Below are 57,671 nucleotides of genomic sequence, written 5' to 3'. Positions count from 1 at the left end.
GCGGCGACTGGTCCACGTTGGGAGTCATGCCTACGGAGGTGGCGTTGATAATGATTTCAAAGTCCTTGGAAATGGCCGTGAATTCGTCGAATGTGGCGACTTCGACTTGCGGCGCCTTGCCTGCGAAGAACTGGTTCAGGCTGTCAGCCAGGGCTTGACCCTTTTCTTTGGTGCGGCAAACGATGGTGAGCCTGTTCTGCATTTCTACCAGGGTGTAGGCGATTGCCTTGGCGGCCCCGCCATTTCCTAGCAGGGCGACTTTCTTGTTAGAAGGTTCGACTCCGGCCTCTTGCAGGTTGCGAATGCATCCGTAGGGGTCGGTCGTGGTCCCGCAAAGGGTTCCGCCCACCTGGCCGTCTTTCCAGTACAGGGTGTTTACGCTACCGGTGAATTTCGAAATGTCCGAAAGTTCGTCTACCAATTCCATGACGGGAGTCTTGTACGGAATGGTGACATTTGCCCCGCGGAACTTCATGGCCCTGAAACCCTTGATGGCATCGGCCAGGTTTTCGGGCTCCGGAGCGTAGGGCAGATATGCCGCATTAATCCCCAATGCCTCAAAAAGTGCATTGTGCATTAGGGGCGATTTACTATGACCAACTGGATGACCGAAAATACAGAGAGTTTCGGACTTCCCATTCAATTTCAACTGGCTCAAAAAAAACCTCTTTTTTTACACTATAAAGATATATAAAATTAACGGACTCGTATGCAAATTTTTCTATATTAGACCCCGTTCGATAAAGGGGGCTCCTATGCTCAAGAAGTATTACAGAATCGAATCAGGGCGCCTCGCCAGCGCTCCGAACGAAGACGCAGCCGACATCGTGATGATGGGTTCCTTGAGCCAAGAGCAACGTAGTGTGCTCGTGAAGGAATATGAAATCACCGAACATACCATAGCCTCTGCATTCGACTCCGACGAACTTTCCCGTATCGAGTACGACGACGATTTTACCACCATCGTGTTTAAGAAGCCGAAGAACTATTCGGCTAGCGACAATTTCCAGTTCCGCGTAGAATCTTTCGGTATCTTCATTTTTAAGGACTGGGTGTTGCTCCTGACTGACTCCGACATCCCGGTGATGGACGAAAAGCGCTTTTCGAAAATTGACAGTCTGAACACCTTTGTGCTTCGCGTGTTGAGCTACGCCATCTTCCACTTTAATGAACACTTGAAGATTATCAACCGCATTAACGATGAGTTGGAACAGAAACTGCGTACCGCCATGGAAAACAAGTACCTGCTTTCCATGTTCAGCTTGAACAAGGGCTTGATTTACTACGTGAGCGCCCTGAACAGTAACGATACGCTCCTCAAGAAATTGCAGATCGGTCGCAGTCTTAACTGGACCGAGGGCGAACGGGAACTGCTAGACGATATTGTTATTGAAAACCGCCAGAGCTTGCAGCAAGCTGAAATCTACGCCAACATTTTGACGTCCATGATGGATGCCCGCGCAAGTGTCATCAGCAACAACGTGAACACGCTGATGAAAAACTTGACCATCGTGACGATTTCTATTTCTCTCCCGACGTTCTTCGCTAGTTTGTTCGGCATGAACGTGAAATTGCCCTTCGGCATGAACGGTGATGCTACGGTGGGTTCGCCCATGGCCTTCTGGCTGATTATTGCCGTGTGTATTCTTTCGGTGGTTGCGTTCCTCGCTTTCTGGATGCGTCGCAAATAGACTTGTTCTTGGGAAGGAGGAAACATTTTGCGGAAAACTTTTAGAGTATTCTTGCTGTCAATTTTGTGCGCGTTGTTGCTTTCAGCGTGCTCCGGTGAGAGCAGTATCTTGAATAACGTGAATACCGCGGAAACTCAAAGCAGTGATTCCGAGTCGGATGACATTACCGTGACTCCCATCGTCATTTCTGAAGATGATGACATTCCCGAAGCGGAAAATGGCGTTTTGTACTTTCGAAAGCCGAAGTCTTCCGGTTCCAGGTTCGAAAGGATGTCTTCTTCTGCCCAAGGTCCTTTTATTATAGTAGACTACTCTTCCAGTAGTTTCCGAAACCCCTTCGTAATCGTTTCGCCGGAATCTTCCAGTAGCGAGGAAAGTTCCTCTTCTGTCGTGTCAATTTCCGACCCGGAATCTTCTAGCGGTATAATCATTAACGTATGGGATTGGAGTCTTCCGATTGAAGAATATTTAAATCCCGATATCGTTTACGAAAGTATGGTGGACGATCGGGACGGGCAAAAATACCACATCGTAAAAATTGCAAATCGCTGGTGGATGGCCCAAAACTTGAACTATAACGGCGAAGAAGTTGAAGGCGAAAATTGGTGCTACGGAAATTCAGAACAGCATTGCGAAGTGACTGGACGCCTTTATACGTGGGACGCTGCAACGGTTGCGTGCCCCGAGGGTTGGCGTTTGCCTTATCCGGCTGAATGGTCGGTGCTAATTACTTATAGCGGTGGATCCCAAAACGCAGGCAGAAACCTGAAATCAACGGTTGGGTGGTTTAGTGGCTTGTACGATAAAGATGGTAACGGGACGGATTCTTTAGGCTTCTCGGCTCTTCCCGCTGGGTGGAGAACTCGTGAAGGAGTGTACGATGAATTAGGCAAGAATGCCTATTTCTGGAAAAATTCTGGCGATACCTATGGTTCGTATGTGTCTATGTATTATGCAGATAGGATCGATGATTCTTACCATTACAAAAACATGGGCTTTTCAGTCCGCTGTATAGAAGATTTGGTTTATTGATACCCAAAAGGAGAACGTGATGTTCAATAAATTTAGTTTCAGTGTGTTAGCCGTTTCTATGGCTTTTTTGTTTAATCTGTCTGCTTGTGGCGATAGTGGATCCAACAGTAATCCTGAAAATTTGGAGGAAATTGACGGAAAAGGAAATTCCTCTGAAAATGAGGGTGAATCCAAGGGCATTCCTGGCGACGAAAAAGAAGGTGTGGAATCCTCTGAGTCCGCAGAAGCCTATTCGTCGTCATCGGAGGCCGAAGAGTATGCCGAGCCAGAATCTTCCAGTTCCGAATTTGTTTATGCGGATAGCAGTTATTACTATGCGGAAAAGAATATGCTGATGGATTTCCGCGATGGCAAGACCTATAGGACCACCTCTGTTGTCGTCACGACGGAAGAAGGTGATGAGACCCAGGTGTGGATGGCAAAGAATTTGAACCTTGAGTACAATGAGGGCTCGGCGAAGTCTTTTTGTCGCGAAGATGATCCTGAAGACTGCATTGTATATGGTCGTCGGTACCGCTGGAGCGCCGCCATGGACAGTGCGGGATTGTATTCCGAAGCTACCAAGGGGTGCGGTTACAACCTGCTGTGCAAGGCAACAGTACCTGTGCGCGGCATCTGCCCCAAGGGATGGCACTTGCCCACTTCGAATGATTTTAAAGCTTTGATTGAAATGGCGGGTGGAAAAAATGAGGCGAAAAAATTGATGGCTACGTCTGGATGGGAAGAGCGGAAAGTCGAAGGTACGGACGACTACGGATTTACTGCACGCCCTGCAGGTTCTTGGGACCGCTATGAAAAGCCTGCCGACGTGGGTAGCTTTGCGTATTTTTGGACTATGGTCCAATATGTGAATGTCGATAAGCCGGTTGTTGGTGAGTCTATCTCTAATGAAGCCGGCGCAATGAAAATTGATGGCTACGGCATGACGACTTATTCTTACTCTAAAGAGATGGCACTCTCCGTCCGTTGTTTAAAAGATTCGGAATAGTTGATTTCTATACAAATGTTCACTAATTATTAGACGGCTTGGCCGTCTTTTTCTATATTCGGGCGCATGACAAAGTCTATCGAAATACGCGACGCCCACGAGCATAACTTACGCCATGTGAACCTTTCCATTCCCCGCGATTCTATCGTGGTGGTGACCGGTGTGTCGGGTTCGGGCAAGTCGAGTTTGGCTTTTGATACGGTGTTCCAGGAAGGCCAGCGCCGCTTTGTGGAATCGCTTTCGGCTTATGCCCGCCAGTTCATTGGCCGCATGAAACACCCAGAAGTGGAAAGCGTACGCGGTATTTCGCCGACGATTTCGATCGACCAAAAGACGGTGAACCGTAACCCCCGCTCTACGGTGGGTACGGTGGTGGAAATTTTGGATCATTACCGCTTGCTTTTTGCACGGCTCGGCGTGCCGCACTGCCCCGATTGTGGCCGCGTGATTCAGGCACAGACAGTGGACCAGATTGTCGATAATTTGTATGTGAGCGACGAAGGCAAGCAGATTACGGTGATGGCACCCATTGTGCAGGAACGCAAGGGTGAATACCGTAAGGAACTAGCCGAACTCAAGGAAAACGGATTCGTGCGTGCCCGCGTGGACGGCACGATTTATCGCCTGGAAGATGTCCCTGCTCTCGTGCGCTACGAGAAGCATACCATTGAAGCGGTGATTGACCGCTTGACGCTGGAACGCAAGAACATGAGCCGCCTGCGCGAAGCGCTGGAAGGGGCGCTGAAGCTGACTGATGGGAAGCTGGTGAGTTTTTTGCTGGCGACGCCGAATGCGGGCGATTCTGCGGCAAGTGCGCCGGCGAAGGAAGAATATCGCCTGCAGGGTACGCTCTTGGCTTGCCCCAAGTGCGGCATTTCTATCCCGGAACTGGAACCGCGATTCTTCAGCTTTAACGACCCGAAGGGCCGTTGCCCCGCCTGTAAGGGTATGGGTGAAAGCTACAAGTTCGATTTGGACTTGATTATCCCGGACAAGACGAAGTCCATTAAGGACGGCTGTATTGCCACCATCAAGAAGGATGACGGAACGCTGATTTTTAGTGACTTTGGCCGCCGCAACCTGCGCAATATCGCCAACGAAATGCATTTCTCGCTGGATACGCCGTGGAACAAGCTCAAGAAGGCGCAACAGGACGCCGTTCTGTACGGTACGCCCAGCGAATCGGAACGCGGCATTATCCCGATTATGCAGGAATTGTGGGATATGTGGCACATTTACCACTTCCGCAAGTACATGCAGATTGGCGTTTGCCCCGAATGTCATGGCACGCGTATCAACCGCACGGCGAATGCGGTGACCTTCCATGGCGTGAATCTGACCGAGATGACGGAATGGTCGGTGGAAAAATCGGTGGACTTTTTCAATAAGCTGGATTTGTCTGAAAAAGAAAAGCGAATCGGCAAAGAGATTTTGAAGGAAATCCGCGGGCGACTTTCGTTCCTGAATGCGGTGGGGCTTGGCTACCTGAATATCAACCGCAAGGCTTCTACGCTGTCTGGCGGTGAGGCTCAGCGTATAAGGCTTGCGAGTGCCGTGGGCGCTGGGCTGCAGGGCGTGTTGTATGTGCTTGACGAGCCGAGCATCGGGCTCCACCCCCGCGATAACGATAAATTGCTCGGAATGCTGGAGCATTTGCGTGCGCAGGGTAACAGCCTGATTATCGTGGAACACGACGAAGACACCATGCGCCATGCGGACTGCGTGATTGACGTGGGGCCGGGTGCCGGCGTGGAAGGCGGCCGCGTGATTGCGGCGGGTACTGTCGAGGAACTGGAAAAGAACAAGGCTTCGCTGACGGGTGCGTACTTGAGCGGTCGCAAGGCCATTGAAATTCCTGCGACCCGCAAGAAGATAGATAAGAATACGCCCAAACTCAAGATTTGCGGTGCTGCCGAAAACAACCTGAAGAACATCGATGTGGAAATCCCGCTAGGTGGTGCGTTGACGGTGGTGACGGGCGTTTCAGGCTCCGGCAAGAGTACCCTCATCAACCAGATTCTCCGCCGCGAATTGGCTCGTGTATTCTACAACGCCGAAGAACCGGTGGGCAAGTTCGATCACCTGGAAGGCCTTGAGAATATTGACAAGGTGATTGAAATCGACCAGACGCCTATTGGCCGAACGCCGCGAAGCAATCCGGCGACATACACCAAGATTTGGGATGATATCCGCGACCTTTTTGCCAGCATGGAAGAAAGCAAGATTCGCGGTTACAGCAAGAGCCGTTTCAGCTTTAACGTGAAGGGCGGCCGCTGCGATGCCTGCGAAGGTGCAGGCGTGAAAATCGTGGATATGCACATTTTGCCCAGCGTGCAGGTGACTTGCGATGTGTGCGGCGGCAAACGTTTTAACGATGCCACTCGCGAAGTGTATTACAAAGGCAAGAATGTTTCTGAAATTCTGGACATGAGTATTGCCGATGCGGCGGAATTCTTCAAGGATATTCCGAAGGTGGCTCAACCACTGAACTTGTTGGTAGAAGTGGGTCTCGGCTATTTGACTCTGGGACAGCCCTCGACAACGCTCAGCGGCGGTGAAGCGCAACGTATCAAGATTGCGTCGGAACTCCGCCGCCCGGGTACGGGTAAAACGCTCTACTTGTTGGATGAGCCGACGACGGGTCTGCATTTTGAAGATATCCGCAAACTCATGGACTGCTTGAATCGCTTGCGCAGTCTCGGCAACAGCATCGTGATTATCGAACACAATCTGGACGTCATCAAGTGCGCCGACTGGATTATCGATTTGGGCCCGGATGCGGGTGTTCACGGCGGTAAAATTATTGCCACGGGAACGCCGGAGCAGATTGCCAAATGCAAGAAGTCGGAAACGGGCCGCTACTTGGCACCGGTGCTGGCGAAAAAGCATGGCGAAAACAGTCACTTTGATCGCACGCTCAAGGGTGGCGAAGACTTGTCACTTGACATCGAGGTGCATGGCGCCCGCAAGCATAACTTGAAGAACATCGATGTGACGATTCCGCGCCACAAGCTCACGGTGGTCACGGGCGTTTCGGGCTCTGGAAAATCCAGCCTCGCTTTCCATACGCTGTTCAGCGAAGGCCAGCGTCGCTTTGTGGAAACCTTAAGTACGTATGCCCGCCGATTCCTCGGACGCCCCGACCACGGAAGCATCGATTCCATTTCGGGCCTTGCACCGGCAATCGCCATCGACCAGAAGAGTGCGAGCAAGAGCCCGCGCAGTACGGTGGCGACCCTCACCGAAATTTATGACTACTTCCGCATTTTCTGGGCGAGGGTCGGCACCCCGCATTGTTTGAAATGCGGAAAGCCCGTGGCTTCGTACAGCGCGGGCGACCTGATGCAGCATGCCTTTGACCGCGACCTCAATAAGAAAGTCACGGTACTTGCCCCGTTCGAAATCAAGGATGTTCTAAAGCTTTCCAAGATTCTCACCGAGAAGGGCTACCGCAAGGTTTACCTCGGTAACAAGCTGGTGGAACTCCCGCTGCCGAAAATCCCGACCCGCGAAAAGCAACTTTTTGCCGTGGTCGATACGGTAACGGTGAAAGAAGAATCCCGCGCCCGCTTGGTAGAAGCCTTTGAACGCGGCTACCGCGACGGTAACGGAATCCTGTATGTGGAAAACGAAGCGGGCGAGCGCCTCGCTTGCTCCGAAAAGCCGGGCTGCCCTGATTGCGGCTGGTACATGGATTCGGCTTTGAACCCGAAACACTTCAGCTTTAACACCCACTGGGGCGCTTGCGAAACCTGCCTTGGCCTCGGACACTTTAAGGATGGCGAAGTCTGTCCGGATTGCCATGGCGAACGCTTGAAACCGGAATATCTTGCCGTTAAAATTGGCGACAAGAATATCATGGATGTGAACCACATGAGCATTTCAGAGGCTCTGGAATGGTTCAGCAATGAAAACTTCAAACGCGACAACTTCAAGAACGACAAGAATCCTGATGGCAAGATGACGGTGGCGGAACCTCTGCTCCGCGAAATTGTTGGCCGCTTGAACTTCCTCAAGAGCGTGGGTCTCGGCTACATTGGCCTTGACCGTGCAGGCGACACGCTGTCTGGCGGTGAATCCCAGCGCATTCGCTTGGCTAGCCAAATCGGTAGCGGCCTTGAAGGGGTGCTCTACGTGCTCGATGAACCCACCGTGGGCTTGCATGAAAGCGATACCGCGATGCTCCTGGATACTCTTTACCGCTTGCGCGACCTCGGCAATACCCTTGTGGTGGTGGAACATGACATGAAGATGATGCAGGCCGCGGACCATATTATCGATATGGGCCCGGCAGCGGGCGAGTTCGGCGGCGAAGTGGTTGCCGAAGGTTCTCCGGAACAGCTTTCTAAACCCTATGCCTTGCAGCAGTTCCCCCGCAGTGAAACGGTCAAGTACTTGACGCATACCATCCCCATGGCCAACGAAATTGCCGCAAAGCCCATTACCGATTCTACGGAATTCTACGAATTCGAAAAGTTGAATCACAACAATCTTAAGAATTTGTCTGTAAAATTCCCGAAGGGTGCCATCAGCGTGGTTTGCGGTGTGTCGGGTTCCGGCAAGAGCTCCATGGTCATGGATGAAATCTACCCGCGCCTGAAAAAGAAATTCCAGGCCCGCGGGCGCAAAAAGCAGAACGGTGAAGTCTTGCTTGTGGATCAAAGCCCCATTTCGGGCACGCCTCGCAGCACGCCTGCAAGCTTTACAGGCGTGTTTGACGATATCCGCAAGCTCTTCGCCAAACTGCCGCAAGCCAAGTTGAAGGGCTTTGATTATGGCCGCTTCAGCTACAACTTGGCTCGCGGCCGCTGCGAGGCCTGCGAAGGCCGCGGCGCCGTCTCGGTGGAAATGCACTTCCTTTCGGACGTGTGGGAAGTCTGCGATGTCTGTGGCGGCAAGCGCTACAATCAAGAAACCCTCACCGTTACCTTCAAGGGCAAGAATATCGCCGATGTGCTGGACATGCGCGTGGCCGAAGCCTGCGAATTCTTCAAGGACCAGCCGAAAATTTTGCCGAAACTGGAATGCCTGCGGGATGTGGGCCTCCCGTATGTGAAACTCGGTCAGTCTGTGACAACGCTTAGCGGCGGCGAATCCCAGCGCCTCAAATTGGCGGCGGAACTTGCCCGCAAGCCGGCACAAGAAATGGTCTACCTGTTGGATGAACCCACCACGGGTCTCCACCTTAAAGATATCCAAATCCTTTGGAACATGCTCCGTAAGCTCTCTGCCCGCGGCGATACGGTAATCGTTATCGAACACCACCCGGACATTATCCGCCTTTCTGACTGGAAAGTGGAACTGGGCCCTGTTGGCGGTGAAAATGGCGGCCATTTGCTGAAAATGGGGGTGAACCAAGGTTAGAAACGGCGATGTTGCGTGAGAAAATTGAAATATTTTTATATTTTAATTTGATATGAAAATAGGAGAAAATATGTCCTTTACACGTATGCTTCCGCTTTTGTTGCTGTTGCCGATGATGATTTGGGCGGCCGACAGCGACAAGAATTTCAGGGTTGCCCCCACAATGTTTAAAGAGGGCGTTCTGATGGAGCCTGTCGCCAACATGGCGATTGTCAAAAAGGAATCCATGATCTTGTCGGAATCTCCGATGGTTCCCCTCCGCTCGAATATCATGTTCATGCGTCACAAAAAGGGTCCCAAGGAATATCTTTGGTTCTCTGGCCCCATTCATGTCCAGAATTTTGAAAAGCTCCATGCCTTCAGTCTGGCCGACAACTACCTGAAACCTGCTGAAGTCATGCTTATGCGCTTCTACGGTTCCCAAACTTCCAGGGCCTTCCAGGACGAAGCCGATATCTATTTTGACAAGGAATACCTCTATTCTCCTCGTGTTCCCAAGCTCTATTTCAAGAAAAATGGCCAGTGGCAGATGATTCAGGAAACGGAACGTCCGGGCGTCATTTCTCTCAAGTCCGATATTAAGGACCTCGAAGCTGTTTCGCTGACGGTCCCCATGAAAAACGTGCCGTCCCTGATGTACCCCATCAATGCGGGCGTATACGCCTTCTCTTTCTCTGCTCCAAACCACCTGCCCTATGTGGACGCCATTTCTGTTCCCGGTGGATCCATGGTGGAACTTAAACCGGAGTTGCCGGTTGCAGATACGGCCTCCAAGGTCAAGGCGACCACTTCCGTTACCCTGGAAGCGGTGGCTGCTGCCAAGACTCTCGAAGAAACTGAAGCCCTGTTCGACATCTTGGCCAAGGATGTGCAGACCAAGATTGAAAAGGTCGATACCAACGAGTTCGACAAGATTTACCCGAAACTCCGCAAGCCACTGGCACTCGGTGTGTCGGGTGACGATAGCGTCTATATCAAGTACCGTCACCGCTACGAGGGCAAGCGCGAAGAAGCCAAGCTGAACTGGCGCATGAACAGAATGGGTTCTGCCAGCGCCGTGAATGTGGCCGTCCGTCGCAAAATCGATAGCCTGCAGGCCATTCCCCATCGCGTGTCCCTTGTACCCAGTTCCGTTGAACCGATCTATGACGAAAACCGCTGCGAAGAGGTGATTGATACGGTTGCAACACAGGAACAGGCGAAGCCGGATTCCGCTGCAACGGCAGCGCCCAAGGATTCCGTGGCCAAGGATTCCGTGGCCAAGGAAACCGTGGCAAAGGATTCCGCCGTTGCTCCCGCTCCCAAGACAAAGATTGTCTGCAAGATGGGTGCCGTCCGCATTATGTATGGCAAGCAGGGTGACCGCTATGATGTCTCCTGGGTCGGTAACGCCGAAGGCTATACTGCCGATTCCCTTTATGCCCTGCTTACTTCCGGAGCTTCTGTCCGCGCGTTCATGTCCATCGAAAGGAACAAGCCGGTGTGGATTTACCATGAAGGCGTCTTGACAGGCCGTCACCATTACCGTTACGAAAAGATGGAACTGGTGGTGAACAAGGTCCAGCTCATGACCCATGGCGCCTTTGAACTCCCGCAGTATATTTACGATGACCCCGAAGTTCAGGAATGGCTGAACCGCCCGGTCGAAGAAACCACCCATAAGGTTCAGGAACCCAAAGCCAAGGTGTTCAGGGTGGACGATAGCGGCGTAACCCTGGATGTTTCCATGAAGGTTCCTCGTGTCATCCGCGACCGCGAACGCGGTACTGTCGCCCTGATCGATTCCGGCTCCTTCCGCTATAAGGGTAAGGTGGTCGCCATGTCTCCCTTCGCCATCCATACTACCGAAGTGACCCAGCAGTTCTTCAAGGATGTCATGGCCAAGCAGGATTCTACGAATCGCATCAAGGATCGTTCCACCTATACGGGCCCCCGTCATCCGGTGCACAACATCAACTGGGAAAATGCCCAGGCCTTCTGTAAGGCTATTGGTGGCGACCTGCCCACCGAAGCCCAGTGGGAATTTGCCGGCCGTGCCGACAACAACGAAGGTGCTCTCTGGAACCTCGACGAAGACCCGAACCCGGGTGTGTACGCCATTTACAAGGCCAACTCCTATAGCCGCGGCAAGAAGAGCCCCGAATATGGCCCGCAGCCGGTAAGCACCAAGAAGTCCAATGCCTGGGGCATCTTCGACATGTCGGGTAACGTGGCTGAATGGACCAAGGACAAGTACTTCATGTTCTCTGTCTGGGTCGAAAGCTCCAACCCGACGGGCGCCATGATGGGCACCGCTAGAATTTATAAGGGCGGTTCCTGGAAAGACAAGGAATCTCTCTTGAACCTGACGGAAAGTGACGACGAAGATCCGCGCTACTGGTCGGATTGGCTCGGCTTCCGTTGCGCATTCCCGAGAAACCTCTTTGAAGGTCAACAGAAATAATGAATGAACGTCCTATGCGCCTTTTTAAAAGGCTGACCGCTATACCCTATTTGCTGGTTATCGTTGCTTTGCTCCTGCCTATGGCTAATGTTTCTTGTGCCGAAAAGGATGTGGTGGCAGAGCCTAACCTCTATGAGCTCGCCATGGGCCTTGACCTGGAACAGGAACTGAAGGAACCTGCCTTGGGCATTTTGAAGAAGATGGAAACCGGGAACCCCACCGCCATGGAGAAGTTCCGGCAGACCATGCCCCATTTCCCCAAGATGGAACCCTTGCCCTTCCTCTACGCCATTGTGGTCGGTGCGGTACTTGCGGGCCTGTTCGCTTGGCTGACTCCGCTGGGCTCCATAACCATGGGCATGCTGACCATGGTGTCCATGTGGTTCTTCCTTTCGAGGCTGGCGCAAATCAATTCTGCAATGGGGGTGCCCCTGTTGCAAGTTGAGCCCGGCCCCGGAATCCATGCGGCTTCGTTCATGATTCTGATCGGCACCGCGATGAACCTGGCTAGCATCATTCGGCCTATCATCGATGAAATCAAGGCCAAGCGCGCCGCCAAGAAAAAGCAGTAACCATTTCAATGAAGTCCCGGATCCAATCCGGGATCTTTTTTTTGTCAAAAAAGGGAACGCACTGCGTTCCCTTTCAATTTTCTATAAAGCTTGTCTATTTCAGCTTAGCCGAAAGCATTACACGTTGAACAAGAAGTACATGATGTCGCCATCTTGTACCACATATTCCTTGCCTTCGGTGCGGACGAGACCGGCTTCCTTGGCGGCGTTCCAGCTGCCATGCTTCAGGAAGTCTTCGTAGCTCAAGGTTTCGGCGCGGATGAAGCCGCGTTCGAAGTCGGTGTGAATCACGCCTGCGCACTGCGGGGCCTTGTAGCCGGCGTGGAACGTCCAAGCGCGGCATTCCTTTTCGCCAGCGGTGAAGAAGGTGCGCAGACCGAGAATTTCGTAACCCTTGCGCACCACGGAATCAAGTCCCGATTCCTTCATGCCGAGTTCCTTCAGGAATTCGGCCTTGTCGGCGGGTTCCATGGCAGAGAGTTCTTCTTCGATCTTGCCGCTGATCATAATGACTTCGTGACCATTCTTGGCGGCGTATTCTTTCAGCTGGTCCACGTAGGCGTTACCGGTGAGGATGTCGTCTTCCTTCACGTTTGCGCAGTAGAAGAGCGGCTTGGCGGTAAGGAGGGCGAGGTCCTTGACAATGCCTTCCATTTCTTCGCTGTCGTGCATCACGGTGCGGGCAGCCTTGCCTTCCTGGAAGGCGTCGCGGAGCTTTTCGCAAGCGGCGAGGCGGGCCTTGGCTTCGGCGTTACCGGTGCGGGCACCCTTGGTTTCGGTAGCGATGCGCTTTTCGACAGAGTCCAGGTCCTTCAAAATAAGTTCGGTTTCGATGATATCCACGTCGCGGACTGGGTCCACGGAACCGTGCACGTGCACGATGTTTTCGTCGTCGAAGCAGCGGATGACTTCCATGATGGCTTCGCATTCACGGATGTGGGTCAGGAACTGGTTGCCGAGGCCTTCGCCCTGGGCGGCACCCTTTACAAGACCTGCAATGTCCACGAATTCTGTAACGGCGGGAACGATGGATTTCGGATTGTAGACCTTGACCAGTTCGTCGAGGCGGCTGTCCGGCACGCTCACCATGCCCACGTTCGGTTCGATGGTGCAGAACGGATAGTTGGCAGCTTCTGCGCCGGCGTTGGTGATGGCGTTAAAGATGGTGGACTTGCCCACGTTGGGGAGTCCGACGATACCGCATTTAAAACCCATGATAATCTCCGTTTTATGTTGGCCCGGTTTGGCGGGCCACTTTATTTTTGCGATGTAAAGGTAGAAAAATGCCCTTGTAGGCAGACCCATGAAAATCTAAATTTACGCCCGTTTTTAAGGTGCTATCAAGGAACTTATGGCAGGGCTATCGTCAAAGTCGAATATCGATATGCTGAATGGACCCCTCGGGAGAAAAATCCTGAGGTTTGCCATTCCTATTGCCTTGAGTAGCATTTTCCAGCAGATGTTCAACATGGCAGACGTGGCCGTGGTGGGGCAGTTCGCTGGCGACAAGGCCTTGGCGGCCGTGGGCGCGAACACTTTCGTTATCAACTTGCTGATCAACCTGTTCGTGGGCCTTTCGGTGGGTGCGAATGTGGTGGTGGCCAATTCCATTGGCGAGCGCAGCTACCGCTCCGTGACCCGCAGCGTGCACACCTCGGTGATGGTTGCCTTCTTTAGCGGCATCTTCCTTTCATTCGTGGGCATCTTTTTTGCGCGGCCGATTCTTGAATTGATTTCAACGCCGGCAGATGTGTTGGACATGGCGGTGCGTTACCTGCAAATCTATTTCGCGGGCATGCCCTTCGTGATGGTCTACAACTTTGTGGCCGCAGTCCTGCGTAGCAAGGGCGATACCAAGCGCCCGCTTTACGTGCTCATGGTAGCGGGCGCGGTGAATGTGGTACTGAACCTGATTCTGGTGGCGGGCTTTGGCATGGGCGTGTCGGGCGTGGCTATTGCCACGGTGTTTGCAAACGTCATCAGCGGCATTACTTTGTTCTACCTGCTGTTGCACGAGGTGGGCCCCTTCAAGCTGGAATTTTGGAAGCTGCGCATTACGCCTTTCTTCTTGAGTCGCATTCTGCGGGTGGGGATTCCCACCGGGCTTCGCGGCGTCGTATTCTCGTTTAGCAATGTGTGCCTGCAGTCGGCTATCAATAGCCTGGGTTCTGCCACGGTGGCGGCCTCGGCCATTGCCCTCAATTACGAATTCGTGGTGTACTACTGGCTCAGCGCCTTTTCGCAGGCCTGCATTACTTTTGTGGGCCAGAATTTCGGGGCCAAGAATATGGATCGTTGCCGCCGCTCGGTCCGTTGGTCACTCCTGCTGGGCTGTTCGTCTACAGTCGTGCTGAGTGCGCTTTGCTGCATTTTTGCCCGCCCCATGCTTTCTGTGTTTACCTCTAATACCGAAATCATCGAAATCGGTACGATTCGCATGCAAGTGGTGGTGGGCCTCTTGGCCATTAACGTGTTCCTGGACGTATTTTCGGGGGCCCTTTCGGGGATGGGCAAGTCCTTGGCTCCGGCGCTTACCTGCATGGCGGGGGTCTGCGGTATTCGCATTCTCTGGGTGATTTTCGTGTTTCCCAAGTACAAATCCTTCGCCTCGCTCATGGTTGTGTACCCCATAAGCTGGATTCTTACGATTTCTGTGATTATGGGAATCTATTTCTACCACGTAAGGCGCACCAAGTTTTAGTATATTTCGGACAATGGGTTATTTAAAATTTGCCTCGTTGTCTATGTTGTTAGCTCTTTCGGCTTGCGTTTACGAGCCGGAACAGTATACCGATACAAAATTCTCTGGCGGGAAATCGACGGATTCCGAAATCGGAACCTTGTTCGACGTGAATGGTGGAATGCAGATTTGCAATCCCTCCGTTTCCCAGGATATGGAAAATTATCCGGCATCCATGCTGTGGCTGAACTTTGGCGGCACGCTGAATGTTGATGCCCCCGATTCCGTGTATACGACTTCGATGGTGGAACAGCATGACCGTCTTACGGTGTCCGATACGGCGGGAAAGGTGCTTTGGTACCTGATGCGCGATACGGCTGCAGGGGATTGCCAGTTCCAGGATCCGGAATGGAGTACCCATCCGAATTACGTCGTTGCTCTCCGTGCCTACGACATCAAGGGCCGAAAGGCTTGCGAAGATCTGGATTACGGTCTGTTTGCCGTCCGCATGGCCGACAAGAAGAAGTTCTTCTTCTACGACAAGGGTATCGGCGAATTGGCGACTCCGCACTTGTGGGTAGATCCCGAAGCCGTTCGCGATTCCTCGGCAGACGATTCCAAGGTGGAAGGCTTCTTCGGTACAAAACAGGTTCGTCTGGTTTACGTGAACCAGAAGAACCAGATTGTATTTGCTGATTTTGCCAACGGTGGCCTCAAGAAGGCCAAGACTCTCAAAAAGCCCTCTGGCATAGATGGCTGGATGGTGGATAGCCCGCTGATTTCCCCGGACGGACATTTCGTGGTCTACAACGCCATTGATCCTTCGTCGGGCTGGAGGTCCTTTATCCAGGAACTTTCCGATAACTCGAAACCCATTGAAATCGAGATGACGGGCGACATGGTTTCGCGACCGGTGCAACCCCATTGGTTCCAGTACAAGACAAGACTGTTCGTGATTTGGACCGAGATTCCCAAGGAAGTGGAATTCGGGAACAGGAGCGATTTGTCGTCGCCTACGATACAGGACGGTAGCGCCGGCCGTACGGTCATGCGCGAAGTTTCCCTTGCTTACGGAATGCCCTCTGACTTGGCTTTTGCCTGGGTGAGCGAGGCGAAGGAACTTGCCCCGATTCCTATGATTGGTGGCCGTTCGCCCGATGGACGTTTCTTGGCTACAGGAACCAGCAAAGGCTATTTGCTTGAACTCCCGTGAGGTAATGGATGAAGAAGAATTTATTTAGCGGGATTTTGTCTGGCGTAGCTTTGGCTGCTGTTGCAGGTGGCGCTTTTTATGTCGGTTTTAATTCTCCTGTGGAGCTTGCGACTCCGTGGGAATCTATTGGTGGTTGTGGCGCCGGTGGTTCCGGTGGCGGTTCCGGCGATGGCATCAAGTGGATTGGCCAGGGCGTTTCTGGTGGCTACCTTGAAGTCGAGGCTTTTACCAAGTATACCGTCGGTCAGAACTTCTCGGGCGTCACGTTTACGCCCCATCTGTCCATCAAGCCCACATGGTCTACCAAGCTCGGCGTGTCCATTCCGTGGATGAGCCATAGTGGCGAAGTGCAGTACCGTAGCAACCAGTCTCCTGCAGACCGCACGACGGGCGGCGTGGGTGACGTGTCCTTTGATTTCAGCAAGACCATCGGTAGCGGGGGAGCTGCATCCCTTTCTGCAAGCCTTACCATTCCGACCGGTCAGTATGATATCAAGCGCGGTTCCGATTCCGGCAAGGAACTCTTGCCCAGCAGTTTCCAGAAGGGCTCGGGCCTGTATTCTCTTACCCTGGGTTGGGATTACAGCCGCGATACCGACAAGGGTATTTGGCTTTACGGCCTTAGCTACACTCATCCCTTTGCCATGCACCTGATTTCGGGCGAAAACGAATTCAACGATTCTTACTGGAAAGACCTGAATCATGAGGGCGACCGCTTCGAGTACCGCTTCAAGCCGTATGGCGAAAACGACTTGGGCGCCTACACTCCGCCTTCTGTGGGCGGCTCCATTGCTTACGGTTACCGTGGCCGTCCGGGAATCGTGCAGAGTTTTGGCGTGAACTTCTCGGTGCCCCTGGGCGTGGCCTGGATCAATTCCGAAAAGGTCGGGACCTACGATCCCCGCCCGGACCCCGATCATCAGGCATGGTCCGTGGCTTTTGCTTACGGCATTGAATTTTCCGATGCGGACTTCCCGGTGTTCCTTGCGGTCTCCTTGCCGCTCCACGACAAGAGCAACGCCGCCGACCCCAAGGACGAATACGACGAATCGCCCATGCGCGAGTGGGACGCTCCGGACTGGTCTGATTTTGGCCAGCAGTGGACCATCGCCGTCGGCATCAAGGGAAGTTTCTTCTAGTAGTTATGCTCGCGGGTGGGTCTTCTTGAAGGCGGCCCGCAGGCGTTCTGCATTTACATGTGTATAAACCTGAGTGGTGGAGATGTTCGAATGGCCGAGCATCTCTTTTACGCTCATGATTTCGGCGCCGTTTTCCAGCAGATGGGTGGCGAAACTGTGGCGCAGTACGTGGGGACTGGCCTTGCCTTCCCAGCCGATTGCGCGCAGCAAGTGTTGAATGTCGTTGCGCAGCGTGCGCAGGCCGAAGGGCTTGCCGTCATCGCTCAGGAACACGTAGCCCGTAGCGGTGGGCAAGTGCCCCGCCTGCATTTGCATCTGCTTGTAAGTGATGATGCGGGAGACAAAACTTTCGGTCAGCGGAACGATCCTTTCCTTGTTACCCTTGCCAAGAACGCGTACCAGCAATTCCCTTTCGTTGATGCGGTCCCAGGTGAGGTTCTGGCATTCCGAAATACGCAGGCCGGAGCCGTAGATCAGTTCCAGCAAGAGGCGGGCGCGTACTTGCTGTAACGTCGGGTTTTCTACTTCTGGGAATTTTTCTTCGGCCAAGTCCTTTTGCCCCAGTACATTCACCAGGCGCTTGGGGCGCTTGGGCATGGGCACGTTTTCGGCCGGGTTCTTTTCGGTAATCTTGCTCTTGACCAGGTACTTGCCGAAGCTTTTCAGGGCCGCCAGGTGTTCGCAGATGCTTGTGGGGGCTAGTTTCTGCTTCATCTTCAAGTCCCACACGAATGTCTTGACGGTGGATTCTGAAAAGGCGGAAAGGGGAGAGTCTTCTTTGTTCAGCGCGGCCTTCAGGTACTCCAGGTATTTGTCTAGGGACTTGCGGTAGGTGTCCACTGTGCGCGGCGAAAAACGGCGCCTGTCCGCGATATACTGCAAATAGCCTGTGATGTGTTCAGAAAGATTCATTTAATGCGCTTTTCTTCTGGTCTGCCAACCAAAAATAATCTATCTTGAACCACAAAGTATGACATTTGCGAGATTTTTTGTTGGTATAGCTTTGTTGTCTGCCGCTGGCTCCTTTGCTGCAGACCGTGTGGTGGGCGCAAACGCAACCCTGGACATTGAACCGGGTGCGCGATCTGCTGCATTGGGTTCTGCCACCATGGCTGTAGATGGCGATTACCTGGGGCTCATGTCTAACCCCTACCAGCTTGCAAATGTGAATTATGCCTGGGCTTCTTTTTCGCATACGGAATACTACGAAGATACCAAGTATGACTTTGCGTCGGCGGTAGTCCCGCTGGGTGAGGGCCAGGGCTTGGGTATTTCTTTTTCCAGGTTCGGTGCTGACGATATTCCTTACATTAAGGAGGGGGAACCTCTGCCCGAAGGCTCCGACTACAACACCCTTTCTATTGCCGACTGGGTGTTCTCGGCTACCTTTGGCCGCAAGTTGACCGACCGCCTGGAACTGGGTATCGGATTCCATGGCCTTTACCGCGATATGGACCAGACCGGTTGGGGCTTCCGTGGCGATGCAGGACTTCGTTTCCGGGCCGTAGATGAACTTTACGTGTCGGGCCTCTTGAAGGGCTGGACTTCTTCGGCTACCAGCTGGGAGTCGGGGGAGTTTGAATATTCTTCGCCGGAACTTTATATTGCCGCAAGTTACGGGTTGCCCATCTCTTACCTGTATGGCAGGCTGAACCTGTTCTGGCAGGGTGCCGAACTTTTGCACCGCGAAGCCCGCGATATGGAATTCGAGACGGACAAGGATCGCGGCAAGCGCGTTTGGGAAAGTCCCCTGGATTGGCTTTCGGGCGGTCATGGGGGCCTTGAATACGTCTTTGACTTTGGACTTTCGCTCCGGGCGGGTCTTTCCAGCTTTACCACCTTCAAGAGCGTGACCGCAGGTGCGGGTCTAGTGATTGCGAAGTTCGTGAAAATCGACTATGCTTTCGAATCTCACCCGGTACTCTCGCCGGTGCACCGCGTAAGCGTGAGCATCAGCCCCTACCTGTTCTCCCATGTTCCTAAGCAGGGGACGCCGGAGGCTGCGACTAGCCGCAGGGCGATTCTGACCGAAGAACCCGACAACGACACCGCCTACGAAGAAATGGAACGGGAAGCCTATGACGGTGCTCCCGAGGCTCCCGCAACGGCTCCTGCCGAAGCTGCCCCCGTGGCTGTAGAGGAGTCTGCCCCCGTTGAACAGGGACAAGTGGAGGCTCCTGCAGCCGCTCCTGTTGGCAAGGCGGTAATCGAAACAGACGACGAAGTTCTCGAGTAAAATGCGGTTTTTTCGTCTTTTTTTGGGGATAAAGCATTCATTTTAACAAATATTAGTCTATATTTTCTAGTATGCCGCAATTAAAGAACTATCGCGAAGTTGGAATTTTTGATTTGATGTCAGCCCCCTTGAATCCGATTGGGGCTTTCGATGCTGAACAGTTTAAAAAGGATGTTCGCGCTTTACTCGCTGAAAAAACAGACGAAAAGTTCTTGGCGGTCGACTTGACTGGACTTGACTTTGTCTACAGCGACGCCTATAACGCTTTTATCCAGTTCCAGCAGGAAATGGAAGACCGGAAGGGAATGTTCGCCGTTCTGACCAACAACCAGACCATTATCGACGGCTTGAAAAAGGCCGGTCTCGATAAGAACATCCGGGTTTTTGCTTTTGAAGCCGACATGATGTCCTTCTCCCTGCAGGCTCGCAGTCCCGAAGGCGCTGCCAGTGCGGAAGTCATTGACGAACCGTCGTCTGCCGTTGCCTCCCAGAATGTGGGTTCCATCGAAGTTGCTCCTTCGCCCCACCTGGATCGCCGCACTACGGGTTCCCATCGTCGCTTTACAAAGAGCTTCAACGCCATTGCCAAAGAAGAGTCCAGTTCCAAGAAAAAGGGCCTCGATGTTCCGTTCGACGACGAACCGTCTTCGGCAAAGACCGTGATTATTGTGTTCCTCTTGTTGCTTGCAGCTGTAGGCGGACTTCTCGCGTTCTTCTACATCTAGTCCGATGCCTGTCGAGTTTCAAGAATACAAGCGAAAGGGCAAATCTTTCAATAATCAACATAAGTTTCCGTTAATCCGGTTAACGCTTGTAGCGGTAGCCGCCTTTTTGGCGTACTGGTCGGGGCTTGCCTCCAAGATTGCCAATGCGCTCCCGCTGCCGGGCAACAACGAAGAAGTCCCCATCGAAACCTGGGATTCCCGTTGCTCCGCTTATGGCGGTACTCCCTTTGAACTGAAACAGGGCCTTGCCCAGTGTTCCTGGGTCCTGGTGGATTCCATTCCGCTGGGGCGTCTGCCCAACCCCTTCTTGCGCTACGTGGCCGGGCTCCGCAAGTCTGAAAAGTCCAAGCTCCATTGGATTGCCCCGGTGGCGAATTTCGAAAATCCCCTGCTGGTCATGCACGAAGATAGCGTGCCGTCGGTTTATTTACGTTATATGAAACCCGATTCCAGCTACCTGTGGGTGTCCAAGGGTACGGGCTGCAAGTTCCCGGGGGTGTGCCCGCGGCTACCGCTGGAATGGTCTGCCTTGGCCATTGGCGAGGGCTTTGACTTTGAAGGCCAGGAATCTTTGCTGGCCATGGATGTTTTCAGCGGTATTGGCGAGGCTCCCATTTATCCGGTGCTTTCGGGCCGCGTTCTTGAATCGGGCAAAGATTCCCTAGGTTACTTTGTTGAAATTGACCACGGCTATAACGTGACCAGCAAGACGTCGGGCATGGGTTCCTTGAACGATTCCCTGTCGGTGGGCGATACCGTCGGCGTCATGTCGATGCTGGGCAGGCTTTCTCCTAAAGATAGTGCGACCTTCTTTTTGTCGGTTCGCTTGAACGGCCAGTTTGTGCGTTGGAACGAATTTTACGCTTCGACCCATCCGGTCTCTCCAGATTCCCTTGCGGCATTTGAAAAGTTGAACGGTTTTTAATACCTTTGGTCTCATGAACCGCCTTCGTTCTAAATACATGGTTTTTGGCTTGCTGTGGATTTTGTTTGCAGTGGTGTTTTTTGCCGGCTGCGAAAAAGATACCGACGGCCCCATGAATGTTTCCGATAAAGATTTTAGCTACGATGGCGAAGGCTTTTTTGCCTATGCCAGGCTGGATTCCGGCAGGGCGATTCACCTGTCCAAGGATACCCTGTATTTGGAAATGGGGAAAATGTGGACCTTCTCGAACTGCGCCTTGCAGGGGATACACCTGAAATTCGTCAAGTCCGATTCGGTTCTCTGGATTACGCCGAAGCTTACGATCCACGCCACGGCTGAAGATTGCCCTGCTCCCTATTACCGCCCCGATACAACTCTCAAGTTGCTGCTTTCTTCGGAGCAGATTGCTGGCATCGGCATGATCAAGGTGAAAAACGATGGCGATACGGCGCTGGATTCCATAACCCTCCGTCGCGGCGACATTTCGAAGGATACTTTTTACGTGTACATGGATTCCTCCTTTGCGGATCCCCATGCCTACCCGTTGCGGACCAAGGATAAGAAGAAGGGCAAGGCTATTCCCCAGATCCTTCGCGTTCTTGATTCCCTGACGCCTCGCGTATTTTACTGGCGTACCATGAAGTCTACTTGTACCCATCGCGTGGACATGTGCAAGAAGACTGTTGCCGATACCGTTTACCCCAGCTCCTGGAATATCAACGATACGAACCTGGTGCCGGTTCATTATGCCTGTGCCGATTCCGATTCGGTGTACTGCATCAATTCCAAGTGGGAAAACGACTCTACCGAACTGGGCTCGGTTCAGGAGCGCCCCGATACCATTTGGCATTACAGCACTTACTATACCGAAAAGATTCCGGAGTGCGGAACCTATAGTTCTTTTGCGGTCAGCAATTACACTCTGGGCGGTCAGGTACGTTTTATTCGTGAACTGTTTACCCCCGATAAGGAAGAATCGTTCTGTGGCCCCAATTCCAAGAAGGATTGGATGGTCTACAATCTGTCGGGAAACAAAATGGTTGTCGATTCCGATACGCTTGCCGTTTTAGATAGTTTGTCTAAAATCTGGAAAAAGGCGACGGTCGCTCCGGATACCTTGAAAGAAAAATGATTGAATATACCTATTCTCCTGAAATTGCCGAGGCCGACCGCCCCATTATCCTTGAATCCCGCATTTACAAGGATTGGCTTGAAAAGACCCAGGAAAAATTCGTTGTAACCAAGGTCCACTTTTCGTCGGTGGATTTTTTGTGTAAAGGCCGCCAGCCGTTATTTATAAAGCTTACTGCAACGGCCACCCTTCCGGATGGTCGCCCGGTGCATGGAATCGTGCTGGTGCGTGGCAATGCTGTGGGCGTTTTGGTGGTGCTCCGTTGCGAAGGCAAGAAGTATTTGTTGCTGGTGAAGCAGCCCCGCTTTGCCATTAGCGAACAGGCTTCCCTGGAAATTCCGGCGGGTATTCTGGACTGGACGGGGGATTACCGCAAGGTTGCCCTAAGCGAGCTCGAAGAAGAAGCCCAGATCAAGGCGGAAGATTCGGAACTCATCGACCTCATGGACTTTTGGTACAAGGGCAAGAGCGATGGCTTTGCCGCCAGCTGCGGGCTTTTGGATGAACGCATTCGCCTGTACGCCATTGAACGGGACGTGACTCCGGAACAGCTCAAGGCCATGGACGGCAAGGATCAGGAATACACCGAAGAAATCGAATGGATCAAGACGGTGGTGCTGCCCTACGAAGAGGCTGCCCGGCAATTTATCGATGGAAAGAATTTTATTGCGCTCTTCTTGTACGAGCGCTGGCTCGATGCTCAAATGTGAAATGTGGAATGTGTGATGTGAGATGAATAATTAGTCATTACACATTAATTGATTCTTACCAATTGCCTAGGTTATTGATGGTCAATCCTAGGAAGAAAATCGTCAGGTAGCCGTACCAGAGGCCTGTGAGGACGTAGTTCAATTTACGCTTGTAGGCCTTGGGTTCTTTCTTGTTCTTTTCGCGGATGACAAGGATATTCTTGCGCAAGAAATAGGCGCAACCGGCAAGACCGATTAAGGTAGCGAGAATCAAAAGTACGTAAGCCATGCGCCAAATATATAAATTCTGCGTTGTGAACGGCTTTTACCCCCTTATTTTTATAAATCCGGTTGCCTAGACCCTAAAAAATTTCTCTATTTGGTATGTCTTGACGTTCGTGGACCCGATTTAGGCTTAAATGAGCAGATTTCGGGGCCGTATGCGAACGCCGTTTATTATACGAGGTCTATTTGGTAGCCCAGAAATTGGATACACTTATCGCCCAGGCGTGCGAAGCCGCCGGCGTCACATTGGTGGAACAGGACATGTTCCGTGCAGGCAAACGCAAGACGCTCCGCCTATACATAGACAAGCCCGAAGGGGTGACAATCGACGACTGCTCTAATGTGAGCCGTCACTTGTCCGATGCCTTGGACCTGGATCCTGAAATTATTGAAGGTGCCTACACTTTGGAAGTGTCGTCGCCGGGGTTAGACCGCCCCCTGAAGTCGGTTGCCGATTTCACCCGCAATATTGGACGATTCCTGCGGGTGACTCGCAGTACCGGTAAGCCTGTGGTGGGCAAGCTGGTCTCTGCAGACGAAGAAAATTTGACGCTCACCCTCAAGGGAAACGCTGGCGATGTTGTTGTGCCGCGTTCTGAGGTGCTTGTAGCGAAAGTGGATGTACAAATATAATAGGAAGGTCATTTTATGAAGAACGAACCGAAAGTTAACTTGCTCGATGTGCTGAAAGAAGTGGTCGAAGCCAAGGATATGGATGATTCCATTGTAATCAACGCCTTGAAGGAAGCGTTGGTGACGGCAGCACGCAAGTACTTGCACATCGAAAAGAAAATCGATGTGGATTTCGATACGGAAACCAACGAAGTCCATGTGTTCTTGCGCGTGGCCGTGGTGGATGACTATCCGGACTACGACCAGAACATGACCGCTGCCGAAGTGGAAGAACTCGACAAGGGTTACATGCTGGTGGAAGAAGCCCGCGACTTTAACGAAGATGCCCAGCCGGGTGACTTCCTCGAAATGGAAATTCCTATTTCTGCCTTTGGTCGTCAGGCCATCCAGACTGCAAAGCAGCTCCTGAACCAGCAGATTCGCGATGCCGAACGCCAGAAGATCATGGATACCTACCGCAGCCGTATCGGTACCATGGTGAGCGGCGAAGTGCTCCGCCTTGAACAAAGTAACATTATCGTGAAGCTCGGCAAGCAGACCGAAGCCATGATTCCGGCTCGTGAACAGATCCGTCGCGAACGTTGGGCTCAGGGCAATTCCATCAAGGCCGTGATCGCCCGCGTGGAAGAATCTTCCAAGAACGGTGCCCAGGTGGTGCTTTCTCGCGCCAATGGCGACTTCCTCAAGGAACTCTTCCGTCAGGAAGTGCCGGAAATTTACGAAGGTACTGTCGAAATCAAGGGCGTTGCCCGCGAACCGGGTTTCCGTGCCAAGATTGCCGTGTACTCCCGTGACGAAAAGATTGACCCGGTGGGCGCATGCGTCGGCATGAAGGGTGCTCGCGTGCAGACCATTGTCCGCGAACTCGGTAACGAACGTATCGACATCGTGCAGTGGAATCCGGATCTGGATACCTTCATTACCCGTGCCCTCACTCCGGCTAACGTGATCAAGCTGATTCACGTGCCCGAAACCCGCCGCACGGTGGTGATTATCAGCGACGAAAATCTCGCTTTGGCAATTGGTAAGAACGGCCAGAACGTGAAGCTTGCTGCAGAACTCGTGCAGCGCAACTTGGACGTGTTCGGTGAAAACGAATGGAACCAGAAGGACGACGAAACGAAGGCTAAGATTACCTCTCCGTCCGCTGCCGATTTGAACCAGAACCGTAAGGCTGCTCGCTAATTTTTAAAAGGAACATTGGAAGCTATTCATGGCTAATGAAGAACAAATTAAACCAGTAGATTGGGCGAAAGAACACGGAGTCAAGAGCGACCTCGTGATGAAGCTTTTGCGCGAGAACGGTGTCAAGGTTTTGACACAGGTGTCCAAGGTCAATGCCTCTGAATACGAAAAGATCGAGGCAACCGTCGATGCCGAACGCCAGAAGGCCGAAGCCCGCAATAAGAACCTGAAAAAGGCGTCTTCCGCCGAAACTTCCAATGCCTCTTCTGACAAGAAGAAAGAGTCCGCTTCGACTGGCGATGGCAAGTTGCTGAAGGCTAAGCTCATCAGGACTACGACCAAGAAGACGGCTAAGCCTGCCGCCTCCGCTGCTCCCGCTGCTGCCGCACCGGCTGCAAAGCCTGCCGCAGTGGTGAAGCCCGCTGCTCCTAAGGCAGAACCGAAGGCTGAAACGGTTGCCGCTCCTGCCGCTGCTCCTGCACCGGCTGCTGTTGAAGCTCCCGCCGCCAAGGCTCCTGAAGTGAAGCCCGCCGCAGCGCCTGCTGCCCCGAAGGCAGAAGCCGCTCCCGCAGCCGCTGCTGAAAAGCCCGCTGCTCCGAAGGCCGAACCGAAGCCCGCTCCCGCCGCTCCGGCTCCCGCAGAAGTGAAGCCTGCTGCTCCCGCTGCAAAGCCTGCCGCGCCGGCAGCTCCCGCAGCTCCTGCCGCAGCCAAGCCTGCCATGGTTACCCCGGGCATGGAACTCAAGCAGCCTCCGATGAAGGCTCAGGTCTTCAAACCCGACGAAGCTATTCTCGCCCGTATCAAGAAGTCTCAGCAACAGGCTCAGGCTACCCGCGGCGGACACCGTAACAACAACGGTAACCAGCAGGGTTATACGGGTACATTCGGTCGCCTTTCTAACAACAATGGCGACAACCGCAACGGCAATCGCCGTAACGACAACCGCAACGGAAACGGTGGCCAGAACAATAACGGCGGCCGTACCTTTACGGGGCGAACCGGTGGCTTTACCGGCAGTTCCATGCAAGATGCCTTCAATGCTAGCAATGGTGGCGCCCAGGGATTTGGTGGCCAGAACCAGGGCGGCAAGGGTGGCAAGCAGCAGAACGGTCGACATGGTCAGAACGACAAGAACCGTCGCGGCAATGGCAAGGACCGTCAGGACCAGCAGAAGGAAATCCAGCAGGAAGTCGTTCGTCAGAACGTTTCCCGCGTGATGGCTGACCTGTCCAAGAAGCCTGTCAAGAAAGTTTACCGCAAGGAGCATAACGACAATACTCCGGGCGAAGAAAAGAAAATCCTCAAGACTTCCGACTTTATTACCGTGGGCGAACTCGCTGGCCTTATGGACCAGATGCCGGCCCGCGTGATCGCGAAGTGCATGGAAATGGGCATGATGGTGACCATCAACGCCCGCTTGGATTTTGAAACCATCCAGCTCCTGGCCGACGAATTCGGTTACGAAGCCCAGTTGATGGAAGAATACGAAGAAGAAGTGCTCGGCGTGGAAGAAGAATCTTCCGAAAACCTGAAGCCGCGTCATCCGGTGGTGACGGTGATGGGCCACGTTGACCACGGTAAAACATCTTTGCTCGACTGGATCCGTAAGACCCACGTGGTGGCCGGCGAATCTGGCGGTATTACGCAGCACATCGGTGCATACGAAGTCACGACCTCTCAGGGTAAGGTGACCTTCCTCGATACCCCGGGTCACGAAGCATTCAGTGCTATGCGTGCTCGCGGTTCTCAGGTGACCGACGTGATCGTGCTGGTGGTGGCAGCTGACTCCATGGTCATGCCCCAGACCGTTGAATCTATTGAACTTGCCAAGCGTGAAAAGGTGCCGATGGTCGTGGCTATCACGAAGATCGACCTTCCGACGGCAAACCCCGACAAGATCCGTGCCCAGCTCGCCGAACGCGGCGTGGAAGTGGAACAGTGGGGTGGTTCTACCAGCTGTATCGAAGTCTCTGCCCGTACGGGTCAGGGCATGAACGAACTTTTGGAAACTCTCGCTCTCGAAGCCGAAGTTCTGGAACTCAAGGCCAACCCCGATGCTCACGCTCGCGGCGCCGTTGTGGAATCCAAGCTCGACGTGGGTAAGGGTTCTATGGCCACGATCCTTGTGCAGAACGGTACGCTCCATGTGGGTGACCCGTTTGTCTGCGGTATTTACGCTGGTCGTGTCCGTGCTATGTTTAACGAACGCGGTGAACAGATGAAGGAAGCTCCTCCGTCTGCTCCGTGTCAGGTGCTCGGCTTTGACGGTACTCCGCAGGCCGGTGACGACCTCATTGTGGTCGAAGACGAAAAGACCGCACGTGAAATTGCCTCCAAGCGCCGTATGGCTGCCCGTGAACGCGACCTGCGTTCTCGTAACGTCAAGACCTTGGAAGATACCTTCAACGATCGTAAGGAAGGCAAGCTCTCTGAACTCAATCTCATTGTCAAGGCTGACGTGGGTGGTTCTGCAGAAGCTCTCGCCGCTTCGCTCGAAAAGCTTACCAACAAGGAAGTGCGCGTCAACATCATCCGCAAGGGTGTGGGTACCATTACGGAATCCGATATCTTGCTGGCTACGACCGCACAGGCTATCATTATTTCCTTCCACTTGATGCCGTCGCTGTCTATCCGCGAAATGGCCCAGAAGGAAGGCATCGAAATCCGCAACTACCGCGTGATTTACGACTGTATCGAAGATATCACCAACGCTGTGGAAGGCCTCTTGAAGCCCACCATGCGCGAAGAACTCTCCGGCGAAGCAGAAATCCGCCAGGTGTTCAAGATTCCGAAGATCGGTCTCATCGCAGGCTGTATGGTTACCGACGGCGAAGTCGACCGCACCAGCCATGTGCGCGTGTACCGCAACGGCGTGGAACTCGGTACGACCGTGGTTCAGTCTTTGAAGCGCATGAAGGACGACGTCAAGTCTGTCGCTCGTGGCTTTGAATGCGGTATCGGCCTTAAGGGTTACGATGATATCAAGGAAGGCGATAGCTTGATCTTCTTCAAGGAAATCAAGGTTGCCCGTACTTTGAAGGATGTGGCCCGCGAAGAAGCCGAAGAAAAGGCTAAGAAGGCTGCTGAGGAGTCTAATGAGTCGTAGAACAGACAGATTGGACGAACAGTTCCGCGAGGAAATCGGCAAGCTCTTGCAGAAGGGCTTGAAAGATCCTCGTGTGAGTAGCCTCGCTAGCATTACCCGCGTCACTATTACCGATGACCTGAGCTACGCAAAGGTGATGGTCTCGGTGATGGGTTCCGACAAGGAAAAGCGCGATTCGCTGATTGGCCTCAAGAATTCCGCCGGGTATATCCGTACGGTTTTGGGCAAGGCGCTCAAAATCCGCAAGATTCCCGAACTGAATTTCGTTCTGGACGAAAACCTGGAACACGCCATGCATATCGAAAGTATCTTGGCTGAACTGAAGCAGAAAGGGGATCTCTAGTTGAGCAATTCCGGCTTCGTTCTCTTGGACAAGATCGCTGGCGAAACTTCTTTTAAGGCCCTTTTCCCACTGAAAAGGGTCTTTTCTACGAAGCGCGTCGGCCATGCGGGCACGCTGGATTTGCGTGCCTCGGGCTTGATTATTGCCGCTACCGGTCGCTGCACCCGTTTGCTGCCCTTTGTAGAAGCGAAGGACAAGTGCTACAGCTTTAGGCTGCACCTGGGCTACGAAACCGACACCCTGGAATGGGACGGTGAAGTGGTGGAGCAGGGCGAGCCGGTAGCAATTACCCGCGAAAAGCTCGATGCAGTACTCCCGCAGTTTACGGGCGATATCGAACAGATTCCGCCGAAGTACTGTGCCGTGAAAATCAACGGCGTGCGTGCTAGCGACCTCATGGAACGCGGTCGCAACATTGAATTGAAACCCCGCAAGATTCGCATTAGCGAACTCAAGGTCATTGGCGAAGGCGAAGTGACCGAAGGATGCTCCGGCAAGGAATTTGCGACCTTCGACTTGATTTGCGAATGCTCCAAGGGAACCTACATTCGTGCGCTTGGTCGCGATATCGGCCGGGCCCTCGGGACCTACGCCTGCGTATCGCAGATACGCAGACACCGCATCGGCAATGTGACTTTGGATAAAGCCGTGCGCGGCGATGCGTTGACCCGAGAAAATCTGCTCCCGGTGGATGCGGTGCTCGACTTCCCGGTGGTGCGCCTCACCGACGAACAGGTGGCTACCATTCGCCAGGGCAATTGGCTCCCCTGGAAAACTCCCGTCGAGGGCGTAGGCCCCGAGGGCAATGTGTTTGCCGCAAACGAACAGGGCGAAGTCTTGAGTTTGTGCTTTTATGAACCGGGTCGAATCAAGCCGAAGTTCTATCTCGGGGAAGATGATTAGATTCCGGCTCGCAGGCCGGAATGACGTTGGAAAAGGAATGTGAAAATGAAGCGTGCTGTGACAATGGGTAATTTTGACGGATGCCACCTGGGACACCAGGCGCTTTTCCGCACGCTTAAGGCCGTTGCCGAAGTGAACGGCTGGACTCCCACGGTCATCAGTTTTGAGCCCCATTCCAACTACGTGTTGCGCGAACCGGGCGATCCGCTGCTTTTGACGACCACCGAAGAAAAACGCGAATTTATTGAAAGCCTTGGTCTAGAGTTTTTGGTGCTCCCGTTTACGCCCGAAGTGGCAAAGCTCCCGTTCGATGAATTTGTCCGTACCGAACTCATCGAAAAGCGCGGCGTATGCTCCATGTTCTTTGGACATGACCATTGCTTTGGCGCTGGCGGCAAGGGCAACTACGAAACCATTACGGCGGCTTTCCCGGAACTTTCTACGGCCATGCTTTCTATTGTGCTCCACAAGGGCGAACGCGTCAGTTCTTCTGCCGTGCGCAATGCGCTCCTGAACGGTGATGTGTCTCGTGCGCAGACTTATCTGGGACGCCCCTATCGCTTGTCTGGAACCATTGTAGAAGGCAAACGCCTTGGTCATACCATCGGTTTCCCGACTGCGAATTTGCAGGTGGAAAAGTATAAGTTCCTGCCCAAGCACGGCGTGTATGTAGCGACCGCCCGTTTGCCCGATGGCAACGGGGGAGAACGCTCCTTCCGTGCTGTAGTGAACATTGGAACCCAGCCTTCTACTGGTAACCAGCGCCTGGCTATTGAAGCCTACTTGCTGGACTTTAGCGAAAACATCTATGGTCGCCCCATGGTGCTTGACCTGATGGCCTTCTTGCGCCCCGAACAGAAGTTCCCGAGCCTCGACGATCTGGTTCGCCAAATCGGCATGGATGCCGATACCGCCCGCAATTATAACGGTAATCACTGGGCGGAATAGTAATCCCTAAAAATTGATTTTCAATAAATTATAGAGTGAACAAATGTTCACTCTTTTTATTTCGGACCTGGGGCCGAAGTATGTTTTTTGTATGCTTTGGGTGCGAAAAATGCGCCCCTATCTTGCCAAAGTGGTAGAAAATGGTAGATTTGTACTGTGTTGTGGTAAAATGTGTCAAACTAGTATGAACTTTACGTCTTTCATAGGTCAAGCCCAAACGGCTATCGATGGAAAGGGAAGGTCTTCCTTCCCCAGGGAATTCCGTCGTCAGCTCGGGCCGACCGAGGGCGAAGAATTCGTGGTCACTCGTGGTCCGAATCGCACGCTCCGGTTGTTTACCTTGCCGGAATACGAAAAGTTCATGGCGGACTTGGACTCGAGGTCCGACCGCCGTCAAGCTGACCTAGTTCGGAGAGGCCTCGCGCCCGCAGTAGTGGAGCTCGATGGTCAGAACCGCATTTTACTTCCAAAGATTTTGCTGGAGTATGCTGGTCTTAAAGGAGAAGTCCTTTACGTACAAGCTAGCGGAAAAACTCTTGAACTATGGAATCCTGAACGTTACAACGAAAAGTTCGGCTTGCAGACTGAAGATGCAATTGCCGCCTTCGATGCCGCGTTCTATGGTGAAAGCTTGACGGAGGGGTCCGATGGCAACAAATAGCCTCCGCAAGAATTCATTACAGACAAATGAAGTTTTGAACGGCCGCGCTACGGCAGCTCATTCCGAAGCAGCCCTTGCCGGTGTCGAGAACGGCGTATTCTATCACGATCCGGTGATGCTTGCGGAATGCCTCGAAGGCCTGAACATCAAGCCGAGCGGTACTTACGGTGATTGCACCCTAGGTGGTGGCGGACATTCCTACGCGATTGCGAACAAGTTAAATGAAGAAGGAACGCTTCACGCTTTCGATCGCGATGAAGAAGCAGTTGCCTTCGCTACCAAGCGCCTTGCCGGTGTGAAACCCAAGTTCATTGTGCACCCGGTTCGCTTCGGTGAACTGAAAAACGAAATTGCGCCGAATACCTTGGACGGCATTCTCTATGATTTGGGCATTAGCAGCCACCAGGTGGATGCTTCTGACCGCGGCTTTACTTTTGTGGGCAACAATCCGCTGGATTTGCGCATGGACCGCCGCGAAGGCGTTTCTGCTCAGGAATGGCTCAAGACGGTTGACGCCGATACGCTGGCAGCCGCTCTCCGCAAGAATGCGGATATGGATCGCGGCTTCAAGCTGGCGACCCGCCTTGTAGAAATGGCTGCCTCCAAGGGCAATCAGGAAATTTTGCCTTCTGATGTGAAGGCTGTGGTGGAATCGGTATTCCCCGACAAGCGTCGTGAAGTCAATGGACTTTTGGCTCGCGTGTTCCAGGCTGTACGCATGGAAGTGAACGGCGAACTCAAGGAAATCGAAGATAGCCTGCGTGCTGCCGTGGACTGCCTGAAGGTGGGTGGCCGCCTGGTGGTGATGAGCTACCACTCCGTGGAAGACCGCTGCGTCAAGGAAACGGCCGCTGAATTTGAAAAGGCCTGCATTTGCCCCGAACATATGCCTGTGTGCGTGTGTGGCGGCAATCACCAGCGCCTCAAGAAGGTGAATCGCAAGCCGATTCTGCCCTCTAACGAAGAAATTGCAAAGAACAGCAGGGCTCGCTCTGCAAAGCTTAGGGTATACGAACGCGTATGAGTGAATCGAATAGAAAACCTCTGTTCAATTCTAACCGCACCATTGTGTGGGTGTTCGTTGGCGCCGTGTTGGTGGCCGGCCTTTTGCTGATTTTGCCTTTGTATATGCAGAACTGCCTGACCAAGCTTTATTCCAAGTCCAATGAGCTGACCTATGAGATTGGCCAGTTGCAGCGTCAGAGGACTTTGCAGGAACTTGAAATCAACAAGTTGTCTTCGCTGGAAAACTTGGCGGGCTTTGCAGACAGTGTTGGTCTTGACTTGAATGGCGTACCTACCAAGGTGCGCGTAACGGGGGCTCCATGAATATTGTGAATATGGATGCTCTCTCGGTGGCTAAGATGATCGTGCTGGGCGCTATTGGCGTTCTGGCTTGGCAGACCTTTAACATTCAGGTGCTGAACCGCGAAGTGTACCAGAAGGAAACCAAGGACCAGACGACCCGTACCAAGAACATTTACGCCGAACGCGGTGAAATCTTGGATAGGAACGGCGTGGTTTTCGCAAAGAACCTGCGCGATACGGGCAAGGCCGAAGATTACAGCCGCATCTTCTTGCAGGGTAAGCTTGCTTCCCAGATTGTGGGCAAGGTGAATTACGACGGCAAGGGCAGCATGGGCATGGAACGCATGTACGACTTGCGCTTGCGCGGTAACGAAGGTTTCCGCGTGGGTGTGAAGGATGCCCGTGAACGCGAAATTCTGGGCCGCTCCGAAAACGTGGCTGAAGCCAAGCCGGGCAAGAACCTGGTGCTGACCATTGACCGCGACATGCAGGAAATCGTGGAAAAGGCCTTGAAGGACGGCGTGATTGAATTCAGCGCCGCCAGTGCCTCTGCTGTGGTGGTGGACCCCTACACGGGCGAAATCCTGGCCATGGCAAGTTATCCGACTTTCGACCCGAACTCCAAGAAGCAGGGCGTGGGCAAGATGGCGAAGAACGACATTGTGGCCATGTCCTTTGAACCGGGCTCTACCTTCAAGGTGATTACGGCTGCCGCTGCTCTTGAAAACGGCTCTGTGCCCGAAGACACGGTGTTTGCGAACGAGGGCAAGTGCTGGAGCTGGAGTGCAAGGGCTGAACGCATTTGCGATACCCACATTTACGGCGATATGGATATGGCCGAGGGTATGGTGCAGTCCTCTAACATCGTGTTTGCCAAGGTGGCCGACAAGGTGGGTGCCGAAAAGCTTTACCGCATGGCCCGCAACTTTGGCTTTGGCATGAAGACTTCCGAGAACCTGGCTGGTGAAGAAGCCGGTCGTCTGTACATGCCTTACGAACTGACGCGTGATGACCGTACCCTTAAAACCATGGGCTTTGGCCATGCCGTGTCCGTGACTCCCATTCAGATGGTGATGGCCTACGCCACGATCGCCAATGGTGGCACCCTGATGGAACCCATGATCGTGAAGGAATGGCGCGATTCTGACGGTAACCTGGTGGAAAAGAAGGAACCGGTGAAGGTGCGCCGCGTAATTTCTGAAAAGACGGCTGCCTCTATCCGCAAGATGCTGAACCGAGTGGTGAACAGCGGTACGGCAAAGCGCGTGGCTAGCAAGAAGATTCCCGACGTGATTTTTGGCGGAAAGACCGGTACGGCTGAAAAGTACAACCAGGAAACCGGCAAGTACGATCGCGAACACCAGGTGGCATCGTTTATTGGCCTTGCCCCGGTTGAAGATGTGCGCTACGTGTGCATGGTGCTGGTGGATGACCCCAACGCCGACAAGCTTTACGGCCATACGGGTGGCGCTACGGCGGGCCCTATTTTCCGCCGCATTATGGAAGGCATTTATTACCACCCGAAGCTTTCTCCGGCCTCTCATGAGCTTGCCTTTGTGAGCAAGAAGTCGGCATGCGAAGGTGACTATGTGGGTATGCTTGCCCAGACGGCAAAGTCGGTGGCAGCAAGCAAGAAGTGCCCGGTGGTTTTTGAAGGTGAAGGATCCCGCGTGCTCTCGGTACGTAGAGACATGACGGATTCTGTTGGACTTGTTCTTAAACTTGGCGATGTTGACGCCTCGACGATGCCCGACTTGAAGGGGCTTTCGCTGAAAGACGCTCTTGAAATTGCCGGTAACATCCGTATGAACGTTGAATATACCGGTATGGGCCGCGTGGTGTCCCAATCCCCGAAGGTGGGGGAGACGCTTCACAAGGGCCAGATTTGCAAGCTTACGCTGAAGGAGAAAGGCTAGATGATTTCTGAAACATTGATGCAGAAATTGAATGTGCAGGGCCTGTGCGACGACTCCCGCCGCGTGAAGGCAAAAGATTTGTTTTTCTCGATGCCGGGCGAAAAGTCCGATGAATTTGCAAGATCTGCGGTGGCTGCCGGCGCAGTGGCTGTGGTGAGCGAAAACGTTGCTCCCGAAGGACTGACTTCCAAGTGGATCCAGGTGGCTGACGTGAAGGCCGCCCGCCTTGAAGCCGCAAAGATTTTCTACAAGGACCCGTTTGCAAAGCTTAGCGCTCATGCGGTGACGGGTACGAACGGCAAGACCACTAGCGCATTCCTGATGGATGCCATGCTCACGGCTGCCGGCCACAAGGTGGCTCTCCTCGGAACCATCAAGAACAAGATTGGCGATACCTCGGTGCCTGCAACGCTCACGACGCCGGGCCTTTTGGATTTGTATGCCTTTGCCGCCAAGGCGGTGGAGGCCGGTTGTACTGACTTGGTAATGGAAGCGTCTTCCCATTCTCTCGATCAGGGCCGTATGGCCGGGGTGCTTTATAAGAGTGCCTTGTTTAGCAACCTGACGCAAGACCACCTCGATTACCATAAGACAATGGATGCCTACTTTGAGGCAAAGAAGCTTTTGTTTACGCGTTATCTTGCTGATGATGGCGTGGCCGTTGTCAACATCGATGATGCGTATGGTAAGAAACTATACGATTCCCTAGCCGGGATTGGAGCGGACCGGAGGGTGGCTGTCTCGCGTCTAGGGGTCGTTAGTGCCCTTGTAAAGCCCGAAGGGGCTGTGAAGAATACCGAAGATGGTCTCAAGATGTTGCTGCCCGCTATTAGCGCAGAAGCTTTTGAGACTCCGCTCTGTGGCGACTTTAACGTGGACAACGTGATGCTGGTGCTGGCTTGGGCAAAGGCGATCGGCCTTGCCGAATCTGCCATGCGCAAGGCTCTGGCAGAAGTCCGCGTTCCGGGCCGCTTCGAAAAAGTTTGGAACAAGAATGGCCGTCACGTGATTGTGGATTACGCCCACACTCCCGATGCCCTCGAACGCGTCCTTACGACGGCCCGCAGCCTCTGCCGAGGCAAGCTTGCCTGCGTATTCGGCTGCGGCGGTGACCGCGACAAGACCAAGCGCCCGATTATGGGAGCAATCGCCGAACGCATTGCGGACAAGGCTTGGCTCACTTCCGACAATCCGCGCACCGAAAATCCGACCGATATCATTAACGATGTCCGCGCCGGCATGAAGACCGACAAGTTTAGTGTCGTGGAAAAGCGCGAAGAAGCCATTGCCAAGGCTTGCGCAGAACTCAAGGACGGCGACTGGCTTGTGATTGCAGGCAAGGGCCACGAAGACTACCAGATTGTGGGTAAGACCAAGCATCATTTTGATGACCGCGAAGAAGCGGTGAAGGCGATGGAAAATGTATAAGCTGGATTTGAAAATCAAGGAACTCTTGGAAATCCTCGAAACCTACTCGGTAGGCGTTGATGGCCGTACCAAGAATCGCAAGGTGAACCTTTGCATGGATTCTCGCGAACCTGCCAAGGGCGTGGTTTTTTGGCCGATCAAGGGCGCCCGTTTTGACGCCCACCAGTTTGTAACACAAATGGAAAAAAATGGAGCATTGATGAGTGTCGTGAATGCTGATGCCGAAGGCATTGAAAACTTCAAGATGTATGCGCCCGTCGACGATACGACGAAAGCGCTCCTCAAGCTCGCCAAGGGCTACCAGAAGAACTTCAAGGTAAAGAAGGTGGCCATTACGGGTAGTAACGGCAAGACCACCACCAAGGAAATGGTGAAGGCCGTTCTTTCGCAGAAGTACAACACCCACGCTACCGCCGGTAACTTCAACAACCACATTGGCGTGCCCATGACGCTGTTCCAGCTGAAGCACAGCCACGAAGCCGCCGTTATTGAAATGGGTACCAGCGGCCCCGACGAAATCCGCCCCCTTTCTCTGGCGGTGGAACCCGATGTGGCCGTGATTACCAACATTGGCGCTTCTCATTTGGAACGCCTCAAGGATTTGGACGGCGTGTTTGCCGAAAAGAAGACGATTGTGGCCGGCCTCAAGAAGAACGGCGTGCTCATTGTGAACGCCGATGATCCGCGTCTTTGCAAGTGCCGCAGCAATACCAGCTACAAAGTGGTTACCTTTGGCGTGAAGCGTGGCATTATCAAGCCCGAAAAGCTGGAATGGAACGAAGACAACTGCGCTACCTTCTTTGTGGACCGTACCAAGTTCACGCTGAACGTGCCGGGCATTCATAACCTCTATAACGCTCTTGCCGCTATCGCCGTTGGCCTGCAGTATCGAGTGCCCAAGGCCGAAATCGCCAAGGCTCTTGCCAACTTCCGTTCCACCAACATGCGCATGGAAATCAAGAACGCCAACGGCTTCAAGATTGTTTCGGACTGCTACAATGCAAACCCGTCTTCTACCAAGATGGCTCTGCAGACTATTGGCAACATGAAGGTTTCTCGCCGTATCGCCATCCTCGGCGATATGCTGGAACTGGGCGCTCAGACGGATGCCCTGCACCAGGAAATGGGCGCCATGGTGCCCGAAATGAATTTCGATATGCTCCTGACCGTGGGCGAAAAGGCAAAGCTTTATGTGAAGGGCGCCAAGTCCAAGGGCATGAAGGCCGCTTACCACTTTGCAAGCGTTCAGGAACTGATCGACACCCTCACCGAAATCGTGGCTGAAGGCGACGTACTCTTGATCAAGGGCAGCCGCGGCATGCACATGGAACAGGTGGTGGATGCCATGCTTAAACTCACGAAGGTCAAGGCTTAATTTAGGACTCACGAAGGAATGGAAAACACAGTCGCAAATACCGGCATGAACAAGCTACTCCTGGTAGTAGTGTTGGTGCTGATTTGTTTGGGCGTGCCTATTGTCTATACGGCATCGGCCCATTTCGCTGTGTCCCATGGACTTCCTGCAGAATACTACTTGCAGAAGCACTTGATCAAGGCCGTGTTCGGCTTGATTCTGATGCTTGGCCTGGCTCGATTCCTGGATTACGGTCATTGGGTCTGGCTTGGTCGCGTGACCTTCTTTGTGGGCGTAGTCCTTACGGTGGCGGCCCTGGTGGCTGGTCACGGCGTCAAGGGCGCAAACCGCTGGATTTTGGGCATTCAGCCCTCTGAAATCATGAAGCTCGGCATGCTGATTTGCATTTGCGGAAAGTTCTCCCAGGCTGGCGATAACATCAAGAGTATCGCTTGCACCCTGGTGCAGCCGGGTATCTTCTTTGGCATTACGGCGTTCCTGCTGATTATGCAGCCTAACTATTCCATGCTCATGATGCTTTCGATGATCGTGATTTGCGTGATGCTGACGGCTGGCGTAAACTACAAGTACCTGGCCATTACCATTGGCGCCTTGATTCCGCCGGGAATTGTCATGCTGCTTTTGACTGGGCATTCGAGCAAGCGTATTCATGCGTTCATGGCTGCCGAAGGCGAAATGGCCGCTTCTAACTGGCAGGGTGAACATGCCTTGCTCGCTTTGGGTAACGGCGGTTTCTCGGGAACGGGCTTTGGCTTGGGCGTGCAGAAGTTGGGATACTTGCCCGAAGTCCATAAGGATGTGATTTATGCGGTGGCCGGCGAAGAGTTCGGGTTCATGGGAACCTTCTTCTTGTTGGCTTTGTATGCGGTTTTGTTTGCGCAGGGCTTCAAGATTGCCCGCCAGTCTTCAACCCGTTTTGGAAAGTACCTGGCCGTGGCTCTCACGTTCTCGCTTTTCTTCAACTTTTTGGTTCACGTCTGCGTCTGTGTGGGACTTTTCCCCACGACGGGCCAACCTCTCCCGTTTATCAGCTTCGGCGGAACCAATTTAATTTACAGCTGTGTGGCAGTGGGAATCCTGTTGAACATTTCTAGACCCAATACGGGCAAGATGATCAAGGAACCGTATATGAGCGGAGCCTCGCTGGAAAGCAGTGCCTACAGAAACTATGAATTTTCAAGGAGTGGCGTATGAAAAAGTTCCTTTTCGTATGTGGCGGTACCGGCGGACATATTTTCCCGGCCGTAGCCATTGCAGATAGCCTCAAGAAGATGGGCGTAACTGATATTACTTTTGCGGGCCGTAAGGATTCTATGGAAGAACGCCTTGTGGCTAAGGATTGGCCCTACGAATACATTTCGGCCGTCCCCCTGCATCGTGGACCGTTCCTCAAGAATTTGGCACTGCCCTTCAACCTGTCCAAGGCTTTGGTTCGCGCCAAGAGCGTGATTAAGAAGGTGAAGCCCGATGTAGTTGTTGCTACCGGTGGCTATGTGTCGCTCCCCATCGTGCTTGCCGCAGGTACCGCAGGCATTCCCGTTTATCTGCAGGAACAGAATGCCGTGGCCGGTGTCGCCAACAAGGTGGGCGCCCGCTATGCAAAGACCGTCTTTGTGACTTCGGATGATGCCGCTAAGTATTTCCCCGCCGAAAAGTGCATGATTTTCGGAAACCCGGTCCGTGAATTGCCCGTGGGCGATTCCCTTGCACGTCCTGCTGAATTTGCTCCGGGCAAAAAGGCCGTGTTTATTGTGGGTGGCTCCCAGGGTGCTGTGGGCATCAACAACAAGATTGAAGAAAGCATCAAGACCATTGCTGCCCGCGAAGATGTGTCCGTGGTGTGGCAGGTCGGCGTCAAGAATGTGGAAACTATTAATAATCGCATTGGCGAAGTGAAGAATGTGGCTGTTCGCGGTTTCTTGGATGGCATTTACGCCTACATGAAGCATGCCGACCTGATTATCAGCCGCGCCGGTGCTTCGGCTTTGGCCGAAATTCTTGCCTTCGGCAAGCCCTCGATTCTTTTGCCCTTCCCGCATGCAACCGCTAACCACCAGGAACATAACGCCCGCGTGGTGGAAAAGGCTGGCGCTGCCCTTGTGGAACTGGATGCCGAAGAAAATCACCTGTGGGAAAAGGTGGAACAGCTCTTGGCTGACGAAACTCGTTTGAATTCCATGGCTCTCGCGGCTAAGAAACTCGGAATGCCCGATGCTGCCGACCAGATTGCTCGTGTGATCCTCTCTAAGGAGAATGATTAATGCAGATTAATGATTGTAAGCGTGTCCGCAAACTTCATTTTGTAGGTATCGGTGGCGCCGGTATGTCCGGTATTGCCGAAGTGCTTCACGACAATGGTTTTGTGGTGAGTGGCTCCGATACCGGCGAAAGCCAGGTGATCGATTACCTAAAGGGCCTCGGCATTAAGGTGTTCTCGAAGCACGAAGCCTCTAATGTGGAAGACACGGACTTGGTGGTTTATTCTTCTGCGGTTCCGCATGACAACCCGGAACTGGTAGAAGCCCGCAACCGCCGTATTCCGGTGATTCGCCGTGCCGAAATGCTGGGCGAACTCATGCGCATGAAGTACACGCTTTCCATTGCCGGTACTCACGGCAAGACCACCACGACTTCTATCGTGGGCCAGATTTGGGAAGAAGCTGGCCTTGACCCGACCATTATCGTGGGCGGTGTAGTCAAGGGTAAGGGCAGCGGCGCCAAGGTCGGTAAGGGTGACTACCTGATTGCCGAAAGCGACGAATTTGACCGCAGCTTCCTTTCCATGATGCCGTCTTCTGCAATCATCACCAACATTGACGCAGACCACTTGGATACCTACGAGAACATCGAAGACATCAAGGATGCCTTTGTCCAGTTCGCCAACAAGATTCCGTTCTACGGCCAGGTGATTGTTTGCTTGGATGACCCCAACGTGCAGCAGATTTTGGCTCGCCTCAAGAAGCCGGTGATTACTTACGGCTTTACTCGTCAGGCCAAGTACCGCGTGGATAACCTCCGCTTTGAAAAGGGTTACCCTGTATTTGAAATTTTGAACGACGGTGAAAGCTTGGGCGAATTCAAGCTCCAGATTCCGGGCCGTCACAACGTGCTGAATGCAACCGCCGCCGTGGCCCTCGCTATTGAAGAAGGCATCTCTGCCGATGTCGCCCGCAAGGCCTGCGCCGAATTCGAAGGCGTCAAGCGCCGCTTTGAATTCATCGGCGAAAAGAATGATGTGCTGGTATTCGACGATTACGCCCACCATCCGACCGAAGCGACTGCAACCTTGCTCGGTTTCCGCGATGCGTTCCCGGATCGCCGCATTATCGTTGCCTTCCAGCCTCACTTGTTTACCCGTACCCGCGACCAGCACGATGCCTTTGGCGGTGCCTTTGCGAACTGCGATGTGCTCCTGGTGACCGACATTTACGCCTCCCGCGAAAAGCCCATTGAGGGCGTGACGGGCGCTCTCGTGTCTAACAGCGCTTCTGACCGCGGCCATCGTGATTCCCGCTTCGTGGGAGACCAGCTGAACTTGCTGCCCATTCTCAAGAAGGAACTGCAGCCGGGTGACGTGGTGGTGCTCATGGGCGCTGGAAACGTCTGGAAGCTGGGCGAAAGAATTTTGAAGGAATGCCTGTAGGAATATTGGGAGAGAAGATTGACAGGTCGTAAAACCACATTGCTGGGCCGCCGTATTGGCACCAACGAGCGCCTGCGCAAACAGGAACGTGTTCGCAAAGTGAAACACGGTTTTGGATGCGTGTGGTGCTGGTTTAAGCGCCGTGGCTGGATTTTGGCCGTGGTTCTGGTGGTTCTTTCTGTCCTGGCGATTCACAACCGTTTCTACTTGCAGCGTTTCAACCCGCTGGAACTGCGTCACTTGCAGTATGTGGATATCGAAGGCAACCGCATGCTTTCTTGGGAAGACGTGATGCAGGGTGCCCAGGTAGAAACGGGCATGCTCATGTCGGAACTGAATGCCGATTCCGTGGAAGCGGCTCTGGCACAGCTCCCCATGATTTTGTCGGTGAAGGTGGAAAAGAAATTCCCCTCTTCGCTTTCTATCAAGCTCCACGAAACATCCCCGGTGCTTACGGTACTTTCGGAAGGTCGTGCAACGATTTACTCCGAAATGGGTTACCCCCTGCCGTATTCTGTGGCGACTGCCATGAGGCTCCCGGTTTTGGATGTGGCTTCCATGGAACACGTGAAGTCGGTAACCCAGTTCCTGGTGGAAATGCGCAAGTGCGATATGGAACTCTACGATCGCGTTTCGCAGGTTTCCTGGTCCGACGAGGATAATTGTATGAAGGTCTATTTCAGGGACGTGGGCTTTACCGCGCTCTTTAAGGACCGCGAATCCAACAAGGATCAGTTTACGCTGTACAAGTCCTTGGAAAATGGATTTGCAAAAGATTTGCTTTGTGCCGGTGAGGTCGATATGAGGTTTTTAGGCTTTGCCTATGTGAGAAATTATGATAAGAGGTGCGTCAATGGATGACAATAAACTGGACAAGAAAAAAGACGAATACATCTTTGGCCTTGACATTGGGGCTTCAAAGATAAACCTGTTCGTGGGTGTTTCCGAAGGCGAAAACGTTCGCGTCGTGGAATGCGGCGATTTTCCGCTGAAGAACGCAGACGATCTCGACTCTGTCGTGGAAACCTTGCAGCAGGCAGTCCAAGTCATTGAAAATACGACCCGTGTAGATGTACACGATGTCTATGTGGGCATTGCCGGTAAGCACGTGCGTTCCTTGGATACCCAGGGAATCGTGACGCTCCCCATGGGCGAAGTTCGCGAAGAAGACATCGAGAACGTAACGAAGCAGGCAAGTACCTTGCCCACCCAGGCCGGTGAAATCATCCACATTTTCCCGGGTGAATACTCCTTGGACGACGAAACCCATATCCGCAATCCGAAGGGCCGTTCCGGCCGTCGCTTGGGAGTGGATGTCCAGGTGGTGACCGCCCGCCAGAACGCTTTGCAGAATCTTGCCAAGTGCGTGAACCGCGCAGGCCTCAACGTGGCAGGTTTCGTGCTTGAACCGCTCGCAGCTGCCAGCGCCGTGCTTACCAATGACGAACGCGAACTTGGCGTTGCCCTTGTAGACATCGGTGCAGGAACTGCAGATATTGCCGTATTCGTGAACGATTCCGTGCGCTTTACCACCTCTATCGATTATGCCGGAAACGTCATCACCAGCGATATCAGCCGCTGCCTCAACGTGCCTATCGCTCTTTCCAAGGCCGAAGAAATCAAGAAGAAGTTCGGCACCTGTACCATTAGCAATCTTATCGAAGACGAATCCTTCCCGGTGCCCGCCGTGGGTAACCGCGGAGACGTATCTTGCTCTCGCAAACTGCTGGCCGAAATCATCACGGCCCGCGTGGGTGAAATTTTCTCCATGCTCAACGACCAGCTCAAGGCTCACAAGCTCGATGCCATCATTAACGGCGGTATCGTGCTGACCGGTGGCTGCTGCGCACTGGAAGGCATTGAAGATGTGGCTTGCAAGGTATTCGGAAAGCCGGCTCGCATTGGTCGCCCCAAGGGCATGAGCGGCATTCAGGAAGCTTACCAGAACCCCTCTTACGCAACGGGTATCGGGCTTCTGTATTACGCGAACAAGCAGTATCGCGAAAAGAAAAAGAGTGAAACGGGAACCCAGATCGCCGTATCTGTCAAGAAGGGCTTCCAGCGTTTCATCGAAATCATCAGGACTTATTTATAACAAACACCAACACTCAACATCAGGGAGATAAACACATGAGTGAAATCGATAACTTCAACTTCGAGGTAAAGTCTCGCATTATGGGCGAGGAACCATCCTTCAACAACGCCAAGGTCAAGGTGTTCGGCGTCGGCGGTGCCGGCGGTAATACCGTGAACCGCATGAAGCGCATGAACATTGAAGGTGTGGAATACTATTCCATCAATACCGATGCAATGGCTCTCGACTTGAGCCTTGCTGACCACAAGATTCTCATCGGCGAAAAGACCACCAGAAATCTGGGTGCCGGTATGGACCCGGAAATTGGCCGTAAGGCAGCAGAAGAAAATCTGGACGACATCAAGGAAGCCATGAAGGGCGCCGACATGGTGTTCGTGACCGCCGGTATGGGCGGTGGTACGGGTACGGGTGCTGCTCCGATCGTTGCAAACATCGCCCGCGAACTGGGTATCCTCACGGTTGCCGTGGTGACCAAGCCGTTCCGCTTCGAAGGTAACGCTCGTTCCTCTATCGCACAGGAAGGCATCAACGCCCTTCGTGCTGCTGTGGACACCATCATTGTTGTGGAAAACAAGAAGCTCTTGACTCTCCTCCAGGCCTCTAACCAGAAGGCTACCATGGATGAAGCTTTCAAGATGGCTGACGAAATTCTCGGTAACGCCGTTCAGAGCATCTGCGGCATCATGTTCCGTCACGGCCTCGTGCATGTTGACTTTGCCGATATCCGCAAGGTCATGCTCAAGGGTGGCTCCGCTCTCATGGGTACCGGTTACGCTCAGGGCGAAAACCGCGGTATCATGGCTGCTGACATGGCTCTTGCCTCTCCGCTCCTGGAAGACATCAACATCGAAGGAGCTTCTGGCGTTCTCGTGAACGTTGCCCACGGTGAAAACTACTCCTTGCTCGAACATAGCGATGCAATGGATCACATTTACGAAAAGGTCGGCGAAGAAGGTAATCCGAACATCATCATCGGCGATATCACTGACCCGGCTCTCGGCGACAAGGTTTGCATCACCATTATCGCTACCGGTTGCGGTGGCACTGCCGTGAACCAGCCCAAGGTCAGCTCCGCTGGCTTCGGTTTCGGTAACTTCACTGTTCCGCAGACCGCCCCGGCTTCTGCCCCGGTGCAGCAGGCTCCTGCCGCTCCCGCAACTGTTCAGCAGGCTACTCCGCGTCCGACCGGTTTCAACGTGTTCGATTTCCAGACTGTCAAGACTGACTCTCAGGAAATGTTCACCCGTCCGCAGTACACGCCCGCATCTCAGACGGCTCCTGAAGCTACGACTACTTCCATTCCGTCTCTGACCGAAACCTCCGTGATGAGATCCGTGAACGCAGCAATGTTCAATTCTCCGGAATTCAACGCTGCCGCTCCGGCCGAAGAAGAAGTGGTGTCCCAGGGTTCCGAAACTTCTGAATTCTCTGCAGTTGCCGAAGAAGACCGTATGAACGGTGGTCGTGGCGGTGTTGAAACTCCGTCTTACGATGCTCAGCAATACGATCTGCCTGCTTACGCACGCAATGCTGCTAATGGCGCTACCGTGACTATGGAACGCCCTGCTGCAACGCGCCAGGAAGTTGTTGAAGAACCCGTTGCCGCCGCTGCTCCGTCGGCTATCGACTTCAGCCTGCCTGCTTACCTGCGTAACAGGAACATGAACGCAAACAACTTCTAATGAGTCTTGCTGAAAGAATCAGCAAGATCTGTTCCGCGGCGAAAGCCCCGGTGGGTTTTGCTGAATTCCCCAAGAATTAAACACACACACAACGAGTGCGCGAGTGCGCACTCACCACAACACAAAAGGGTCACCTGGGACTCCCTGCCTGGGTGATCCTTCTTTGTCCGCAAAGCTCTATAGTTTTCATGAAAATGTGATATCGCTTTGCTCTCGCCTTCGCGCCCAACTTTCGTTTGGTCGCTACGGCTCACGGAATTTTTTTTCAGTCATTCTGGAGCCCCAAAGGGGCGACGGAATCCATACATTTCTTGATAATTTATACATTTGCTTTATGTTCTTTCGGAAGATTTTAGTTGCTGTTGCTTGTTTGATGTCCGTGGCTTTTGCGGAGTTTTCAGATTCTGCGGCGTACAAGGGCTATTTCCAGATTGGTACTGATTTCAATTTTGGATTTAACGGTGGCCCGACAGACCCGACCTTTGCTGTGGATACCGTGGAGCGTTATGGAAACAATTGGCGCGGGCTTCGCGTGCCTCTTGAAAATGCCCGTAGCTACGAAGAACATATCGAACCCTTTTTCATGCTCAGCTTCCGTGCGGGCTACAAGGATTTCCATTTCTTGATGGAAGCCCCGCTCCGCAAGGATATCGAAGCCTGGTACGATAGCGACCTCAAAACCAACTTTACCTACAAACCCAGCGAATTAGACATTGGCGTGCCTATCAATGCCTACGCCTTGTGGAATAACCCGGTGGGCTATGTGCAATTGGGCCGCTTTGACCCCGACTTGAAGGTTTCTCCGAACGACCTTGCATTGGGCGGCGCTCCTTACCATGATGGTTTGCATTGGAAGTTCAAGGCCGGTATTTTCCGCTATGACTTCTTGGTGTCATCTTTGAATGCCTGGCTCTTTGACGATGTCCCGGGCGCTGCGGACGAAGCGGGCTGCGTTTATCCGAAGGGTTCCGAAGCGGCTGAGCAAAAATGCCCGGAACACGGCAAGCAGGCTAGTAACCAGCGAGACCGCATTTACGATGACAACGTGAAAAATCTCGTGTATCACCGCATCGGTGTTGAAACCTCTCACTTTTGGACCTACGTTATCGAAGAAAGCATGGTGGGCGGCAAGGAGTTGGAGTTCCGCTCCATGAACCCTTTCATGTTCCTGCACAACAACTTTGCGGGAGGCTACACCAAGGCGGTGACGACTCTAGAACTCGGCTTTACTCCGATTCGCGGCGCCAAGTTCTATGGCCAGATCAACATGGAAGACATCAACAGTCCCGTGGGCGAGGATGACGACAAGGGCACCAACCGCAGCATGATTAGCTACATGGCGGGCTACTATCAGGAAATCCCGACTCGCCGCTACGGCAATTTCTCTTGGCGCTTCGACGTGGTGCGCACAGACCCATTGCATAACAACGGTCGCTTGCCCTTGCTGGAATATTCTAGCCGCCGTCTTTACCGTAGTAACTACCGTGAACAGGATGACCCCGATTATGCGGACATGCTCTTTGTGGATTATCCCATCGGTTACCGCCGCGGCTCCGACGCATTGGATATGTGGCTTGATCTTGGCTGGAAATGGGGGAGACATTCCTTCAAGATGACGCTTGCCTGGCTGCAGCAGGGCGACAAGGAACTTTATACCGATTACGATGTCGCCATCAAGGAAGAAAAGGCCCCGTCGGGCGTAAAGGAATCGCAAACCTTGGTGGATGCGCTCTACTCGCTACAATATAACAGCTGGTTCGGCATTTACTTGGGTGGTGGCTTCCGCAAGTACGACAACTTGGCTCACGACAAACACGAAGACGGTGCCGATGGCTGGATCCGTTCCGGCATCAAGATGACCTTCAATCCGGTCGACAAGAAGTTCTAGTTTTTTTTATTAGATTTGCTCTCACAAATTTTTGGGAGAAAATCTATGGGAAAATATCTTGTTCCTCTGTTCGGTGCAGCTTTGTTCTTTGCTGCATGCGGTGATGATTCTAATACCTCTTCTACCAATGCAATCGCCGAGACTGTTTCGGCGTTTGAAGATATCGGCGAGTGCGATGAAGATGCCGTGGGCAAGCTTGTCTATGTGTCCGATTCCGTTAAGGTATTCGCTTGCACCGATGACGGCTGGTCTGCGATTTCCGGCGTAGCTGTCAGTGGAAGCAACGGAAGCGATGGCCATGATGGATCTGATGGAAAGGATGGCTCTGACGGCAAAGACGGCTCCGATGGAAAAGATGGCAAGAACGGAACTAACGGCAAGGACGGCACTAATGGAAAAGATGGCACCAATGGTAAAGACGGTGCTGACGGAGTCTCTTGTACGGTTTCCGCTTTGGCAGATTCTTCTGGCTACAAGGTGATTTGCGGTAAGGATTCCGTGGGCGTGTTGAAAAACGGTGCTAAGGGCGAACCAGGTGAACCTGGCACTCCTGGCACTCCTGGCACTCCTGGTACTCCGGGTACTAATGGTACCAACGGCACGAATGGAACATCTTGCACGGTTTCCGAAAATAAGGAGATCAATGGTTACGATGTTTTCTGCGGCGAAAAGAAAGTCGGAGAACTGAAGAACGGCAAAGACGGCACAAATGGAACCAACGGCACAAATGGTACGAACGGTACCAATGGTTCCAATGGCGCAAGCTGCAAGATTGCTAGCGACAAGGATGGCGTTGTTCAGCTCCAGTGTGGCGAGGGCGAAAATGCAACGACGACAAAGCTTTACAAGGCGATGTGCGGCACGCAGCCTTATGACCCAGAAACGAGCTTGTGCAAGGAAGGACAAGTTTATTTCAAGTGCGGTAATGATACTTATGATCCTAAAAAAGAATTCTGCTACGAAAATCAGAAGTATGATTTCTGCGAAAATGACGAATATAATCCGTCTGAAAAATTCTGCGTTGATAACAAACTCTATGATCTTTGCAATGGCTCGGACTATGACCCGGTAGAGTACGAATGCAAAAACGGAGTTCCTGTTCAACGTCCTGATGTATGTGGTGGAATTACCTTTGATCCTGATTTGGCTTTCTGCGCTGAGTTTACAACGTCTGGAACAAAAGTAAAGCAGGTTTATAAGAAGGTTACCATTACCATGTTGGATGATCACGATTGGGTAAATGTGGTGTATTCAAAAACCTGGATGAAAGAAAACTTGAAATATGATACGGAAGGAGGCTATTGTTATAAGAATACAGCAACAAATTGCGACAAGTATGGAAAACTCTATACATGGGATGCCGCCAAGAATGCATGCCCTGATGGTTGGCATTTGCCGAGCAAAGAGGAATGGGAGTACCTTTTTAAAAGTATAGGTGGTATTGGATCTGCGGGTACAACCCTTAAGGATTCGCTAGTTTGGAATGGTATGGATTTATATGGCTTTAGTGCTCTTCCTGGTGGTGAGTTTATTTCGAGTGTATCAGATTATAGATATATTGGGGATAATGGGGCTTTCTGGACATCTGATGCTGATGGTAAGTCCAATGCGTATGGCGTTCTTTTCGCTACCGATGTAAATAAAGCTGTTATAGAAGCTCACTCAAAGAACAATCTTTTTTCAGTTCGCTGCATAAAGGATGAAAACCTTGTGACGGAATAGTCGCAAAATCCATTGAATTCTCAATGAAGCTCTGCTCCGGCAGGGCTTTTTTACTTGTCATGCCCGCCACGGAGCGGGCATCTCCTGTTTTGAATAGTTATATTTTGATGGAAAATCAAGGAGTATTTTATGGCTGAAATCGGTACACCTCTAAGTTCTAGTGCAACCAAGGTCCTGTTCTGTGGAGCAGGCGAACTGGGCAAAGAAGTTATCATCGAAATGATGCGTCTCGGCGTCGAAGTGATTGCCGTAGACCGTTACGCCAATGCTCCCGGTATGCAGGTGGCTCACCGCAGCCATGTCATCAACATGCTCGACGGTGCCGAACTTCGCCGCGTGATTGAACTGGAAAAGCCGGACTACATCGTCCCTGAAGTGGAAGCCATTGCGACCGACACGCTTGTGGAAATGGAAAAGGAAGGCTACAACGTCATTCCGACGGCCAAGGCCACCAAGCTTACCATGAACCGCGAAGGTATCCGCCGCCTGGCTGCCGAAGAACTCGGCATCAAGACCAGCCCCTACCGTTTCGCCGACAACTTTGAAGATTTTAAGGCGGCTGTCAAGGAAATCGGTATTCCTTGCGTGATCAAGCCGGTCATGAGCTCTTCGGGCCACGGCCAGAGCGTCATCAAGACCGAAGCCGACATCCAGAAGTCCTGGGACATTTCCCAGCACGAAGGCCGTACGGGCCACGCCAGCCGCGTGATTGTGGAAGGCTTTGTGCCCTTCGATTACGAAATTACTTTGCTTACGGTTCGCCATGTGGCGGGTACCAGCTTCTTGGAACCCATCGGCCACCATCAGGTGGGCGGCGACTATCAGGAATCCTGGCAGCCGCAGCCGATGAAGCCGGAACTCCTGGAACAAGCCAAGGTGATTGCAAAGAAGGTGACCGACGCTCTCGGCGGTCGCGGCATCTTCGGTGTGGAACTCTTCGTGTGCAAGGATGAAGTCTTGTTCAGCGAAGTTTCTCCGCGTCCGCACGACACCGGCATGGTGACGCTCATTTCGCAGGACCTTTCTGAATTCGCCTTGCATGCCCGCGCCATTCTCGGCCTCCCGATTCCGAATATCGCTTTCCATGGCCCCAGCGCCTCGAAGGCTATCGTGGTGGACGGCAATTCCGACCACGTGAAGTTCGGCGGCTTGGAAGAAGTTCTGGCAGAACCGGATACGGGTCTTCGTTTGTTCGGTAAGCCGGAACTCAAGGGCCACCGCCGTCTGGGCGTCCTCTTGGCTCGTCGCGATACCGTTGAAGAAGCCAAGGCTCAGGTCATGGCTATGCGCGAAAAAGTCAAAGTGACTCTTTAAAGAATCTTTCCGAGCGCAATGACTGCGGCGGTGCGTGCACGCAAGCGTGTATTGCCCAAATTCAGCAAGTGGACCTTCCCGTTGCGGAAGGCCTTTATTGCTTCTATCTCCCGCGGAGAGAATCCGCCTTCGGGGCCGACCAGCAGGGTGACGGGCGTTGCATCGTCCGAACCGCTCAAATCCAGATGGCGTTCACCATCGATATCGCAGAGAATCAAGTCACCCTGGTAGGTGGCGAGCCACTTGTCGAATTCAATAGGGCCTTCGATGTTTGTAATCCAGGCTTTCTTGGACTGCTTCAGACTCACGAGGCTCTTGAGCTCGGCGCGGCGCACCGTTTTCTTCAAGTCAGAATTCTTGGGTTCCTGCGAAAAGTCCGTGCGCAAAAAGATAATCTTGTCGATTTCGGTTTGCGCCGCATGGAATACGACTTCTTCCAAGGCGTCGTCCTTGAGGCACGCGATTCCCAGCGACACCTTGGGTCGCGGGCGCTCCGCCTCAATCACTTTGTCCACCCGAACAACGCAGGCCTTTGCGTCGGCCACCTCGATGACTGCGTCAGCGAAGTGCCCCACGCCATCGGACAGCTGCAAAACATCGCCTTCGCACGCCCTGCACACGCGCACCGCGTGGCTGCTTTCGTTTTCGTCAAGCGTGATATTTCCAGTCTGAATTAGGGGGCAAAAGAAACGGCTGTCAGGTGTTTTCATGCGCCTAAAAATAAAAAATATGCTATATTGATTAGCGTGAAAACCCCTGTAAAAGCTGTTGTATTCGATCTCGACGGAACTCTTTACCTGAGTGGCCGCCCTTACCCGAAGGCGGTCAAGACGGTTTGCCGTGTTGCCAAACAGGTGCCTGTCTACTACTTGAGCAACAATACCAGCAAGTCGCCGGTCTTCTACGAAAACCGCCTCAAGGTCATGGGTCTCCCGCTCACTGACGATGCCATCATCTCGGCTTTGTACCTCTCGCTGGACGCCATTCACGAAGAAGGCATCAAGAACGTGTTCTTCTTTGCAAACCCCGAAGTTACGGAATGGTTTGCCGCCCAAGACCCGACGCTGAACCTGCGTCCCGATGTCAAGGACACCGAGCTGGTGCTCATTGCCTACCATAACAGCTTCGACTATCGCGAACTTTGCGAACTGTCTTTCCGCGTGCAGCGCAAGATTCCGTTCTGGGTCACGCACACCGACTTTGTCTGTCCCGATGCCAACGGCCCCGTGCCCGATATCGGAAGCTTCATGGCCCTCCTTAAGACGGCCTACGGTGTAGAACCGGAACGCAGCTTCGGAAAGCCGAACCCCGCCATGCTTTCGGGCCTTTTGAAAAAGTTCAAGCCCGAAGAAATTCTGTTCGTGGGCGACCGCCTGTATACCGACTTTGAACTGGCCAAGCGCAGTGGCTGCCGCTTTGTGCTCCCGCTCTGTGGCGAAACCAAGCAGCAGGATTTGGACAAGCTGGCCGAGAAACCCGAGTTCGTGGTGGACATGGTAAGCGATATCGATTTTGAATCCTTCTTCAAGGGTGAAATCTGATTTAAAAAAATGGAGAAAATATGATTAAGAAAATTGCTTTAGCCCTTTTCCCCGCTATTGCACTGGTGGCATGCGGCGATGATGATTCCGGTTCTGGCACAATCGATTTCGAAGATTCGTTCGAAATGGTGTTGAACAAGGCTTCCTACGAGTACGATGACGAAGATTCTACGTTCAAGTTGATTAAGCCGGTTTGCAAGGTGGAGCGTCCGGGCAACTTGATGGGTCCCGAAGATGTCGATGAATGGGATACCACTACTTACAAGGCCCGCGAAAAGAAAGGGTTCATCACCTTGACGCACGATAAGGAAGAACTCAAGTTTGTGCTTGACAAGGATGGATCGTTCCCGACGGGGCTGTGGACTTGGGATGTCGAGGGTAACGGCTCGAAGAATATATACGATGCCGTCCGTCTTGAGAAGAATGGCTTGCTCAAGTCCGTTATCCGCTATGACGGCGTCTGCCTCATGAAGGATTTCTATTCGCAGCTGAGCAAGGAAAACGCCGCTATTTCGGATATGGAAAATTCCTTTGTCAACTTCTACAAGCTGTTCTTGCAGAACGACAAGGCCTACTCCGAAAGGGACATGCTTTCTGATGTGCGCGCAGTCGATTGCGATGAACTGTCGTTGTTCAGCGGGCTTCTCTCTCTCAAGGTGTCTGATTTCAACGAATCTTCTGGAACGATTTCGGTTGGGTTTGAAGAACGTACCTGCGACATCATGTTCCAGATGCGCTATGCCTACGACCAGGATGATTGCGAAGAAGCTTACGAAGACTTCAGGAACGATCGCGATGCTGCCAAGGAATTCGATTTCGATAAGTACAGCTTTGACGTCACCTACGATGGCGACAACGGTGCCTACTGTCTGGATTACCTGGTGGTTCAGCTGAAGGAAGAAAAAGGTATTCCGACTCGCAGGACTGGCCTCAAGACAAAGGACTTCGCACGCGGAATCGTGAACCTGGTGATTGGCGGACTTAAATAAAAAAGTCATGGCGGATAGATCCGCCATCCATAAAGCAAAAAAGGCTCCCTTGCGGGAGCCTTAATATTTTTACGGGTAAACGTTATCGCAGGTCAGCAACGCAGCGCACGTAGAGACCTTTAGAAAGGCTTTCATCGGTGCGGTTGATGCTGCGGCCGGCGCTACGGAATTCCCAGGAGCGGGCGGTATTCTTCTTTACCTTGGAGGCAGACCAGTAGTGACCGGTATTATCGCCTTCGCAGTAGCCGTCCCAGTCCTTGCAGCCGCCCTTGCCCAGGTTGTTCCAGTCAAGCTTGGACTGGTCTTTCTGGTAGTCGCGCCATTCGCCGTCGTTGGGGAGGTGCCAACCGTTGGGGCATGCCTTGGAGGCTTCCTTGTGGCTGTAAAAACGTCCGAATTTCTTGCAGTTGCCTTCGTCTTCCAGCAGGCACTGCTTGGGGGTAGAAAGGCTAAAGGAAAGGTTGTTCTTCATCCATGCCTTGTCGCCCCTGATTTCAACTTTGTAAATCTTGCCGTCGCGGGTATCGGTGAGCGTGCTGCCGTCTTTAGAAATATGCTTGCTTTCGAGAGCCATGGCGAAAAGTTCTTCTTCGCTCAGGTTTTGTTCGGGCTGTTCAATCTTCGCGGCCTTACTCTTGTGCACCAGGTGTGTTTTCTTGGCCGAAACCTTGGTCATCTTGTGCATGCCCATTTTGGCGGGGGCAGCAAAGCTTGTGCCGCAGCAGATGGCTATGACGGCAGTTGCTGTAACCAGACGATTGAAGTTGATTCCGAACATTTCACACACTCCCTGAGGCATTTTGTTTCGCCTACACTTTTGAATATATACAGGAGTTTTTGAAAGCGAATCTTACAATTTTATGTTATATCCAAAGTGTGATGCCGGCAACACCCGGCCCAGCCCATACTGAAAAATTTTCGTTACGGTCGAGGTGCATTTCAAGGATTCCGAGGCTTACGCCCGTACCGACTAGAGCTCCGACGACCACGTCCGTAATGTAATGTTTACCTGCCGCAATGCGAAGGACGCTTTCTAGCGTGGCCAGCGAATAGGCGCTGGCTCGCACGATTCCTTTGTAGGGGGAATTCGGATAAGCGGTCCTGAACCATTGGTCGGTAAAGGTGGCTACGGTAAAGGCGGCGGTGGCGTGTCCCGAAAAGAAGGATCCGTAAGCTTCGGCTTTTGCGTTTTCGGCCTTTTCACGACCTTCGCCATCTTCGGCGTACATGTAGGGCCTAGGCCAGATTTCAAAGGAACGAAGGGCGAGGTTGATTCCGTTTCCGATGCCGATGGCCTGGAAAAACATCAGGGTGAATGTGGCGAATTCTGTTCCGCTGGAGCTTCCGTCGTGCCAGGCGATGCCTCCTACTACCAAAGGGGCCACTGCGAGAAGGGAACCTACGTCGCTTGCCTGGTCGGCTGCCTTGCTGTAACGCCCGGCCTGGGGCTTGTCCCAGGGTAAAAGTTCGTCTTTGTCTTTAAGGGGGTCGGAAGAGTCCATGCGGGAATAAAGGAACATGCCCGTCCCGAACATGCCAAGAGAGGTCAGGGAGATTGCAAGGTCGTTTTGTAAGTCGAGTTTGTATGAGGGGCGCCCGCTATCGCTTGCCTGGGCCAACCCCATGAGTAGTAGGGTGGCTATAATCAGTGACCTTTTCAAAATCCTCATACAGCCGTCAAACTAAAAAAAATTATATTGCTTTAAAGAAAACGTACGGAGTTTTTGTGTCTAATTCTACCAATTTGCGTGATTTGGGTCGTGAACCGATTGTCCCCAGCATGGACCTTTTTGGAGCCATTTCTGACGAAATGCGCCTCAAGATTTTGTTGCTTTTGGACCAGGCTGAATTTACGGTCAACGAAATCAAGGACATTCTCGATATTCACCAGAGCAACGCTAGCCGACATTTGGCGAAGCTTTCGGCATGCAACTTGCTGAAGGACCGCCGTGACGGTATTAAGGCCTATTACCGCTTGAGCGAGGAACTGTACCTGAGCTCCCGCATGCTGACCATGATCCGCGAAGCCTACGAAGAACTCCCGGACAAGGACATTCTCAAGTGTCGTGCCGCCCAGGTGCTGGAAGACCGCACCGACAAGACCAAGGGCCAGATCCATAAGCTGGACCAGGCTGGCGGTAGCCTCAAGGCTCAAATCAGCCTGTTCAGCCAGCTCATGAATCCCTTCGAAAACGCCGTGGACGTGGGTTGCGGCGAAGGGGGAGACCTGACGCTCATGCTGTGCAACCGCTGCAAGCACGTGACCGCCCTCGATTGCGACCCCAAGGTGATTTCGGGCCTCCAGAAGATCTTGAAGCAGAAGAATATCCAGAACGTGTCGCCCAAGGTGGCTGACATGGTCAAGACCGGTCTCCCGGATGACTTTGCCGACCTGGTGCTTATGAGCCAGGTGCTTCACCATGCCATGGATCCGCGCCTTGCCATCAAGGAAGCCGTTCGTATTCTGAAACCGGGTGGAACCCTTGCCCTGCTGGATTTGGCTCAGCACAAGGAAGAATCTTTCCGTACCACCCACGGACATATTTGGCTTGGCTTTGATCGCAACCAGTTGGAATTCTTCGTGAAGGAATTCAACTGCAATGTGGTTTCCAGCGAAATCATTCCTAGCGAAAACGAGGTGGACAAGAAACTCCCCGTCATTTGCATGATTTTAAAGAAAAAGTAAAAATACCATTGCTTTCTAGAAGAAAATTGTATATCTTATAGAAAAAATCGCTAGGAGCATTTTATGGGAAAGATTATCAAATATGTTGCCATTGCCGCTGCATGCATCATTTCGGCTTTTGGCGTGTATTGCCTTGTAAAGTATTCTTCCGTCGACAATAAAGACGAAGAGTAGTTTAAAACAACATCTTTTTTAACGAGGACGGCTGTATTTCCAGCCGTCTTTTGGTGTATCTGCAAGGCTGATTTACTACATTGTTGGCATGAATTTCTTAAACAAGAAGCCTGCTTTCTTTGTGGCGCTTTCCGCCATTTTCCTTGGAATTTTGCTGATCGTGTTCCGCGATTTCGCCTTCGACAGCAACCAGCTCATGCTCAACAGTGACCAGCTGAACGGTATCGGTAGCCGTATCTTGCGTGCCGAAAGTGCCGTGGTCACGGAATGGGACGATTCCCGTTTGGGCGGCGTGCCCACCATCGACGCCCTGTTTGCCGATGTCTACCATCCTTTGGTATGGGTGCAGTTCCTGATGGATCCGGCCCGTGCCGTGGGCTTCAAGTTCATTCTGACCTTGTGGGTCGCCTTCATGAGTGCCATGGCTCTAGCCTGGAACCTCACAGGTAACCGCTGGTGGGCTGGGCTTCTCGGTTTCTTGTACGCCTTCTCGCCGGAATTCTTTACTTACCTGTATGGCGGTCACGACGGTAAGATGATGGTCTTTGCCATTGCCCCGCTTGCCTTGCTTGCCATCCGCAAGGTGGTGCGCACGGGTAGCATTCCCTACATGATTGTGCTTGCCCTCTCGGTGGCCTGGATGATTCTGGGATCCCACTTGCAGCTCACTTACTTGTTCCTGTGGGGCGCCGGCCTTTATACGCTTTACGAAGTTGCCTTCCATTGCGATGCCCTGAAGACCCGCGGCAAGCGCTTGGGTCTTGCTGCAGTGGGCCTTGGCTTTGGTCTTGCGCTCTCTTGCTTCCAGATTGTGCCGCCCTACATGTACACCACCACGCAGTCGGTGCGCGGTGACGATAGCCATACCAATTACGGCCACGCCGTGAGCTGGTCCTTGCATCAGGAAGAAATGGCCCAGATTCTTTTGCCGGGCTTTGTGGGCGTAGACGTTTACGAACAGAACGAAAAGACGGGTGACTTGGAAGGTTCCTCTTTCGTGAGCTTCTCCATGGATGAATACCGCAAGCTGCAAGGCGGCTCGCCCTTCTATTGGGGCCACAATGCATTCAAGCTGGACCACAACAATGCGGGCGCCTTGCTCACCTTCCTTGGGTTCCTTTGCCTGTTCCTCCCTGGCAAGCGCCGCTATGCCGCCTTCTGGGGCCTGGGCGCAGTTGTCGCTTTGAGCTATGGCATGGGTGACCATTCTCCGCTGTTCAAGCTGTGGTACAATGTGCTTCCCGGCGTCAAGAACTTCCGCGCTCCGGGTATGGCCCTGTTCTGGTTGCCGCTGTTGCTGGTGATGATGGCGGGCCCGGTTCTCAAGGCCTTGACCGCCGACGGCAAGACTCCCGAAGAAGCCGCCGAAGCAGAAGATAACCGCCGAGCCCTGTTGCATGGTTCGGCCATGTACGGCGTGCTCCTGGTGCTTGCTCTGATTGCCCGCTTTGCCTGGACGACCTTTATTGGCCCCGTAGGCCTGGTGGTGATGATTCTTTATGCCGCCCTCTGCCTCGGTGTCATGAGTCTCGATGACCAGAAGAAAAAGCTTACCGTTGCAAACTTGACCGAAGCCTTCCAGAAGGGACTTCCGGGCACTCCGCGTGCACTGCAGGCCTGCATCTTTATCGGCTTTGCTTACCTGGGCGTGATGCTCATGAGTGGTCAGAAGCTCTTGGAAGATTCCGTTACGGCTCCCTACTTCAAGCCCCTTAACGAAATCGTGATGAACGCGACTGCCGGTAAGGTGATTCCCAGTTTTGTACTTGTGCTGGTGATTGTGGCGGTGACCTTGTTCGTTGCCAAGTGGAAGGCTCCTGTTGCCCATAAGGCGGGCGTGCTTGCCCTTGCTGCAGCTGTTGAGCTATTCTTCATTAACGGCGCGTTCATCCAGAATGTTCCGGCAGGCGAATACTTGCAGCCTAACAATGCCGTCGTGGCGGCCATCAAGGCTCCTTACAAGGCCGATTCCTTGAATACGCCTCGTGTGCTTTCTCTTTCCCGCAACAAGGCCCTGGGCGGAAACGCTTTCCCTCAGTACCACTTGCGCAATGCGGATGGTATCCATGACAACGAACTGGCTAGCTACCGTGCTTTCCGCGGCGGCCAGAACGATGCGAACTTCTTGCTGAATATCAACGATCCCGAAGCGGCCCATCCGTTCCTTGACCTGATGAACGTGGGGGCCATCATTTTCGATAGCCGCCAGGGTACGACTTACATGCCTATTCCTACGGCCATGGGCGAGGCCTACCTTTATGGCGAAGCCGTGGTGATGGATGACGACAAGGCGATTGAATCCCTCAAGAATGGCTTTGCTTACCGCGAAAAGGTTATTTTGTCCGAAAAGCCGTCCCAGGGCGGTAAGGGCCCGATCCAGGGTTCTGCAAAGCTGATTGCCAGCCCCAAGATGGACACCCAGGTGTTCAGCGTGAAGGCTGACCGTGCAGGCTTCATGGTGGTGGCGGGTAACTATCACCCCTACTGGAAGGCTTACGTAAACGGTAACGAAGTCAAGGTCTACAAGGCTTTCGGTACCCTCCGTGCAGTCGAAATCCCGGCCGGTAATTCCGAAGTCCGTATGGAATTCCGCAGCGTCCCGTTCCACAAGACGATTTGGGTGAGCCTGGTGGCCGCCTTGGCACTTGTGGCCCTCGGTGTTGTGTCCTTCGTGCGCAGCAAAAAGAAATAAGTCCAGCTTCGCGCTGAACTTACCGAAAAATTTGTCCCCGGTTATGCCGGGGCTTTTTTATAGAGACGCTTGTAATCAATTAGCGCTGTCCGCGGTTATCGGTACCGCGGGGCGTTTTTAGATAGTAGATCACGCACGGGATGATGATGCTCAGACAGTAGCAGGCGCTCATGAAGTGGTTGAAGGAGTCGCTCATGTAAAGGTTTTCGGGAACGAGGAAGGCGTTTACAAGCATCAAGATGCCAGCGACAATGGCTCCGACCAGAATGTGTGCGATAAGTTTGCTCATACCTTGAATGTAGTATTTCTTGGGGTGCTAGCGGGA

At 53.0% G+C, this 57,671-nt stretch carries 47 protein-coding genes (1 of these 47 only partly in view); 39 read left to right on the top strand and 8 right to left on the bottom strand.

Going from position 1 to position 57,671, the window contains the following annotated elements; translation table 11 throughout:
* Positions 1 to 643, bottom strand: the 5' portion of a protein-coding gene (gene aroE / locus ACJMNB_RS03035) for a shikimate dehydrogenase (RefSeq protein ID WP_405339094.1). The gene continues 230 nt to the left of window position 1, outside the view; the window shows 643 of its 873 coding nt (coding positions 1–643); it begins with the start codon at positions 641 to 643; its stop codon lies beyond the left edge, outside the window.
* 112 nt (positions 644 to 755) lie between these two features.
* On the opposite strand from aroE, the gene ACJMNB_RS03030 reads away from it, so the two are divergent.
* From ACJMNB_RS03030 to ACJMNB_RS03005, 6 genes are all read left to right on the top strand, one after another.
* Complete coding sequence (locus ACJMNB_RS03030; RefSeq protein WP_405338861.1) at positions 756 to 1,691, top strand: magnesium transporter CorA family protein; 936 nt, start codon at positions 756 to 758, stop codon at positions 1,689 to 1,691.
* Positions 1,692 to 1,808: 117 nt separating this feature from the next.
* Positions 1,809 to 2,723 carry a fibrobacter succinogenes major paralogous domain-containing protein gene (locus ACJMNB_RS03025; protein WP_405338859.1) on the top strand — a complete coding sequence of 305 codons (915 nt, stop codon included), beginning with the start codon at positions 1,809 to 1,811 and terminating at the stop codon, positions 2,721 to 2,723.
* A 58-nt stretch (positions 2,724 to 2,781) separates the two neighbouring features.
* Positions 2,782 to 3,711: an FISUMP domain-containing protein gene (locus ACJMNB_RS03020; RefSeq protein WP_405338857.1), complete on the top strand. Its 930-nt coding sequence runs from the start codon at positions 2,782 to 2,784 to the stop codon at positions 3,709 to 3,711.
* Positions 3,712 to 3,777: 66 nt separating this feature from the next.
* On the top strand, positions 3,778 to 9,075 hold the full coding sequence (gene uvrA, locus ACJMNB_RS03015) for an excinuclease ABC subunit UvrA (protein WP_405338855.1): 5,298 nt from the start codon (positions 3,778 to 3,780) through the stop codon (positions 9,073 to 9,075).
* A 70-nt stretch (positions 9,076 to 9,145) separates the two neighbouring features.
* Positions 9,146 to 11,518, top strand: a complete 2,373-nt coding sequence (locus ACJMNB_RS03010; protein ID WP_405338853.1) for a formylglycine-generating enzyme family protein — start codon at positions 9,146 to 9,148, stop codon at positions 11,516 to 11,518.
* 80 nt (positions 11,519 to 11,598) lie between these two features.
* Positions 11,599 to 12,090 (top strand): hypothetical protein, encoded by a 492-nt coding sequence (locus tag ACJMNB_RS03005; RefSeq protein ID WP_405338851.1) that lies wholly within the window; start codon positions 11,599 to 11,601, stop codon positions 12,088 to 12,090.
* A gap of 117 nt (positions 12,091 to 12,207) precedes the next feature.
* Here the strand turns inward: ACJMNB_RS03005 and ychF are convergent, their stop codons facing one another.
* Positions 12,208 to 13,305 carry a redox-regulated ATPase YchF gene (ychF, locus tag ACJMNB_RS03000; protein ID WP_405338849.1) on the bottom strand — a complete coding sequence of 366 codons (1,098 nt, stop codon included), beginning with the start codon at positions 13,303 to 13,305 and terminating at the stop codon, positions 12,208 to 12,210.
* A gap of 136 nt (positions 13,306 to 13,441) precedes the next feature.
* Here ychF and ACJMNB_RS02995 point away from each other — a divergent pair, with 136 nt between their 5' ends.
* From ACJMNB_RS02995 to ACJMNB_RS02985, 3 genes are read left to right on the top strand one after another with little or no spacing between them, the layout of a single operon-like run.
* Positions 13,442 to 14,791: an MATE family efflux transporter gene (locus ACJMNB_RS02995; protein ID WP_405338847.1), complete on the top strand. Its 1,350-nt coding sequence runs from the start codon at positions 13,442 to 13,444 to the stop codon at positions 14,789 to 14,791.
* A gap of 13 nt (positions 14,792 to 14,804) precedes the next feature.
* Positions 14,805 to 15,983: a hypothetical protein gene (locus tag ACJMNB_RS02990; RefSeq protein ID WP_405338845.1), complete on the top strand. Its 1,179-nt coding sequence runs from the start codon at positions 14,805 to 14,807 to the stop codon at positions 15,981 to 15,983.
* An 8-nt stretch (positions 15,984 to 15,991) separates the two neighbouring features.
* Positions 15,992 to 17,122, top strand: a complete 1,131-nt coding sequence (locus tag ACJMNB_RS02985; RefSeq protein WP_405338843.1) for a hypothetical protein — start codon at positions 15,992 to 15,994, stop codon at positions 17,120 to 17,122.
* Positions 17,123 to 17,125: 3 nt separating this feature from the next.
* On the opposite strand, the gene ACJMNB_RS02980 is transcribed toward ACJMNB_RS02985, so the two are convergent.
* Positions 17,126 to 18,034, bottom strand: coding sequence for a tyrosine-type recombinase/integrase (locus tag ACJMNB_RS02980; RefSeq protein WP_405338841.1), 909 nt, complete (start codon positions 18,032 to 18,034; stop codon positions 17,126 to 17,128).
* Between the two features lie 58 nt (positions 18,035 to 18,092).
* Here ACJMNB_RS02980 and ACJMNB_RS02975 point away from each other — a divergent pair, with 58 nt between their 5' ends.
* From ACJMNB_RS02975 to ACJMNB_RS02955, 5 genes are all read left to right on the top strand, one after another.
* Positions 18,093 to 19,358, top strand: a complete 1,266-nt coding sequence (locus ACJMNB_RS02975; RefSeq protein WP_405338839.1) for a hypothetical protein — start codon at positions 18,093 to 18,095, stop codon at positions 19,356 to 19,358.
* A gap of 71 nt (positions 19,359 to 19,429) precedes the next feature.
* Positions 19,430 to 20,083, top strand: a complete 654-nt coding sequence (locus ACJMNB_RS02970; RefSeq protein ID WP_405338837.1) for an STAS domain-containing protein — start codon at positions 19,430 to 19,432, stop codon at positions 20,081 to 20,083.
* Positions 20,084 to 20,189: 106 nt separating this feature from the next.
* Complete coding sequence (locus ACJMNB_RS02965) at positions 20,190 to 21,008, top strand: M23 family metallopeptidase (protein WP_405338835.1); 819 nt, start codon at positions 20,190 to 20,192, stop codon at positions 21,006 to 21,008.
* Between the two features lie 13 nt (positions 21,009 to 21,021).
* On the top strand, positions 21,022 to 22,140 hold the full coding sequence (locus ACJMNB_RS02960; protein WP_405338833.1) for a hypothetical protein: 1,119 nt from the start codon (positions 21,022 to 21,024) through the stop codon (positions 22,138 to 22,140).
* The gene (locus tag ACJMNB_RS02955; RefSeq protein WP_405338831.1) at positions 22,137 to 22,850 is read left to right on the top strand and encodes an NUDIX domain-containing protein; all 714 of its coding nucleotides are present in this window, start codon (positions 22,137 to 22,139) and stop codon (positions 22,848 to 22,850) included. The genes ACJMNB_RS02960 and ACJMNB_RS02955 overlap by 4 nt, the downstream gene beginning before the upstream one ends.
* Positions 22,851 to 22,905: 55 nt before the next feature.
* Here the strand turns inward: ACJMNB_RS02955 and ACJMNB_RS02950 are convergent, their stop codons facing one another.
* Positions 22,906 to 23,118, bottom strand: a complete 213-nt coding sequence (locus tag ACJMNB_RS02950; protein ID WP_405338829.1) for a hypothetical protein — start codon at positions 23,116 to 23,118, stop codon at positions 22,906 to 22,908.
* A 182-nt stretch (positions 23,119 to 23,300) separates the two neighbouring features.
* On the opposite strand from ACJMNB_RS02950, the gene rimP reads away from it, so the two are divergent.
* From rimP to purT, 21 genes are all read left to right on the top strand, one after another.
* Complete coding sequence (gene rimP, locus ACJMNB_RS02945; protein WP_072800165.1) at positions 23,301 to 23,747, top strand: ribosome maturation factor RimP; 447 nt, start codon at positions 23,301 to 23,303, stop codon at positions 23,745 to 23,747.
* A 15-nt stretch (positions 23,748 to 23,762) separates the two neighbouring features.
* Entirely contained in the window at positions 23,763 to 24,932 is a 1,170-nt protein-coding gene (gene nusA / locus ACJMNB_RS02940) for a transcription termination factor NusA (RefSeq protein ID WP_405338827.1), read from the top strand.
* Between the two features lie 28 nt (positions 24,933 to 24,960).
* Positions 24,961 to 28,038: a translation initiation factor IF-2 gene (gene infB / locus ACJMNB_RS02935; RefSeq protein ID WP_405338825.1), complete on the top strand. Its 3,078-nt coding sequence runs from the start codon at positions 24,961 to 24,963 to the stop codon at positions 28,036 to 28,038.
* A complete protein-coding gene (gene rbfA, locus ACJMNB_RS02930) occupies positions 28,028 to 28,381 on the top strand; it encodes a 30S ribosome-binding factor RbfA (protein WP_072976600.1) in 354 nt (117 codons plus the stop codon). Before infB ends, rbfA begins: the two co-directional genes overlap by 11 nt.
* Entirely contained in the window at positions 28,382 to 29,284 is a 903-nt protein-coding gene (gene truB / locus ACJMNB_RS02925; protein WP_405338822.1) for a tRNA pseudouridine(55) synthase TruB, read from the top strand. It begins immediately after the preceding gene.
* 45 nt (positions 29,285 to 29,329) lie between these two features.
* Positions 29,330 to 30,232: a riboflavin biosynthesis protein RibF gene (gene ribF / locus ACJMNB_RS02920; protein ID WP_405338820.1), complete on the top strand. Its 903-nt coding sequence runs from the start codon at positions 29,330 to 29,332 to the stop codon at positions 30,230 to 30,232.
* Between the two features lie 184 nt (positions 30,233 to 30,416).
* Positions 30,417 to 30,893, top strand: coding sequence for a division/cell wall cluster transcriptional repressor MraZ (locus ACJMNB_RS02915; protein ID WP_405338818.1), 477 nt, complete (start codon positions 30,417 to 30,419; stop codon positions 30,891 to 30,893).
* Positions 30,880 to 31,917: a 16S rRNA (cytosine(1402)-N(4))-methyltransferase RsmH gene (gene rsmH, locus ACJMNB_RS02910; protein WP_405338816.1), complete on the top strand. Its 1,038-nt coding sequence runs from the start codon at positions 30,880 to 30,882 to the stop codon at positions 31,915 to 31,917. The genes ACJMNB_RS02915 and rsmH overlap by 14 nt, the downstream gene beginning before the upstream one ends.
* Positions 31,914 to 32,222 (top strand): hypothetical protein, encoded by a 309-nt coding sequence (locus tag ACJMNB_RS02905; RefSeq protein WP_405338814.1) that lies wholly within the window; start codon positions 31,914 to 31,916, stop codon positions 32,220 to 32,222. Before rsmH ends, ACJMNB_RS02905 begins: the two co-directional genes overlap by 4 nt.
* Entirely contained in the window at positions 32,219 to 34,117 is a 1,899-nt protein-coding gene (locus tag ACJMNB_RS02900) for a penicillin-binding protein (RefSeq protein ID WP_405338812.1), read from the top strand. The genes ACJMNB_RS02905 and ACJMNB_RS02900 overlap by 4 nt, the downstream gene beginning before the upstream one ends.
* Entirely contained in the window at positions 34,118 to 35,545 is a 1,428-nt protein-coding gene (locus ACJMNB_RS02895) for a UDP-N-acetylmuramoyl-L-alanyl-D-glutamate--2,6-diaminopimelate ligase (RefSeq protein WP_405338810.1), read from the top strand.
* A complete protein-coding gene (murF, locus tag ACJMNB_RS02890) occupies positions 35,538 to 36,920 on the top strand; it encodes a UDP-N-acetylmuramoyl-tripeptide--D-alanyl-D-alanine ligase (RefSeq protein ID WP_405338808.1) in 1,383 nt (460 codons plus the stop codon). Before ACJMNB_RS02895 ends, murF begins: the two co-directional genes overlap by 8 nt.
* An 18-nt stretch (positions 36,921 to 36,938) precedes the next feature.
* Positions 36,939 to 38,114, top strand: coding sequence for an FtsW/RodA/SpoVE family cell cycle protein (locus ACJMNB_RS02885; protein ID WP_405338806.1), 1,176 nt, complete (start codon positions 36,939 to 36,941; stop codon positions 38,112 to 38,114).
* The gene (gene murG, locus ACJMNB_RS02880; RefSeq protein ID WP_405338804.1) at positions 38,111 to 39,181 is read left to right on the top strand and encodes an undecaprenyldiphospho-muramoylpentapeptide beta-N-acetylglucosaminyltransferase; all 1,071 of its coding nucleotides are present in this window, start codon (positions 38,111 to 38,113) and stop codon (positions 39,179 to 39,181) included. The genes ACJMNB_RS02885 and murG overlap by 4 nt, the downstream gene beginning before the upstream one ends.
* Complete coding sequence (murC, locus tag ACJMNB_RS02875) at positions 39,181 to 40,563, top strand: UDP-N-acetylmuramate--L-alanine ligase (RefSeq protein WP_405338802.1); 1,383 nt, start codon at positions 39,181 to 39,183, stop codon at positions 40,561 to 40,563. The genes murG and murC overlap by 1 nt, the downstream gene beginning before the upstream one ends.
* Before the next feature lie 18 nt (positions 40,564 to 40,581).
* Positions 40,582 to 41,424, top strand: a complete 843-nt coding sequence (locus ACJMNB_RS02870) for a cell division protein FtsQ/DivIB (protein WP_405338800.1) — start codon at positions 40,582 to 40,584, stop codon at positions 41,422 to 41,424.
* A complete protein-coding gene (ftsA, locus tag ACJMNB_RS02865; protein WP_405338798.1) occupies positions 41,417 to 42,658 on the top strand; it encodes a cell division protein FtsA in 1,242 nt (413 codons plus the stop codon). The genes ACJMNB_RS02870 and ftsA overlap by 8 nt, the downstream gene beginning before the upstream one ends.
* A gap of 35 nt (positions 42,659 to 42,693) precedes the next feature.
* The gene (gene ftsZ, locus ACJMNB_RS02860) at positions 42,694 to 44,340 is read left to right on the top strand and encodes a cell division protein FtsZ (protein WP_405338796.1); all 1,647 of its coding nucleotides are present in this window, start codon (positions 42,694 to 42,696) and stop codon (positions 44,338 to 44,340) included.
* 334 nt (positions 44,341 to 44,674) lie between these two features.
* Positions 44,675 to 46,228 carry a hypothetical protein gene (locus tag ACJMNB_RS02855; RefSeq protein WP_405338794.1) on the top strand — a complete coding sequence of 518 codons (1,554 nt, stop codon included), beginning with the start codon at positions 44,675 to 44,677 and terminating at the stop codon, positions 46,226 to 46,228.
* A 45-nt stretch (positions 46,229 to 46,273) separates the two neighbouring features.
* On the top strand, positions 46,274 to 47,950 hold the full coding sequence (locus ACJMNB_RS02850) for an FISUMP domain-containing protein (RefSeq protein ID WP_405338792.1): 1,677 nt from the start codon (positions 46,274 to 46,276) through the stop codon (positions 47,948 to 47,950).
* 129 nt (positions 47,951 to 48,079) lie between these two features.
* Positions 48,080 to 49,264, top strand: coding sequence for a formate-dependent phosphoribosylglycinamide formyltransferase (gene purT, locus ACJMNB_RS02845; protein WP_405338790.1), 1,185 nt, complete (start codon positions 48,080 to 48,082; stop codon positions 49,262 to 49,264).
* On the opposite strand, the gene ACJMNB_RS02840 is transcribed toward purT, so the two are convergent.
* A complete protein-coding gene (locus tag ACJMNB_RS02840; RefSeq protein ID WP_405338788.1) occupies positions 49,261 to 49,974 on the bottom strand; it encodes an RsmE family RNA methyltransferase in 714 nt (237 codons plus the stop codon). The two genes, purT and ACJMNB_RS02840, sit on opposite strands and share 4 nt — an antisense overlap.
* A gap of 36 nt (positions 49,975 to 50,010) precedes the next feature.
* Between ACJMNB_RS02840 and ACJMNB_RS02835 the strand changes: the two genes are divergently transcribed.
* Positions 50,011 to 50,805 carry an HAD-IIA family hydrolase gene (locus ACJMNB_RS02835; RefSeq protein WP_405338786.1) on the top strand — a complete coding sequence of 265 codons (795 nt, stop codon included), beginning with the start codon at positions 50,011 to 50,013 and terminating at the stop codon, positions 50,803 to 50,805.
* Between the two features lie 20 nt (positions 50,806 to 50,825).
* Positions 50,826 to 51,794 carry a hypothetical protein gene (locus ACJMNB_RS02830; protein ID WP_405338784.1) on the top strand — a complete coding sequence of 323 codons (969 nt, stop codon included), beginning with the start codon at positions 50,826 to 50,828 and terminating at the stop codon, positions 51,792 to 51,794.
* An 82-nt stretch (positions 51,795 to 51,876) separates the two neighbouring features.
* Here the strand turns inward: ACJMNB_RS02830 and ACJMNB_RS02825 are convergent, their stop codons facing one another.
* Entirely contained in the window at positions 51,877 to 52,572 is a 696-nt protein-coding gene (locus ACJMNB_RS02825; RefSeq protein ID WP_405338782.1) for an FISUMP domain-containing protein, read from the bottom strand.
* A gap of 85 nt (positions 52,573 to 52,657) precedes the next feature.
* The gene (locus tag ACJMNB_RS02820) at positions 52,658 to 53,464 is read right to left on the bottom strand and encodes a phosphatase PAP2 family protein (RefSeq protein ID WP_405338781.1); all 807 of its coding nucleotides are present in this window, start codon (positions 53,462 to 53,464) and stop codon (positions 52,658 to 52,660) included.
* A 56-nt stretch (positions 53,465 to 53,520) separates the two neighbouring features.
* Between ACJMNB_RS02820 and ACJMNB_RS02815 the strand changes: the two genes are divergently transcribed.
* Positions 53,521 to 54,480 (top strand): ArsR/SmtB family transcription factor, encoded by a 960-nt coding sequence (locus tag ACJMNB_RS02815; RefSeq protein WP_405338779.1) that lies wholly within the window; start codon positions 53,521 to 53,523, stop codon positions 54,478 to 54,480.
* A gap of 262 nt (positions 54,481 to 54,742) precedes the next feature.
* Complete coding sequence (locus ACJMNB_RS02810) at positions 54,743 to 57,346, top strand: hypothetical protein (RefSeq protein ID WP_405338777.1); 2,604 nt, start codon at positions 54,743 to 54,745, stop codon at positions 57,344 to 57,346.
* A gap of 79 nt (positions 57,347 to 57,425) precedes the next feature.
* Here the strand turns inward: ACJMNB_RS02810 and ACJMNB_RS02805 are convergent, their stop codons facing one another.
* Positions 57,426 to 57,635, bottom strand: coding sequence for a hypothetical protein (locus tag ACJMNB_RS02805; RefSeq protein WP_405338775.1), 210 nt, complete (start codon positions 57,633 to 57,635; stop codon positions 57,426 to 57,428).
* Between the last annotated feature and the right edge of the window lie 36 nt (positions 57,636 to 57,671).

The sequence above is a fragment of the Fibrobacter sp. genome (assembly GCF_045131395.1).
GTDB lineage: Bacteria > Fibrobacterota > Fibrobacteria > Fibrobacterales > Fibrobacteraceae > Fibrobacter.
This window is presented reverse-complemented; position numbering and strand designations above follow the sequence as displayed.

Coding starts and splice junctions, on each gene's coding strand:
- ACJMNB_RS02970 (WP_405338837.1), top strand. CDS start 19,430: ATGCCGCAATTAAAGAACTATCGCGAAGTTGGAATTTTTGATTTGATG.
- ACJMNB_RS03005 (WP_405338851.1), top strand. CDS start 11,599: ATGGCTAATGTTTCTTGTGCCGAAAAGGATGTGGTGGCAGAGCCTAAC.
- ACJMNB_RS02810 (WP_405338777.1), top strand. CDS start 54,743: ATGAATTTCTTAAACAAGAAGCCTGCTTTCTTTGTGGCGCTTTCCGCC.
- murF (WP_405338808.1), top strand. CDS start 35,538: ATGTATAAGCTGGATTTGAAAATCAAGGAACTCTTGGAAATCCTCGAA.
- ACJMNB_RS02805 (WP_405338775.1), bottom strand. CDS start 57,635: ATGAGCAAACTTATCGCACACATTCTGGTCGGAGCCATTGTCGCTGGC.
- nusA (WP_405338827.1), top strand. CDS start 23,763: ATGAAGAACGAACCGAAAGTTAACTTGCTCGATGTGCTGAAAGAAGTG.
- rsmH (WP_405338816.1), top strand. CDS start 30,880: ATGGCAACAAATAGCCTCCGCAAGAATTCATTACAGACAAATGAAGTT.
- ACJMNB_RS02975 (WP_405338839.1), top strand. CDS start 18,093: ATGACATTTGCGAGATTTTTTGTTGGTATAGCTTTGTTGTCTGCCGCT.
- ACJMNB_RS02895 (WP_405338810.1), top strand. CDS start 34,118: ATGATTTCTGAAACATTGATGCAGAAATTGAATGTGCAGGGCCTGTGC.
- ACJMNB_RS02990 (WP_405338845.1), top strand. CDS start 14,805: ATGGGTTATTTAAAATTTGCCTCGTTGTCTATGTTGTTAGCTCTTTCG.
- ACJMNB_RS02985 (WP_405338843.1), top strand. CDS start 15,992: ATGAAGAAGAATTTATTTAGCGGGATTTTGTCTGGCGTAGCTTTGGCT.
- ACJMNB_RS02905 (WP_405338814.1), top strand. CDS start 31,914: ATGAGTGAATCGAATAGAAAACCTCTGTTCAATTCTAACCGCACCATT.
- ACJMNB_RS02850 (WP_405338792.1), top strand. CDS start 46,274: ATGGGAAAATATCTTGTTCCTCTGTTCGGTGCAGCTTTGTTCTTTGCT.
- ACJMNB_RS03010 (WP_405338853.1), top strand. CDS start 9,146: ATGTCCTTTACACGTATGCTTCCGCTTTTGTTGCTGTTGCCGATGATG.
- ACJMNB_RS02960 (WP_405338833.1), top strand. CDS start 21,022: ATGAACCGCCTTCGTTCTAAATACATGGTTTTTGGCTTGCTGTGGATT.
- ACJMNB_RS02955 (WP_405338831.1), top strand. CDS start 22,137: ATGATTGAATATACCTATTCTCCTGAAATTGCCGAGGCCGACCGCCCC.
- murG (WP_405338804.1), top strand. CDS start 38,111: ATGAAAAAGTTCCTTTTCGTATGTGGCGGTACCGGCGGACATATTTTC.
- ACJMNB_RS02855 (WP_405338794.1), top strand. CDS start 44,675: ATGTTCTTTCGGAAGATTTTAGTTGCTGTTGCTTGTTTGATGTCCGTG.
- purT (WP_405338790.1), top strand. CDS start 48,080: ATGGCTGAAATCGGTACACCTCTAAGTTCTAGTGCAACCAAGGTCCTG.
- ACJMNB_RS02900 (WP_405338812.1), top strand. CDS start 32,219: ATGAATATTGTGAATATGGATGCTCTCTCGGTGGCTAAGATGATCGTG.
- ACJMNB_RS02820 (WP_405338781.1), bottom strand. CDS start 53,464: ATGAGGATTTTGAAAAGGTCACTGATTATAGCCACCCTACTACTCATG.
- ACJMNB_RS02995 (WP_405338847.1), top strand. CDS start 13,442: ATGGCAGGGCTATCGTCAAAGTCGAATATCGATATGCTGAATGGACCC.
- rbfA (WP_072976600.1), top strand. CDS start 28,028: ATGAGTCGTAGAACAGACAGATTGGACGAACAGTTCCGCGAGGAAATC.
- ftsA (WP_405338798.1), top strand. CDS start 41,417: ATGGATGACAATAAACTGGACAAGAAAAAAGACGAATACATCTTTGGC.
- ACJMNB_RS02840 (WP_405338788.1), bottom strand. CDS start 49,974: ATGAAAACACCTGACAGCCGTTTCTTTTGCCCCCTAATTCAGACTGGA.
- ACJMNB_RS02915 (WP_405338818.1), top strand. CDS start 30,417: ATGAACTTTACGTCTTTCATAGGTCAAGCCCAAACGGCTATCGATGGA.
- ACJMNB_RS02950 (WP_405338829.1), bottom strand. CDS start 23,118: ATGGCTTACGTACTTTTGATTCTCGCTACCTTAATCGGTCTTGCCGGT.
- ACJMNB_RS03030 (WP_405338861.1), top strand. CDS start 756: ATGCTCAAGAAGTATTACAGAATCGAATCAGGGCGCCTCGCCAGCGCT.
- ACJMNB_RS02885 (WP_405338806.1), top strand. CDS start 36,939: ATGGAAAACACAGTCGCAAATACCGGCATGAACAAGCTACTCCTGGTA.
- ribF (WP_405338820.1), top strand. CDS start 29,330: ATGAAGCGTGCTGTGACAATGGGTAATTTTGACGGATGCCACCTGGGA.
- ACJMNB_RS02825 (WP_405338782.1), bottom strand. CDS start 52,572: ATGTTCGGAATCAACTTCAATCGTCTGGTTACAGCAACTGCCGTCATA.
- ftsZ (WP_405338796.1), top strand. CDS start 42,694: ATGAGTGAAATCGATAACTTCAACTTCGAGGTAAAGTCTCGCATTATG.
- ACJMNB_RS03020 (WP_405338857.1), top strand. CDS start 2,782: ATGGCTTTTTTGTTTAATCTGTCTGCTTGTGGCGATAGTGGATCCAAC.
- ACJMNB_RS02830 (WP_405338784.1), top strand. CDS start 50,826: ATGATTAAGAAAATTGCTTTAGCCCTTTTCCCCGCTATTGCACTGGTG.
- ychF (WP_405338849.1), bottom strand. CDS start 13,305: ATGGGTTTTAAATGCGGTATCGTCGGACTCCCCAACGTGGGCAAGTCC.
- infB (WP_405338825.1), top strand. CDS start 24,961: ATGGCTAATGAAGAACAAATTAAACCAGTAGATTGGGCGAAAGAACAC.
- ACJMNB_RS02980 (WP_405338841.1), bottom strand. CDS start 18,034: ATGAATCTTTCTGAACACATCACAGGCTATTTGCAGTATATCGCGGAC.
- uvrA (WP_405338855.1), top strand. CDS start 3,778: ATGACAAAGTCTATCGAAATACGCGACGCCCACGAGCATAACTTACGC.
- murC (WP_405338802.1), top strand. CDS start 39,181: ATGCAGATTAATGATTGTAAGCGTGTCCGCAAACTTCATTTTGTAGGT.